This window comes from Stenotrophomonas sp. STEN029 (assembly GCF_056760015.1).
Window position 1 is genome coordinate 1 of the sequence record NZ_JBRREC010000031.1, and the last position, 44,147, is coordinate 44,147.

40 protein-coding genes, 1 tRNA gene, 4 pseudogenes and 1 riboswitch are annotated in these 44,147 nt (G+C 60.9%); of the genes and pseudogenes, 22 read left to right on the forward strand and 23 right to left on the reverse strand.

Going from position 1 to position 44,147, the window contains the following annotated elements; all coding sequences use genetic code 11:
- Nucleotides 1–256: 256 nt before the first annotated feature.
- The 3 genes from ACVOLI_RS08915 to ACVOLI_RS08925 all read right to left on the reverse strand — a co-directional run bounded on the left by ACVOLI_RS08915 (nucleotide 257) and on the right by ACVOLI_RS08925 (nucleotide 2,126).
- Nucleotides 257–1,222, reverse strand: a complete 966-nt coding sequence (locus ACVOLI_RS08915; RefSeq protein ID WP_481534333.1) for a beta-ketoacyl-ACP synthase III — start codon at nucleotides 1,220–1,222, stop codon at nucleotides 257–259.
- 91 nt (nucleotides 1,223–1,313) lie between these two features.
- Nucleotides 1,314–1,511 (reverse strand): 50S ribosomal protein L32, encoded by a 198-nt coding sequence (rpmF, locus tag ACVOLI_RS08920; protein WP_282270713.1) that lies wholly within the window; start codon nucleotides 1,509–1,511, stop codon nucleotides 1,314–1,316.
- A 108-nt stretch (nucleotides 1,512–1,619) separates the two neighbouring features.
- Nucleotides 1,620–2,126 carry a YceD family protein gene (locus ACVOLI_RS08925; protein ID WP_481534334.1) on the reverse strand — a complete coding sequence of 169 codons (507 nt, stop codon included), beginning with the start codon at nucleotides 2,124–2,126 and terminating at the stop codon, nucleotides 1,620–1,622.
- Nucleotides 2,127–2,241: 115 nt separating this feature from the next.
- On the opposite strand from ACVOLI_RS08925, the gene ACVOLI_RS08930 reads away from it, so the two are divergent.
- Entirely contained in the window at nucleotides 2,242–2,814 is a 573-nt protein-coding gene (locus ACVOLI_RS08930) for a Maf family protein (RefSeq protein ID WP_481534335.1), read from the forward strand.
- A gap of 174 nt (nucleotides 2,815–2,988) precedes the next feature.
- On the opposite strand, the gene ACVOLI_RS08935 is transcribed toward ACVOLI_RS08930, so the two are convergent.
- Nucleotides 2,989–4,872: a glycosyltransferase family 39 protein gene (locus ACVOLI_RS08935; protein ID WP_481534344.1), complete on the reverse strand. Its 1,884-nt coding sequence runs from the start codon at nucleotides 4,870–4,872 to the stop codon at nucleotides 2,989–2,991.
- A gap of 19 nt (nucleotides 4,873–4,891) precedes the next feature.
- On the opposite strand from ACVOLI_RS08935, the gene ACVOLI_RS08940 reads away from it, so the two are divergent.
- The 4 genes from ACVOLI_RS08940 to ACVOLI_RS08955 are packed head-to-tail and all read left to right on the forward strand — an operon-like array spanning nucleotide 4,892 to nucleotide 9,246.
- On the forward strand, nucleotides 4,892–5,818 hold the full coding sequence (locus tag ACVOLI_RS08940; protein ID WP_296252772.1) for an AAA family ATPase: 927 nt from the start codon (nucleotides 4,892–4,894) through the stop codon (nucleotides 5,816–5,818).
- 1 nt (nucleotide 5,819) lies between these two features.
- Complete coding sequence (locus tag ACVOLI_RS08945) at nucleotides 5,820–6,776, forward strand: DUF58 domain-containing protein (protein WP_481534336.1); 957 nt, start codon at nucleotides 5,820–5,822, stop codon at nucleotides 6,774–6,776.
- Nucleotides 6,773–8,725, forward strand: a complete 1,953-nt coding sequence (locus tag ACVOLI_RS08950) for a transglutaminase TgpA family protein (protein WP_481534337.1) — start codon at nucleotides 6,773–6,775, stop codon at nucleotides 8,723–8,725. Before ACVOLI_RS08945 ends, ACVOLI_RS08950 begins: the two co-directional genes overlap by 4 nt.
- Nucleotides 8,722–9,246 carry a Slp family lipoprotein gene (locus tag ACVOLI_RS08955; RefSeq protein ID WP_481534338.1) on the forward strand — a complete coding sequence of 175 codons (525 nt, stop codon included), beginning with the start codon at nucleotides 8,722–8,724 and terminating at the stop codon, nucleotides 9,244–9,246. Before ACVOLI_RS08950 ends, ACVOLI_RS08955 begins: the two co-directional genes overlap by 4 nt.
- 218 nt (nucleotides 9,247–9,464) lie before the next feature.
- Here ACVOLI_RS08955 and ACVOLI_RS08960 read toward each other — a convergent pair whose 3' ends face one another.
- The 4 genes from ACVOLI_RS08960 to dnaX all read right to left on the reverse strand — a co-directional run bounded on the left by ACVOLI_RS08960 (nucleotide 9,465) and on the right by dnaX (nucleotide 12,911).
- The gene (locus tag ACVOLI_RS08960) at nucleotides 9,465–9,812 is read right to left on the reverse strand and encodes a histidine triad nucleotide-binding protein (protein ID WP_481534339.1); all 348 of its coding nucleotides are present in this window, start codon (nucleotides 9,810–9,812) and stop codon (nucleotides 9,465–9,467) included.
- 49 nt (nucleotides 9,813–9,861) lie between these two features.
- Nucleotides 9,862–10,461, reverse strand: a complete 600-nt coding sequence (gene recR / locus ACVOLI_RS08965; RefSeq protein ID WP_282270729.1) for a recombination mediator RecR — start codon at nucleotides 10,459–10,461, stop codon at nucleotides 9,862–9,864.
- Nucleotides 10,462–10,568: 107 nt separating this feature from the next.
- A complete protein-coding gene (locus ACVOLI_RS08970; protein WP_313170267.1) occupies nucleotides 10,569–10,889 on the reverse strand; it encodes a YbaB/EbfC family nucleoid-associated protein in 321 nt (106 codons plus the stop codon).
- 6 nt (nucleotides 10,890–10,895) lie between these two features.
- Nucleotides 10,896–12,911, reverse strand: a complete 2,016-nt coding sequence (gene dnaX / locus ACVOLI_RS08975; protein ID WP_481534340.1) for a DNA polymerase III subunit gamma/tau — start codon at nucleotides 12,909–12,911, stop codon at nucleotides 10,896–10,898.
- 139 nt (nucleotides 12,912–13,050) lie between these two features.
- Between dnaX and ACVOLI_RS08980 the strand changes: the two genes are divergently transcribed.
- From ACVOLI_RS08980 to ACVOLI_RS08995, 4 genes are all read left to right on the forward strand, one after another.
- Nucleotides 13,051–13,143 (forward strand) — tRNA-Ser (locus ACVOLI_RS08980).
- 380 nt (nucleotides 13,144–13,523) lie between these two features.
- On the forward strand, nucleotides 13,524–13,865 hold the full coding sequence (locus ACVOLI_RS08985) for a hypothetical protein (RefSeq protein ID WP_296251554.1): 342 nt from the start codon (nucleotides 13,524–13,526) through the stop codon (nucleotides 13,863–13,865).
- 119 nt (nucleotides 13,866–13,984) lie between these two features.
- On the forward strand, nucleotides 13,985–15,328 hold the full coding sequence (locus tag ACVOLI_RS08990; RefSeq protein ID WP_481528715.1) for a YfjI family protein: 1,344 nt from the start codon (nucleotides 13,985–13,987) through the stop codon (nucleotides 15,326–15,328).
- Nucleotides 15,329–15,391: 63 nt separating this feature from the next.
- The gene (locus tag ACVOLI_RS08995; protein ID WP_481528716.1) at nucleotides 15,392–16,645 is read left to right on the forward strand and encodes a hypothetical protein; all 1,254 of its coding nucleotides are present in this window, start codon (nucleotides 15,392–15,394) and stop codon (nucleotides 16,643–16,645) included.
- Nucleotides 16,646–16,700: 55 nt separating this feature from the next.
- Here ACVOLI_RS08995 and ACVOLI_RS09000 read toward each other — a convergent pair whose 3' ends face one another.
- Nucleotides 16,701–16,847, reverse strand: coding sequence for a hypothetical protein (locus tag ACVOLI_RS09000; RefSeq protein ID WP_481528717.1), 147 nt, complete (start codon nucleotides 16,845–16,847; stop codon nucleotides 16,701–16,703).
- Nucleotides 16,848–16,922: 75 nt separating this feature from the next.
- Here ACVOLI_RS09000 and ACVOLI_RS09005 point away from each other — a divergent pair, with 75 nt between their 5' ends.
- The 3 genes from ACVOLI_RS09005 (at nucleotide 16,923) to ACVOLI_RS09015 (ending at nucleotide 20,433) form a co-directional block, all read left to right on the forward strand.
- On the forward strand, nucleotides 16,923–17,144 hold the full coding sequence (locus tag ACVOLI_RS09005; RefSeq protein ID WP_481528718.1) for a type I restriction-modification system subunit M N-terminal domain-containing protein: 222 nt from the start codon (nucleotides 16,923–16,925) through the stop codon (nucleotides 17,142–17,144).
- A 1,504-nt stretch (nucleotides 17,145–18,648) separates the two neighbouring features.
- On the forward strand, nucleotides 18,649–18,942 hold the full coding sequence (locus ACVOLI_RS09010; protein WP_481528719.1) for a helix-turn-helix transcriptional regulator: 294 nt from the start codon (nucleotides 18,649–18,651) through the stop codon (nucleotides 18,940–18,942).
- A 204-nt stretch (nucleotides 18,943–19,146) separates the two neighbouring features.
- Nucleotides 19,147–20,433: a YagK/YfjJ domain-containing protein gene (locus tag ACVOLI_RS09015; protein WP_481528720.1), complete on the forward strand. Its 1,287-nt coding sequence runs from the start codon at nucleotides 19,147–19,149 to the stop codon at nucleotides 20,431–20,433.
- 291 nt (nucleotides 20,434–20,724) lie between these two features.
- Here the strand turns inward: ACVOLI_RS09015 and ACVOLI_RS09020 are convergent, their stop codons facing one another.
- The 4 genes from ACVOLI_RS09020 to ACVOLI_RS09035 form a co-directional block, all read right to left on the reverse strand.
- Nucleotides 20,725–21,351 (reverse strand): hypothetical protein, encoded by a 627-nt coding sequence (locus ACVOLI_RS09020; protein ID WP_481534341.1) that lies wholly within the window; start codon nucleotides 21,349–21,351, stop codon nucleotides 20,725–20,727.
- A 137-nt stretch (nucleotides 21,352–21,488) separates the two neighbouring features.
- Nucleotides 21,489–22,436: a toxin-antitoxin system YwqK family antitoxin gene (locus ACVOLI_RS09025; protein ID WP_481528722.1), complete on the reverse strand. Its 948-nt coding sequence runs from the start codon at nucleotides 22,434–22,436 to the stop codon at nucleotides 21,489–21,491.
- 21 nt (nucleotides 22,437–22,457) lie between these two features.
- Complete coding sequence (locus ACVOLI_RS09030) at nucleotides 22,458–23,045, reverse strand: hypothetical protein (RefSeq protein WP_481534342.1); 588 nt, start codon at nucleotides 23,043–23,045, stop codon at nucleotides 22,458–22,460.
- On the reverse strand, nucleotides 23,042–23,998 hold the full coding sequence (locus tag ACVOLI_RS09035) for a DUF932 domain-containing protein (protein ID WP_481528726.1): 957 nt from the start codon (nucleotides 23,996–23,998) through the stop codon (nucleotides 23,042–23,044). Before ACVOLI_RS09035 ends, ACVOLI_RS09030 begins: the two co-directional genes overlap by 4 nt.
- A gap of 423 nt (nucleotides 23,999–24,421) precedes the next feature.
- Between ACVOLI_RS09035 and ACVOLI_RS09040 the strand changes: the two are divergent.
- Nucleotides 24,422–25,855 (forward strand): annotated as a pseudogene (locus ACVOLI_RS09040) (IS1182 family transposase).
- A 151-nt stretch (nucleotides 25,856–26,006) separates the two neighbouring features.
- On the opposite strand, the pseudogene ACVOLI_RS09045 reads toward ACVOLI_RS09040, so the two are convergent.
- Nucleotides 26,007–26,381, reverse strand: a pseudogene (locus ACVOLI_RS09045) (excinuclease ABC subunit A); the annotation flags it as partial.
- Nucleotides 26,382–27,246: 865 nt separating this feature from the next.
- Nucleotides 27,247–27,877, reverse strand: a pseudogene (locus ACVOLI_RS09050) (DUF488 domain-containing protein).
- Between the two features lie 770 nt (nucleotides 27,878–28,647).
- On the opposite strand from ACVOLI_RS09050, the gene ACVOLI_RS09055 reads away from it, so the two are divergent.
- Entirely contained in the window at nucleotides 28,648–28,899 is a 252-nt protein-coding gene (locus ACVOLI_RS09055) for a hypothetical protein (RefSeq protein ID WP_296251558.1), read from the forward strand.
- A gap of 132 nt (nucleotides 28,900–29,031) precedes the next feature.
- Here ACVOLI_RS09055 and ACVOLI_RS09060 read toward each other — a convergent pair whose 3' ends face one another.
- Nucleotides 29,032–29,172, reverse strand: coding sequence for a hypothetical protein (locus tag ACVOLI_RS09060; RefSeq protein ID WP_296251559.1), 141 nt, complete (start codon nucleotides 29,170–29,172; stop codon nucleotides 29,032–29,034).
- 303 nt (nucleotides 29,173–29,475) lie between these two features.
- On the opposite strand from ACVOLI_RS09060, the gene ACVOLI_RS09065 reads away from it, so the two are divergent.
- Together ACVOLI_RS09065 and ACVOLI_RS09070 are read left to right on the forward strand one after the other, a co-directional pair.
- Nucleotides 29,476–30,702: an IS256 family transposase gene (locus ACVOLI_RS09065; RefSeq protein ID WP_296251560.1), complete on the forward strand. Its 1,227-nt coding sequence runs from the start codon at nucleotides 29,476–29,478 to the stop codon at nucleotides 30,700–30,702.
- Nucleotides 30,703–30,886: 184 nt separating this feature from the next.
- Nucleotides 30,887–30,957: riboswitch (Fluoride riboswitch) on the forward strand.
- A 78-nt stretch (nucleotides 30,958–31,035) separates the two neighbouring features.
- Nucleotides 31,036–32,382: a voltage-gated chloride channel family protein gene (locus tag ACVOLI_RS09070; RefSeq protein ID WP_296251561.1), complete on the forward strand. Its 1,347-nt coding sequence runs from the start codon at nucleotides 31,036–31,038 to the stop codon at nucleotides 32,380–32,382.
- Here the strand turns inward: ACVOLI_RS09070 and chrA are convergent.
- From chrA to arsH, 3 genes are read right to left on the reverse strand one after another with little or no spacing between them, the layout of a single operon-like run.
- On the reverse strand, nucleotides 32,305–33,507 hold the full coding sequence (chrA, locus tag ACVOLI_RS09075) for a chromate efflux transporter (protein WP_296251562.1): 1,203 nt from the start codon (nucleotides 33,505–33,507) through the stop codon (nucleotides 32,305–32,307). The two genes, ACVOLI_RS09070 and chrA, sit on opposite strands and share 78 nt — an antisense overlap.
- A gap of 54 nt (nucleotides 33,508–33,561) precedes the next feature.
- Nucleotides 33,562–33,981 (reverse strand): arsenate reductase (glutaredoxin), encoded by a 420-nt coding sequence (gene arsC, locus ACVOLI_RS09080; protein WP_296251564.1) that lies wholly within the window; start codon nucleotides 33,979–33,981, stop codon nucleotides 33,562–33,564.
- Nucleotides 33,978–34,718 (reverse strand): arsenical resistance protein ArsH, encoded by a 741-nt coding sequence (gene arsH / locus ACVOLI_RS09085; RefSeq protein ID WP_296251565.1) that lies wholly within the window; start codon nucleotides 34,716–34,718, stop codon nucleotides 33,978–33,980. Before arsH ends, arsC begins: the two co-directional genes overlap by 4 nt.
- Nucleotides 34,719–34,758: 40 nt before the next feature.
- Here arsH and ACVOLI_RS09090 point away from each other — a divergent pair, with 40 nt between their 5' ends.
- From ACVOLI_RS09090 to ACVOLI_RS09110, 5 genes are read left to right on the forward strand one after another with little or no spacing between them, the layout of a single operon-like run.
- The gene (locus ACVOLI_RS09090) at nucleotides 34,759–35,073 is read left to right on the forward strand and encodes an ArsR/SmtB family transcription factor (protein WP_214906372.1); all 315 of its coding nucleotides are present in this window, start codon (nucleotides 34,759–34,761) and stop codon (nucleotides 35,071–35,073) included.
- A gap of 24 nt (nucleotides 35,074–35,097) precedes the next feature.
- Complete coding sequence (locus ACVOLI_RS09095) at nucleotides 35,098–35,589, forward strand: arsenate reductase ArsC (RefSeq protein ID WP_296251569.1); 492 nt, start codon at nucleotides 35,098–35,100, stop codon at nucleotides 35,587–35,589.
- A gap of 20 nt (nucleotides 35,590–35,609) precedes the next feature.
- Nucleotides 35,610–36,668: an ACR3 family arsenite efflux transporter gene (gene arsB, locus ACVOLI_RS09100; protein ID WP_296251571.1), complete on the forward strand. Its 1,059-nt coding sequence runs from the start codon at nucleotides 35,610–35,612 to the stop codon at nucleotides 36,666–36,668.
- Nucleotides 36,669–36,671: 3 nt separating this feature from the next.
- Nucleotides 36,672–37,658, forward strand: a complete 987-nt coding sequence (trxB, locus tag ACVOLI_RS09105) for a thioredoxin-disulfide reductase (RefSeq protein ID WP_296251573.1) — start codon at nucleotides 36,672–36,674, stop codon at nucleotides 37,656–37,658.
- A gap of 24 nt (nucleotides 37,659–37,682) precedes the next feature.
- Nucleotides 37,683–38,768: an ArsO family NAD(P)H-dependent flavin-containing monooxygenase gene (locus tag ACVOLI_RS09110; RefSeq protein WP_296251575.1), complete on the forward strand. Its 1,086-nt coding sequence runs from the start codon at nucleotides 37,683–37,685 to the stop codon at nucleotides 38,766–38,768.
- Here ACVOLI_RS09110 and ACVOLI_RS09115 read toward each other — a convergent pair.
- The 4 genes and pseudogenes from ACVOLI_RS09115 to ACVOLI_RS09130 form a co-directional block, all read right to left on the reverse strand.
- Nucleotides 38,729–39,262: an arsenate reductase ArsC gene (locus ACVOLI_RS09115; RefSeq protein WP_296251579.1), complete on the reverse strand. Its 534-nt coding sequence runs from the start codon at nucleotides 39,260–39,262 to the stop codon at nucleotides 38,729–38,731. The genes ACVOLI_RS09110 and ACVOLI_RS09115 overlap by 40 nt on opposite strands.
- Before the next feature lie 107 nt (nucleotides 39,263–39,369).
- Nucleotides 39,370–40,848 (reverse strand): annotated as a pseudogene (locus ACVOLI_RS09120) (SulP family inorganic anion transporter).
- Nucleotides 40,849–41,215: 367 nt separating this feature from the next.
- Nucleotides 41,216–42,369 (reverse strand): IS3 family transposase gene (locus ACVOLI_RS09125; protein WP_313275740.1). Its coding sequence is split into 2 segments (ribosomal slippage): nucleotides 41,216–42,111 and nucleotides 42,111–42,369, totalling 1,155 coding nucleotides; the frame shifts between segments, so codons are not numbered across the junction.
- Nucleotides 42,370–42,488: 119 nt separating this feature from the next.
- Nucleotides 42,489–43,478 carry a zinc-dependent alcohol dehydrogenase family protein gene (locus ACVOLI_RS09130; protein WP_481534343.1) on the reverse strand — a complete coding sequence of 330 codons (990 nt, stop codon included), beginning with the start codon at nucleotides 43,476–43,478 and terminating at the stop codon, nucleotides 42,489–42,491.
- A 177-nt stretch (nucleotides 43,479–43,655) separates the two neighbouring features.
- On the opposite strand from ACVOLI_RS09130, the gene ACVOLI_RS09135 reads away from it, so the two are divergent.
- Nucleotides 43,656–43,865 carry a helix-turn-helix domain-containing protein gene (locus ACVOLI_RS09135; RefSeq protein ID WP_481534345.1) on the forward strand — a complete coding sequence of 70 codons (210 nt, stop codon included), beginning with the start codon at nucleotides 43,656–43,658 and terminating at the stop codon, nucleotides 43,863–43,865.
- Nucleotides 43,866–44,147 lie beyond the last annotated feature (282 nt).

The window sequence follows — 44,147 nt, forward strand, 5'->3', positions numbered from 1 at the left end:
GCCATGCTCGGCAGGGGCTTTACCGATGAAGCCTCATGCCGAGCATGGCTCGGCACTATAGGTTGGTTTTGCGCTGCGGGAGCGGCGTGAGCCGCGAAGCTGATAGATCAACAGCGCAAGGCCCCCTCCCCAGCCCTCCCCTTGCCTACGGCAAAGGGAGGGGGCGTGGTGCCGAGCCATGCCCGGCATACAGGCGGCGCCAACGACAACGGGCAGCCATTGGCTGCCCGTGCGGTAGATCTGCTTGTGGAGGTGCTTAGTAGCGCAGCAGCGCCGAGCCCCAGGTGAAACCGCCACCGAAGGCTTCCAGCAGCAACAACTGGCCACGCTCGACGCGACCGGAACGGATCGCGGCGTCCAGTGCCAGCGGCACTGAGCCCGACGAGGTGTTGCCGTGCTTGTCGACGGTGACCACCACGCGATCCATCGGCATTTCCAGGCGCTTGGCCGTGGCTTCGATGATGCGCAGATTGGCCTGGTGCGGGATCAGCCAATCCAGGTCGGACTTATCCAAACCGTTGGCCTGCAGGGTCTCATCAACAACCGAGTCCAGCGCCTTGACGGCGTACTTGAACACGTCGTTGCCCTTCATGTTGATCTTGCCCGGCTTGTCGAAGCCGACCGAGACGCCAACCGGATCCCACAGCAGTTCCTTCTTGCTGCCGTCGGCATGCAGATGCGTACTGAGAATGCCAGTATCTTCGTCGGCCTTGAGCACGACGGCGCCCGCGCCATCGCCGAACAACACGCAGGTCGTGCGGTCGGTCCAGTCAACGATACGGGTCAGGGTCTCCGCACCGATCACCAGGACATGCTTGGCATCACCGCTGCGAATGAATTTGTCAGCCACGCTCAGGGCGAACAGGAAGCCCGAACATGCCGCATTGACGTCAAACGCCGCCGAGCCGGTCGCGCCGAGGCGGGCCTGGATCAAGCAAGCGGTGGACGGGAAGATCAGATCCGGCGTGGTGGTACCTACGATGATCATGTCCAGCTGCGAGGCCTCAATGCCGGCAGCTTCCAGCGCGCGCGTGGCGGCGTGGTAGCCCAGGTCACTGGTGGTCTCGTCGTCGGCAGCGATGTGCCGCTCACGGATACCCGTGCGCGACTCGATCCACTCGTTGGTCGTCTCGACGATCTTGGTCAGATCATCGTTGGTCAACACTTTCTCGGGCAAATAACTACCAGTGCCCGCGATCCTCGAGTAGATCCGCTTGCTCATGCTGTTTCCTATTGCGCGAAGCCGCCCGTAGGCGGCCCCGGAAGAATCGGTGCAACAACCGCCACGCTCAGGTGGCGGCAGCCGTCACAAATCAATCTTCTTCGACGACCAGGGTCGACTTGGTCGTGATCACCTTCTTGCCGCGGTAGAAACCGTCAGCAGTGATGTGGTGACGCAGGTGCACTTCACCGGTGGTCGGATCGGTGGACAGCTGCTTTGCGCTCAGGGCGTCGTGGGCACGACGCATGCCGCGGCGGGACGGGGTAACACGGGATTTCTGCACAGCCATGGGATTGCTCCAAACTCGGTTTCGTTTGCTTCGTCGTTTAATTGCACAGGACGCCAGCGTCCAGCACTACTCGCTTTCGCCGCAGCCGCCGACGATTACCGGCCGCAATTATTTCTTCAGCGCCGCCAATGCCGCAAAGGGATTGGCCTTGCTCAATTCTTCTTCGGTCGCGCTGAAGTCACGTTCGACTGCCTCGCTTCCAGGCGCCAGCGCTACCACCGGCACCGCCAACACCAACTCGTCTTCCACCAGGTCCAGCGGACGCAGGCTGCCGTCTTCGGGCACCAGCATCGCTTCGTATTCCTCTGGAAGCGCAGATTCTTCTTCTTCGTCCTTGATCAAGCCCAAGCGCTGCTTGATCGACACCGGCAGCAGGAAACGCTGCATGGTGCGCTGACAGATCAAGGGCAGCTCGGTATCAATGGTCAGATCGACATACGACACCTGCAAGATGTTGTCTCGATCGAACTCCAGTGAATACGTGCACTGACCTTCGGTATCGGCAACCAGACCCTGCAAGCGGGTCAATTCGGACAAAGGCACCTGGCCATCAAAGCGCCTGCGCGCAATGACCATCCGCCAAGCATCCAGCAATTCGGGTACGTTCGCGGACATAAGCTGCAGAATGTTAAGGAGTAGCCACGCCGCTGTCAAATCCATAGCGACGGAAACATTGTCAGACCGGCAGCGGCGCAGCAGACTGGCCGTCCCGAGCTGCGTATTTTTACACATGAAGCCCCTGATTCTCGCCTCCACGTCCCGATATCGCGCTGAATTGCTTAACCGGCTCAGGATTTCGTTCAGTTCAGCGGCCCCAGATGTGGACGAAGCCCCGCTCCCCGGCGAGCCGCCGGCAGCCCAAGCGCAGCGCCTGGCCGCCGCCAAAGCCGCCGCGGTTGCCCGCCAGCACCCCGGCAGCTGGGCTGTCGGCTCGGACCAGGTCGCCGAGCTGAATGGGCAGCCTTTGGGCAAACCGGGCACCCGCGAGGCCGCCATTGCGCAGCTGACAGCGATGTCCGGCCATGAGGTGCAGTTCCACACGGCGGTCTGCGTGAGCGATGGCATTGCCCAGCATCAGGCCATCGATCTCACCCGGGTCCGCTTCAGGCCCCTGCAGACCGCTGAGATCGAGCGTTACATCGACGCCGAACAGCCCCTGGACTGCGCCGGCAGCTTCAAATGCGAAGGCCTGGGCATCACGCTGTTCGACGCCATCGAGAACAGCGACCCCACGGCCTTGATTGGCTTGCCGCTGATAAAGACCGCACAGCTGCTGCGGCAGGCGGGCTATCAGCTGCCCTAGCCTGCGGCTTCACTGTAGCCAGAGTAAGCGCAGAACCACTATCTACCGGTCGCTCAATCTTTCCGCCAACGGCTGCGATCTACCGGCAATGCAGATCTCCGCCAACAGCCCCGGGTGCGCTGCGCTTACCCGGGCTACGGCGTTGTTGCGTGCCGTCCTGGATCGTAAGCGACGCTACTGAACCTCGAACGGCTGCTCGGCCCAGGTCTCGACGCTGCCGTCATTGCCATGCAGGCGCAGGCCCAGCCAATGCGTGCCGGGCTTCAGGCCTGAGGTATCCAGCTTTGCATCAAAACCGGTATTCGGATGTTGCGGATCGGTGGATATCTTCCAGAACGGGCGCACGTCATAGGCGCGCCCATAGACGGCGTCCCCTACGCTGCGACCGTCCAGCAGCAACTCAACCCGCGACAATCCCACGCCATCCTTGAAAGCCCAGCCACTGACTTCCAGCGCGCCGCCCACAGCCTGACCCGCCAGCGGGGTTTCCACCCACGCCATTGCCGGTGTCACACATGGTCCCTGCTGCTTCTCGGCCGGCAAGCGGAACAACAGGAAACGTTGGAACCCGTGATCAAGTGAGACCACTTTCGGCGGCGGCAGCGGCCCCACCAACTCGCAGACCTTGTGGTAACGCTCCAGCAGATCGCGGTAACGCTGGTCGCCGGGTGCCAATACCAACAGCACCGGCGTCGTGCGGCTACCGTCACTGATCAACTTCCAGAGCGCCAACTGCGCAGTGCGCCCATGCCGATCATTGAGCTCATGTGGCAGCACTTTGATCGACGGATCGTTGAGACGGAAGCCCAACTCCGCACCGACCTTGAAGCTGCCCGCCAGCACCTGGGTATCTTCCGGCATCTGCGCCAGTTCCTCGCGCACACCCTCGGACAGTTGCTGCCAACCGGCGAAATTGCGGGGGTAGTACTTGCTGCCCGCCAGTTGCTCACGCAAGCCGGGTGATGCGGCAACCAGGTAGTAGCCCATCGCCAACAGCAGACCCAGCGTGGTGAGCACCCACAATGCACGCCGCCAAGGGCGCGACCAATGCGTGAGCAATGCAGGCACGCAGACCAGCAAGGCCAGATAACCTGGCAGCGGCCAATGGAAGCTGATCCGCTCCACATCGGTGAAGAACCCCAATGCGAAGATCAGCAAGGTCGAGGTAGCGCCGACCAAGGCAAAGTAGCGCCATTGCAGGTGATGGAAGCCACCCTGCACATTGCGCAGCCCCCTGCTGGCCACCACCGCCATCGCCACGAACAACAGCGGTGTCACCAGCATTGGTTGGATCACCAGGAACAGCAGTCCTTCCGACTGGAACGCCCACGGATGGCGCTCGATCACCTGGAACTTGAGCCCAGCATCCTGGTTGTCCAGATTCCATGCCATCAGTGGCGTCCACGCCGCCAAGCCCACCGACAGTGCGATCCACACCCGCGGATCACGCAAGGCCTTGCGGCCCTCTGGCAACAGCACCAGTGCAATGAAACCAACAACGATCACACCAATGAAGCGGTAGTGACTGAGTGCGCCCATCAACAGGCCGCAGGCCAGCAGCAAGGCGCCACCAGCACCCACCCCACGCAGCAGGCGTGCACCGGCATCCAGGCACAGCAGGGCGGCAATCGCCATCGACACGTCCGGCACCGCCAGGATTCCCAGCGTCGCCGACAACGGCATCAACAAGGCCAGTGAGCCCGCGCGCCAGCCCATGCGCACGCCGAACCAGCGCGTGCAGATACCGGCGACCATCCACGGCAGCGCCGCGCCCATGATCAGGAACGGCATGCGCACGCCAAGCCGATGGTCACCGAATACCTCGACGCCGAGTCGCGTCAACCACGCGGTCAGCCCGGGCAGATCCGAATAGGCGGCAGCCAGATGCTGGCCTTCCTGCCAATAGAACGCCTCGTCCACGAACAGCGTCAACTGCGAAGCCAACAGCACCTTGGCTGTGGTGACCAGCACCCACAGCACAAGGAACGTTACGTATGCGCGTTGCTCACCCCTGTTTGGCACGTACACTTCCTTCAGCCCAAGTATCGAGACGACCATGACAATGGCGCCGCCCGGAATGCTAACCGAAGTCACACTACAGTCCCTATCGGCAGCGCAACAGCAGGTCAATTCCCTCTTGCTCGGCAAGGCGCAGGAAGTGCGGATGGCCTTTGTCGCGCTGCTGTCCGGCGGACATCTGCTGATCGAGGACCTGCCCGGCCTCGGCAAGACCACCTTGGCCCACGCGATGGCCTCCAGCCTGGGCCTGCAGTTCCAGCGCGTGCAGTTCACCTCCGACCTGCTGCCTGCCGATGTGCTCGGCATCTCGGTTTACGAGGCGCATAGCCGCAGCTTCCAGTTCCATCCCGGCCCGGTGTTCTGCAACCTGCTGCTGGCTGATGAAATCAACCGCGCACCGCCACGCACGCAGAGCGCCCTGCTCGAAGCGATGGCCGAGCAGCAGGTCACGCTGGATGGCGTGACCCACCGGCTACCGGATCCCTTCTTCGTCATCGCCACGCAGAACCCGGTGGACATGTCCGGCACATTCCCGCTGCCAGACTCGCAGCTGGATCGCTTCCTGCTGCGCCTGACCCTGGGCTATCCCAATGCCGACGCCGAGCGCGCCCTGCTGGCCGGCGAAGACCGCCGTGACCTGATCGCACGGGTTACCCCCTGCCTGTCGGAGCAGGACATCCGCATGCTGCGCGAAGCCGTTGGCCAGGTACATGCCAGTGACGCGCTGATTGACTACGTGCAGGCCTTGATCACCCGCAGCCGCCAACACCCGGGCGTGCGCGTCGGCCTGTCGCCACGCGCCGGTATCGCCCTGCTGCGCGCGGCCAAGGCGCACGCGCTGCTGCTTGGCCGCCAGCATGTGATCCCGGAAGACGTGCAGGCATTGTTCATCGCGGTCGCCGGGCATCGTCTGGTTGCCGAAGCCGAAGCATCCTCCGGCCCGACGTTGGCACGCACCCTGCTGCACAGCGTGCAGGTGGATTGAGGTGCTGGCAGCACTACGGCAGCGCCTGCAATCCCTGCAGTTCCTGGCCCGCCCACGGCAACCGGAACAGCTGCCGACGCAGTTGGACAGACGCCGCATCTACGTGCTGCCGACCGGCTTCGGCCTGTTCCTGGCGGGCTTGCTCGCGGTCATGCTGCTTGGCGCCTTGAACTACAACAACAACCCCGCCTTGCTGTTGGCGCTGGTGCTGGGCGCAACCGCGCTGGCCAGCACCGTGCAGGCGCACCTGCAGTTGTCAGGCCTGCGCCTGCAAGCCGTTTCCGCCGACCCGGTGGCCGCAGGCACTCCCATCCGCCTGCGGCTGGCGCTTGCGCGCGGTGACCGCCGCTGGCGCCGTGCCCTGCAGCTGGATTACCCACAGGCCAAGACCCACCTCAACCTGGAGCAGGACAGCCAGGCCGAAGCCGACCTCTGGCTACCCACCCAGCAACGCGGCTGGCTGGATCTGTCACGCATCCGGATCACCAGCACCCAGCCGCTGGGCCTGGTCCGCGCCTGGGCATGGTTCTGGCCAGACACCGCGTTGCTGGTCTATCCCGCGCCGGAAACCAATGCGCCGCCACTGCCGGATGCAGGCAGCGCCTCCACCCGCACCCGCGTGCATCCACAAGGCGAAGAACTGCAGCAGATGCGCCCCTACCGCAGCGGCGACTCGCGCCGCAGCATCGCCTGGAAGCACTCGGCGCGACGCGACGAACTGCTGGTGCGCGAGTACGAGCGCCCCTATGGCGCCGAGCTGGTATTGGACTGGCAGCAATTGCTGGCCCTGCCCCACGAACGCCGCATTTCGCGCCTGGCGCGCTGGGTGGATGAGGCCGAACGCGAAGGCCGCAGCTATCAACTGCGTCTGCCCGGGCAGCCCCCATTCGGGCCAGCCAGCGGCGACGCCCATCGCCACCTCTGCCTGCGCGCATTGGCGCTGTTGCCAGACGCATGAAGACGCCCGCACCCGCGATAAGCGCCAGCAGCCGCCTCTGGATCAATCTGGTCACGGCGCTCTCGCTGCTGCCCTTGCTGCTGCAGCTGCCGGGCGTGCTGGCGGCGCTGTTCGGAATCACCGCCTTGCTGGTGGCGCTGTGGTCATGGCGGCGTGCCATGCCCTTGTTGCTGCGCCTGCTGCTGATCGGCGTGATGCTGATCTGCATCTACTGGCAGATGGGCGCCAACCCCGGCCGCGACAATGGCTGCGCCCTGCTTGCGGCGATGCTGGCGATCAAATCCAGCGAGCTGCGCACGTTGCGTGATGCACGCAGCCTGATTGGCTTCAGCCTGTTTGCACCATTCGCAGCCTTCCTGCTCGATCAGGGGCCAAGCACCCTGCTGATGTCAGCCGCCGCCGTGGTAGCCGCCCTGCTCGCGCTGCAACGCCTGGCCGATGAAGAAGTAGGCATTGCCCACCTGCCACCGCGCGCCCAACTACGCACGGTTGGCGGGCTGATGTTGCTGGCACTGCCGCTGGCCTTGTCGGCATTCTGGCTGGTGCCGCGCCTGCCAACGCCGCTATGGGGCACACCCGATCGGGTGGTGGGGCGCCCCGGCCTGTCCGACAACATGCAGCCCGGCGACCTGGGCGACATGATGGCCGATGACAGCCCGGCGCTGCGGGTCGAGTTCTTCGGCCCGGTGCCGGCGCAGGACCAGAGCTATTGGCGCGGGCCGGTACTGACGCGCTTCGATGGCCGGCGCTGGTCGCGGATGCGAAGTCAACGCTCCGAACAGATGCCCAACGTGACCAACAGCGCGCAGCGCTGGGACTACCAGATCGACTACGAGCCCACCGACCAGCGCGAACTGGTCGCGCTGGACCTGCCCCTGCAGGCACCTGCAGGAAGCCAATTGGATGCCGACTACAGCCTGACCTCAGCGCGACCACTTACCGCACTGACCCGCTGGCGTATGCAGTCCAGTCCGGCTCAAGCGTTCCAGGCCGAACTGCCGGCACGCCTGCGGTGGCAGGCCCTGCAACTGCCGGACGGCTTCAACCCGCGCACGCTCGCGCTATCCAGACAATGGCGCAGCGAGGCCGGCAATGATGATGCCGCGCTGGTAAAACGCAGCCTGGACTGGATCCACCGCGAGTTCGCCTACACCTTGAACACGCCGCTGGCCGGCCGCCACTCCGTCGACGAATTCCTGTTCGACCAGAAGGCCGGTTACTGCGAGCACTTCAGCGCGGCATTCGTGGTGTTGATGCGTGGCGCAGGCATTCCAGCACGCGTTGTCACCGGTTATGCCGGCGGCGTGCGCAACCGCTTCGGCAACTACTGGGTGGTGCGCCGGCTTGATGCGCATGCCTGGGCCGAGGTCTGGCTGCCGCAGCGCGGCTGGGTGCGGGTTGATCCCACCGCAGCCGTCGCCCCGGAACGCATCTATGACACCTTGGAAGACCGCATCGGCGACAGCAATACCAGTGGACTGGACCTGTCCGGTCGCTGGAGCAGCCTGCTGCAGTACAGCGACTACCTGCGCCGCGGCTGGAACACCGCCGTGCTGTCTTTCGATGCCCAACGTCAGCAGCGCCTGCTCAGCGGTTTCGGTATCAAGCAATTGAGCCCCTCGCAGCTGGTTGCCATGTTTGCCGGTTTTGCGGCCCTCGCCATCGGCCTGATGGCCTGGCTGCTGGCCCGTGGCGAGCGCCAACGCGACCCGCTGCTGCGCGCCTGGCACCGGCTGGACCGTCGCTACCAACGGCTGGGGCTGGGCCGTGAGCCCTTCGAGACCGCCAGCGACTGGGCCAGCCGCGTTGACCGTGCCCGGCCCGGCAGCGACCTGCTGACGCTCAGCCAGCGTTTCACTCAGGCGCGCTACGCTGGCGTCCGATCGGATGTCGTTTCATTATTGGCGGACCTGCACAGGCACCGCCCGAAACCCGGAGTACGAACATGAAGACCCGCATCCTCCTCGTTGCCGCCGCCAGCCTGGTGTTGGCCGCCTGTGCCACGGCGCCCAAGCCGCTGCAGGGACAGTTCACCCCCGTTTCGCCGCGTGACGCAGTGGCGCAGAAGCAGACCGGCGCGCCGGTACGCTGGGGTGGCCGCATCATCGAGACCATCCCGGGCCAGGGCGAAACCTGCTTCCAGATGCTGGCCCGCCCGCTCAATGCCAGCGGCCGCCCGAGCACCACGTCCAGCGATGCCAGCGATGGCCGCTTCATGGCCTGCCGCAGCGGCTTCTATGATCCGGCGGTGTTCGAGCCGGGCCGCGACGTGACCTTCATCGGCCGCATCGATGGCTACCAGAGCACCAAGATCGGCGAATACGACTACCCGCTGCCCAAGCTCTCCGCCGACGTGGTCTACCTGTGGCCGGTACAGCGCGAAGTGGAAGTAGTACCCGCCTACCCGTACGGCCCGTGGGGCCCGGGTTGGGGTCCCGGCTGGGGCTGGGGTTACCGCGGCTGGTGGTAACAAACTGAAAACGCCGCCCCAAGGGGCGGCGTTTTTTTTTTGGGTTTTTTGTTCTTTTTTTATTTTTTTTTGGGGGGGCTAACCCCGCCAAGCCGGTAGCAACCAAGCAACTGCGAAGCCTGTTCGCGCGATCCAGCAGTTTCTGATTGCGCTATGTCGCTTGCGGCGGAGAGATCTGTGGCTTCGCGGCTTACGCCGCTCCTACAAAAGCAGCTTTCTCACGCGCCGAAATGCCCCAAGGGCGCACCTGCCAGCAAATGCAGGTGGATGTGGAACACGGTCTGCCCCGCATCTTCGCGGCAGTTCATCACGATGCGGTAGCCGTTCTCGGCGAAGCCCTCCTGGCGTGCATACGCCCCCGCTGCCAAGGCCAGCTTGCCGATCAGGTGCGCCTGCGTGGGCTGCAGATCATCCAGGGTGGGGATGACCTCGTTCTTCGGGATGAAAAGCACATGCACCGGCGCCTGCGGGGCGATGTCCTTGAAGCCCAGCACTTCATCGTCTTCGTAGACGATGGCGGCGGGAATTTCGCGACGGATGATCTTGCCGAAAATGGTGTCGGTCATGTGGGGCTCGCTGCAGTAAACGACCTACAGCTTACAACCCTCGCAGCGCTTATTCGCCGACTTCGCTGCGGCTGCCGAAGGCATGCGACAAAGTGCCGCGATCCACGTACTCAAGCTCGCCGCCCAATGGCAGGCCCTGGGCCAGGCGGCTGGGGCGCACCTTGTTGCGACGTGCCAGCTGCGCCAGGTAATGCGCGGTGGCCTCGCCTTCGACCGTGGAGTTGGTAGCGATGATCAACTCGGTGACCTCGCCCTGCGCCAAACGTGTCTCCAGCTGATCCAGGCCCAGCTCGCGCGGGCCGATGCCATCCAGCGGCGACAAACGCCCCTGCAGCACGTAATACACACCGCGGTAGCTGGTTGCATGCTCGATCGCCAGCCGATCCGCCGGTGACTCGATCACGCACAGCATCTGCCGCTCGCGGCTGCTGCTGGCACAGACCGGGCAAAGCTCGGTTTCGCTGAAATCGCGGCATTGCTTGCAGTGGCCGATCTTCTCGATCGCCTCGGCCAACACTTCCGACAGGCGCTGGCCGCCGTCGCGGGCACGCTCCAGCACGTGGTAGGCCATGCGCTGGGCCGTCTTCTGGCCAACGCCGGGCAGTACCCGGAAGGCTTCGATCAGTTGTTCCAGCAGCGGCAGGCTCATCGCAACGGTCTCATCACAGCAGGCGTATCGCTAAAACAAGCGCGCGAAGCCCGGAGGCTTCGCGGCGCGGGGACGTGCATGCGCCGGGCCAGCCGGCGCGGGCCACATCAGAACGGCAGCTTCATGCCCGGCGGCAGCTTCATGCCGGCCGTGGCCGAACCCATGCGGCTCTGCGATTCGGCGTCGATCTTGTTGGAAGCATCATTGAAGGCGGCGGCGATCAGGTCTTCAGCCATTTCCGGATCGCTCAGCACCGACGGATCGATGCGCACCTTGCGGCACTCCTTGGTGCCACTCAGAGTCACGCTGACCATGCCGCCGCCGGCGCTGCCGGTGACTTCCAACTTGGCGATTTCTTCCTGGGCCTTCTGCAGGTTTTCCTGCATTTTCTGGGCCTGCTGCATCATTTGGGCGATATTGCCGCGCATGGTTCGTTACTCTTTGAAAGGACGGATGGAATCGGCCACGACCCGTGCACCCTGCTGTATCAGCTGCTGCACCTGGGGGTCGGCCATGAACACGGCTTCGGCCGCGGATTGCTGTTCACCGCGCTGACGATCTGCGCGCTGGTGCAAGGTTTCAGCCTGGGCGTTGCCGGTCTCAATGAGGATCTTGGGCGTGCTACCCAAGGCCTGCGACAGCGCCTGCGCCAGGGCATTCAAGGCGCGCTCAGACTGCAGGTATTCAAAACCCGGCAACAAGGCCAGCCGCAGCACACCGTGCTGGAAGCTGACGAAGGCGGCATTGGCGGCTAGTTCGCGCGACGGGCCGCTCAGGCCGCTGTCGTCGATCAGGTCCAGCCATTGTTCTGCGTCGTTCAAGCTGCGGCCGCCCTGCGTCGGTGCAACTGACTCTGCGGGTGCCGCCGGCTCGATGGCGATGCCGGTCGGGCGCACCGGCTCGGCCTGCTGGACCGGCTGCGGCGCGGCAACGGGCGCCGGCTTCGGCGCCTCAACCGGTATTGCAACCGGCATTTCAATGGCTTCGGGCGCTTCCGGCATGGCCATTTCGGCCGCCATTGCCTCATCGCGCGCATTCGCTTCAGCCGCCTCAACCGCCCATGGCGGCAGATCTTCGTCAGCAGCTACTGGCTTGGCGGCTTGAACCGGGGCCGGCGCTGCAACCTGAGCTTGCACGGGCTCAGGCGCGGGCGCTGCGGGTTCCGGCGCAGGCGCGGCTTGCTGCGGCACGACGGCTACTGGTTCGGGTACAGGCTCGGGCTTGGGTTCCGGTACTGGCGGTGCAGCCTGCGCTGCAACCGGCTTGGCGGTTTGCGCCGACGCGGCGGCAACGGCTGGTGCGGCTTGCGTATTGCCACCCACGCCTGCGCCAGCTCCGGATGCGCTGCCTTCCGGGGTCGCCGGTACTGCGCCTGCCGGGCGGAACGCCAGCATGCGCAGCACGGTCATTTCAAAGCCCGCACGGGGGCTGGGCGCCAGATGCAGGTCGCGACGACCACCAAGGGCCATCTGGTACCAGAGCTGCACCACTTCAGGGCGCAGGCGCTGGGCAAAGGCCACGGCGTCGACGCCTTCACCCGGCACCGAAGTACCCGGCACCAGTTGCTGCACCTGGATGCGATGCAGGCCTTCGGCCAGAGCGTCCAGCACGCCACTCCAGTCCGGCGAGAACTCGGCCAGTCCGGCAACCACCTGCAACAGGCGCGCACCTTCGCCATCGGCCAGTGCATCGAGCATGGCGCTGACCTGGGTGCGATCGACCGTGCCCAGCATCGTGCGCACCACATCGTCGCGCAGCGCGCCGCCGGCATAGGCAATGGACTGATCCAGCAGCGACAAGCCATCACGCAGCGAGCCATCGGCCGCGCGTGCCAGCTGCACGATCGCGCTGTCGTCGAACTCGATCTGCTCGGCGGTCATGATCCGGGTCATCTGCCCGCGGATCTGCTCCTCATCCAGGCGCTTGAGGTTGAACTGCAGGCAGCGGCTGAGCACGGTGACCGGCAGCTTCTGCGGATCGGTGGTGGCCAGCAGGAACTTCACGTGCTCCGGCGGCTCTTCCAGCGTCTTCAGCAGCGCATTGAACGCCGCCTTGGAGAGCATGTGCACTTCGTCGATCAGGTAGACCTTGTACTGCCCACGCGAGGGCATGTACTGGGCGTTCTCGATCACCTCGCGCACGTCATCCACGCCGGTATTGGACGCGGCATCGATTTCCAGCAGGTCGATGTAGCGGCCGGCATCGATATCCAGGCAGGCCCGGCACTGACCGCAGGGGTCGGCACTGGTGCCGTTCTCGCAGTTCAGCGACTTGGCGAAGATGCGGGCAATGGTGGTCTTGCCGACACCCCGGGTGCCGGTGAACAGAAAGGCGTGGTGGACGCGGCCACTGTCGAGCGCATTGCTGAGCGCGCGGACCACGTGTTCCTGGCCCACCAACTCGGCAAAACGCTTCGGACGCCACTTGCGGGCAAGGACGAGATAGGACATCAGGCAACCGTCTTCATCTGAAGCCCCATTGTGCCACGCCCGACCCATCCGCCAGCACCCCGTTCCGGGGGTGCTTGTGAACAGCCGCCAGTCCCTATAGAATCCACGCCCCTGCCGAGGCATTAGCACGGCAGGATCCGGAGAGGTGTCCGAGTGGTTGAAGGAGCACGCCTGGAAAGTGTGTAAGCGTCTAAACCGCGCTTCGGGGGTTCGAATCCCCCTCTCTCCGCCAGACGATTGAACTAAGCCCCTGATTTTCTGGGGCTTTTTTCTTTTCAAGCCTAATCAGTATGCCATTCAGTATGCCATTTGCACTTGGCTGCAGTTGGCCCGCACTGACCAACATTGAGCCCGCGACCACACGCAAGTCCCAGCCGCTGCAGTCATTGCGATCTCGAAAAACGAGCAATTTGATAGGGTGTGCCGCTCAGCAGAGCTGTGGTCCCGATCATTCGCTCTATGCGGAAACAGCAGATACGCAACCGACCATCTGAGATTTCCCCAACTTTTCTGGCTCGACACCGAAAAAACCCTTCCTTATCCAAGCTCCTCAACTCTCTGGACCATGTCCCGTGAGGACGGCAATTCAGCCGCCCCGATCGAGAAAAGAACATGGCATCCAGTAACGTTAAGGACATGGCTACGCAATTCAATGCGGCCTACCAAGCACTAAAAGACAAGAAGGACGCCGAACGGCTCCTTACGCTCATCAAGCCGAAGATCCTGTCCGCGAAGTCAGACGGAATCAGTGACAAGGAGCTAATAGATCTAATCAATGCTTTGGGCTTGCGAGAGAAGTTTTACCCAACGAAGCTCAAGGAACTGCGCGAGAGACTGGGCAACTCTGAATCGGATGTGCCCACCAATGGCGCAGAGGATCCGCCGGCAAGCGAGGAATCCCTCCACCCGTTCACAGCCGCGCTCATCGCCCGTTCCGATGAGCTCGTCCCGTGAGGATGCTTACTCGTTCCACACCATTTCAGGCACCGGACCACAACTTCGGCATGCTCCCCCCGCTCGCTGAAGCTGCCGCGAAGGCGGTTTGTGCCAGGAACACGGAAGCTTGTCCCGCCATGGTCCGGACGCACCTACTGTCGGCCCTATCCTCAGCGGTTGCTCCTCTCTATGTAATGTCCCCTCCCCACTGGACACCCATTCCCATCGGCGTTAATACGCTATGCATTGCCGATGTGGGTGGAAGTAAGAGCCCCGTACACGATTGCGTGATCCAACCGCTCAGGGACCATGCTCGAGACAGTTTCGCTCGGTATGAAGCCGCCCGAACCGAAGCAAGCGCCTCGTTGGCCGAGAAAAAATTCCGAATCAAGCTCTTGAAGTCCGAGATCGCACGCGGTTTACGCAAGCATGAGCCCACGGAGGATCTTCTTGTCACCCTGGCCGAACTGCACCGCACGTCCACGGCGTCGCCCAAACACCGCCCCCGCCTAGCGAGCAACCTTGACCTGGAAAGCCTGCTTCACCAGCTAGATGGCGAATTTGAAGCAGTCGATTTCCTTACCGACGAAGGGGACAAGTTGCTGAGCTCTAGCCTGATGCGCCACGTGTCGGATCTAGTTGATCTGATCGACGGAAAATCGCTGGAATTTCGCCGGGAGAAGAAGAAGCATCTCTATGCCAGCCAGCCACGCGGCACGTTCGGCTTACTCGCGCAGTCCGCCGCGATCGAACCATTTCGCCCCCGGTGTAAGCGCCGTGAGTACACCGAGCACAAAGCGGTCAGGCTCGGCTTCTTCGCACGCTTCCTTGTCTGTGTCGCCCAACCTTCACCCTTGGGCAATCGATATGCACCCGCAGATAACGATGATGAAGCTCTTTCGGATCTCCACCACGCTTTTAAGGAGCTCTACGACCTGCACCAGAACAACCAGGAAGCCGGTGGCATTACCCCGATCGAACTAGCGTTCGCACCTGACGCGCTGGGCTACTGGGAGGAACTGTGCCGCATCACTCAAAATCTCAAGTTCGGCCAGCTCGCGCACATCGCCGACTTCGTCTCCAAGATGCTCAACCTGACCGCTCGCCTGGCCGCAGTCTTCCACGTTTGGGAAAGCCAGACCCACTATGTTTCGATCTCGTGTCTCGAGCGTGCTTGGAAACTTGTTTCCTGGCACGCCACCCAGTACGAGCTGGTGTTCGTCCCACCGCCGCCCCTGCCTCAACAAGAGGACGACGTGGAAGCCGTCACTAGACACCTGGCCACCTACCGCCTCTTTGTCGACTACAAGGAGGTTCCCACGGAGCGCATCGGTCTGTTATTAGGCATTCCGAGCAATCGCTTGCGTGCAGCCCTTTTGCGAATGGAACAACGCGGCCTGATTGAACTGTGCGGAGGGAAGACGACGTTCATCAACTGCACGAAGATGTTCTCGCTCTCGCGTAACATTACCTGGCGATGAACTCTTCCCATCGAGTAAAGATGCCCGGCAAACGTCGGGCATCTTTTATCCAGAAATTCATATATGCGACGGCTTCGCGACATTGAAGCCAAGCTCGTCAAGGAGAAGACTCTTTTGGTCGCTAGCCCTTCCAAAGTTGATCCGCAGGCGGATATCCGAAAAGATCGGCTGGGTAGCCGTGCACGACCCAGGGATGACAAAGAATGGGAGGATTTACCGAACGTGACGCTTAGCCCACTAAGCGCGGAGCAAGAGAACGACATCTGGTCTTCCGCATTTAGAATCTCTTCGATGGTGGCTCAGCCCATGACCGGTTGGCTGCTCCACTCAGCGAGGATATGGACGGAAAGGCGTGCCCTGTCCGACAAAATGCTCAAAGTGTTCGGTGTATCTTCCAAAACCTGGGACGCGGGGCTACCAAAACGACCGCGTAAGATGCGACACACCCTGAACAGCCTGGATTCCTTCATTCGAACGAATCTTTCTGAGCTGACAGCGGAATGTGGCTCACGTAAGGCGCGAGCATTGGAGCGCTCAGCGCTGGCACTGGCCGAGCACCCAACAAGCCCACCATGCACCCTCTTTCATCACACGTTTGGTATTGCAGGCGGCGACCGCCTGGAGGCACTGGCAGTAGCCTTCGACCACCTTACCGAAGCCGCCCTTCATGGTCACTTGAGCAGGAAGGAATTGTCTGCGGGTATTGTCAAAGTAGCGACAAGCATGAATGTAATGGCCTCGCAAACTATCGGACCTCGCCATGACCTAGATCCAGGATTAGATGCACTGCTCCTGTTGATGGCACAGATGGATCACGATCTCGTGTCCCCCCTCATGCCGCACGAGGGTGAAATCAAGAGCCTAATCACTCTGCTGGTTGACGGGCCGGGACAGCCGAAGCGGAGACGCGTCCAACACCGCCTACTGGACATCTACTATGCACTGGCCATGGCAGCCACTGGACGACCACTGCCCGAGAAACTGCCAAGCATCCGTGAAATGGAAAACGTGTTGCTGGGCGGACCGCCTGAGTCAGGTGGTCAGTCCTGGGTGGTGCGTTGGCGAAACGGCACAAAAGCCCTTCGTGAGAGGGACGTCTCTTCTATGATTGTGTACGTGGAGAAGGCGACAGGAAAAGACCTGTCTTGGACGATGCGCCGACTGTATGCAGCCGCCCAGATTTGGGCAAGAGTCGAAGAGCAAGGTTCACGCGCAACTGGGAAAGCAAGCGAGCGCTACGCACAATGGTGGGAAGTGCTTTGCGACCCAGGGCGGTCAAAGACCGCGTGGTTGCAACCCTACTGGGCGCAGTTTTGATCTCTCCACGTAACGCATCAAGGCTCCGCCCTAAAATGGACGGAGCCATGATGCATTACTTTGAAGCCCGCTTGGCAACGACCGACGCTACCTTGGCCTTGAACGCGCGTTGCTGGGGAGAGGGACAGGGTTGGCGATCCACCGCACTTTGAATGCGCCGCTGGGCGGATTGGTTCATCGGAGCCTTCTTCTCATTGCTCATCGTTGTCTCCTTTTTTGGGAAGTTTTGAAGAGCTCACAGGCTAGTAGCTGAGCTAAACTGAGTGCGTTAGATATCTTGGGAGTTTGGTCGCCATCTTCGGCCCATATCCTGCGCGGCAAGATGGACGCTTCCGAATTCGAAGAATTCATCCTCGGGCGGCTGTTCCTGAAGCACCTGCCTGACGAGTTCAAGACCAAGCGTCCGCGCACGCGAAATTTTGCCTACTTGCACGACCAGCCAACCTTCTGGCGGAGCTGCTGGAAGACCAGACCAGCTACGGCCAGACCTTTCACGTAGCGATACGCGCCCGCTGGAACGAAGCCTGGATCGATGAAAACGATGCCACGGTGCCCACACCGATGCGTTCCTAGCCGCCATCGGCGGACAACTCACCGATGAGCAGGCGCGCACGCCGATCCTAAAAAAGATTTACGGCCTAATCCGCGCCGATCTTCCCCTGTACTTCAACGCCGTAAAGCGCGCACCGGTCGCTAGCCTGGAGAACCTCGGGGATAAACACACAGTGTCAGGTCATGCATTGGAAGCCGCGCGTAGCGACACGTTAAAGGCGCTGGATGGAATGTTGGCAGGATTGGGATAAGCGCCGCGGGCTGGCACTTGGGTGGGTGGATGGTTCCCGGATGAACCGCCCCTGGAATCGAAGAACGCGCGATGTCGTCCCAACTTCAGGGCGCTGTCGCTGACCTACACCACCAAATCGTGCGATTCGGTACATGTGAAATGAGCTTCAAGGCATGCCAATCCAATTGAATCCGAAATCCACTTCAGACAACGCTCCCCAGCGTGAATGGTCCGCAACTTCCAAGATGGAATGATCCTAACGGTTAGCCACGATGGCAGCTATGACCTGCCTGGATCGATGATGGCAGTTGCGCCGATTTCTTCGCACATACAGGCCGGGTATGGGCTCGCCCGCCATTTCCATGAACTCCAAGATGACGGAACGGCGCCTTGGTCCCCTTCCTGTCGTGGCCACATAGTGGTTTCCCCGTTTGAACATGAGGGCAGGTCACCTGCCCCCAGAACGGACAACCTCCTCCTCCAACTGAGTGCGTAGCTCAGGCCGCGCTGGTCGCAGCTAGGTTGTGCTGCCGACCGCCCTCGGCAAGTGTCGGGATAGAACTTCCCCCACCGACACGTCTTAATCCAGTCCTCGCACGCGCTATTGGTGAACCCGTGGCAGGCAAGCACACCAGAAGGCCTCGCTCCTGCGCTACCCACCTTACCTGAAATCCTCAGCGAATCCGGCGTATTCGGTTGAAATACGCACACCAAGCCAAGGGCTGTCGCATGACCCGCAGCGCTGACGCCCATGTAAAAGAACCATCGCTCACCGACACGACCGTTTCACCTCCGGCGAAATGCCGACACCCGCCTGGGCGAAGCATGCTTGACAACCCCTTCCTGGTTGAAAGTGCCCGGGGAAAGCGGAGTTAAGCCAGCACGCTGCGTTTCAGGCACCGACACCGTCTGGCCGCGCCGACAGGTAAGGCCGAGAACCCAAATCTGATGCTGACTTGGCTACGACAGTCCAGCGCCATCAGCGCGGAAACGCCATCAATTGTGCTGGATTGGGCCGGCAAGTTAGTTCCTTGGCTGGAGTTGCCTCGTAGATTCCGCGCTCGTCAACAAGCACCAGCCAGATACTCAGGTATGTGAATAAATTTCCCCACCTTTTTTCCATGCGATAGCGGTTTTCCGCTCCTTATCCATCGCCGAAAAGAGCGCTCATATTGGCCGCAGGCAGGCAAGGGGCCTGTCGCTTCCCCGAGACCGCGTTATGAGCCTTCACAACAACCAAAACTATCCGCAAAACACCGATAACGGGGCCGTCGCGCCCCCGCGTATGCGCTCCAAGCGAGTCCTGCGTAAAAAGGGCCTCGCGAAGAAGCTCTCGTGTTCCGAGAGCACCATTGACAACCGTCTGAACCCGTCGAGCCCCTGGCATGACGAGACCTTCCCGCGCCCCGTTTCGCTTGGCGCCGGTGGCTCGCGCAGCTCAGCCAAAGGCTGGATCGAATACGTCATCGACGAGTGGCTAGAGAGCCGCATGGAGGCGCCCCGCCACATGTAACGAGCTCACTAAGTCAACGTAGTGCGCAGCACACAAAAACCCCCCATCAGCGGGGGGTTTTTACCCTTCAAATCAGCAACAGCAGGGCCATCCGTCCCATGCGAATTCCGGTTTCTATCTTATTCAATTCATTCGATTCACTTTAGTTCAACAGTCGTCTTATCAACAAGCAATTCACGAGCAACTAGCAGGAGAAACAACCCAATGAATGAGATCAACAAGTACACCTTGTGCACCCCGAGCACAGTTCTCGACTGTGACTTGTTCCAGGAGCAGATTCCCGACGTTCCGCTTGCTGCCGAAGTCAATACTGCTCCGCCCGCGGAATCAGAGCAGGCTCACCACCTCTTCGTACGCAAGACCAGCCAACGTTACGGACTTACCTTTGTCGGTAAAGAACACGACTTCACCTACTGGCTACGCCGAGCAGAGAAGCTGGTCAATGAAGTCGCCCAGACCAACGATCAGCCGGTTGAAATTGTGCTCGATCGAAAGGGGAAGCCGCGCTACCAACTGACGAAGCTCGGCAAAGCGCTCTTCAACTTGTTCAAGAGCTACGACCACGACACTGCGGAGTACTACAAGTACAATCGCTTCAATCCACCCCTGACCGTTATCATGAAGGTCGTCGACCAGTGGTCGCATGAGCTTGTGTATCTCACCAATGGCAACGGCGAGGCAGTTCCGAGTGATTTGCGGACACGCGAGATTCTTGAGGTCGCAATAGCTTCGGTGCGTACGACCTGTCAGAGCCAGCAATACAGAAACGCAGTCGACAATTACAAGCGTAATGAGGAAAAGAACATCGCCAGCTGCTGCGAGTATCTGTCAGCACAGTTCCAGCGTCGCACTCAGCTACTGGTCCTACGGGTTGACCTCTACTTCCGGCCGGCATTCAAAGGTTGGGGCTACACCCGAGAGGCGGACGGACACCACGCAAGGTTCCTGCGGGCTCTGCGTGAAAATCGAATCGTTCCGGACGTCCTCGGCTACATCAGCAAGCGTGAGGACGGAATCGATCGTGGCATCCATTTTCACGTACTCATTGTGCTAGACGGGCACGAACATCGCGATACCGCCAATCTCGGCCGTTTGGTTGGAGAGGACTGGGTCCGCCGCTGCGGCCACGGAGAGTACCCTGACGGGGTGGATGTCGGGGAAACGGGCAAAAAGGACAAGGCTAGCTATTTCAACTGCTACACCCGGAAGGATCAGTACCGTTTTAACTGCCTGGGACTAATCCATCCGACGAATGAAGATAAGCTGCGTGGCTTGCGGCAGGCGATCGAATACCTTTGTAAGGAAACCACTCAGCTCAAGCCCAGCCCACCGAAGTCACAGGAAGGCAGCCAAGACGCCGAGAGCACGAGCAAAAAGGGGATCCGAAACCTGCGCAAGGGAATCATGCCGAAGGGACACAGCGGCCGCGGCGCACCGCGAACCAGTGGCTTGGACACATCACTCATCGACCGCGAGTTGTTAGACCGGTAACTTACTAGCAGTATCCAAAGAAGGGGCCAGCATGCTGGCCCCTTCTCTTTCTTGGTCACATGCAAAGTAGACTGGATCAACATGTTGTTCGAGAACCGCTCGCTGACTGTGCCAAGACGATCAACTGGCGCACCTAGACAGATTCCCTTAAGTCATCATTTCAGATGAAGTTCTTCACTGGATCAGCAAATCCTTCCGTCGGCAGGAAGAAGGCTCGCGTCTCTCACCTCGTTCTCCATTCGGCACACCATGCACTGACACAGGGGGCACTGCACGCCTCACGTAAGCTCTTCAATAGGCGTTTGGAGTCACTTCTATCCACTTCCCGTTGTGAAGCAGATAGCTGACCTTTTTCTCCATGGATGGACAGCAGGTAGCATCATCGGCGCCTTGCACCAGCAGGGATACCGTCAGCACCCCATCCTGCACTGCGAGTGCCTGTGCTACTTCGCCATAACCAGCTACAGAGCGGGAATCAACGTAGCGCAGTCCCCCACCCTCCCTGACGAATGCAGCTAGGTGGGTGGAGTAGGCCATACCTCCATCATTTGCCTCGACCATAAACAGCGCCGCCTTGTCGCTGACACCATCCCCGTTCAAGTCACCCTCTGCAGTATGCCGCGCCTCCTTGTTCTCCAGAGCATCGCCTAACAAGAGCGCCTGACGAGCGAGCTCTTCGTTGATCACAGCGTGGTCCATGACGGTTACTACCGGCTCTACTGTGATTGCGGGCTCTGCCGTGATTGCAGGCTCCACTACGTCGGGCGCGCACTCCTGTGCCTCTGCCTGCGCGGGTGTGAGACCGGCCGGAACCTCGCACCCAGCCAGGTTGATATCGCCCTTCTGGGTCAGTGACTCTTCCTTTTTGCATGCTGCCATCGCCAGAAACAAGAGGCTCCCCGCGAACATCGTCGCCATTCCCTTCATTCCGATTCCTTCCTCAATATGGAAAGTATTAAGTGCCCGCCTAGGGCGGGCATGCCTACGCATGCCCGCCCTTTTTTCATTCCCGCACTATCAACATGATTCACTGCGTCAGCTCAGAATCACTCCGGTCAGTGGATACCTTGCAGTTGTTGCTGGCGCTGCTCCAGCCATTGCTGATGTTCGGCTTCCTGAGCTGCTGCACGCGCAGCTTTGAAAGCGGCGGCTTCTGCTGGACGCACAGGGCGAGGCAGTCCATACGTCTTCAAGGCTGCTGCGAACAGGGCTTCTTCCTCAGCGGAAATCGGCTCATCCGTCCTATCGTACTTTGCATACATCGCCTCAAACTGCGTGTAGTTGAGGTACTGCACACCTTCTTCGGTGAAGTACTTCTCTTCGCTGATCACCCCGCCGCTGCCCACGACCTTTGCTGAAATCTTGCCACTAGGGTAGTACGCCAGCTGCTCCCCCTCTTGGTGCCCTTCCGAGAAAGTGCCCACCACCGCAGGGCTTCCGTCCTCATAGAACACCCTTGAAGGACCTTCCAGCTTGCCCTTCTTGTAGCCAATCTCAAACATCGGCTTCTTTTGGCCACCATCGAACCACCCGCGTGCAGTGCCGTTGATCTTCCCCTTTACGATCGGAACCTCCATGTAGGAATTTCCTGAGACGCTATACAGCTCAAGCTCTCCGTCGAGACTTCCGTTGACGACACGTGTTTCCAATGCACGTTCCCCGTTCTCGTCATACGTGCAGCTCATATCGCCTACGAGCTTGCCCTTGTCGAACTCCACCTGGCAATGGACCTTCAGCCCAGCCAGTGGTCCCCAATGTGCGTTGGATCCCTGCATTGGCACGGGATGGGGCATGGACCTCACAACGTTCTCGATCGCAGAGATCGGCTTGCGCAACTGCTCACGAGGAATATTCGTAATGCTTCCGGTGAATGGCTCGTTCTCGCCGGGGGCGTAGACCAAACCGTTGTTGACTTCTGCATTGCGCCAATCCAATACCGGCTTGCTGCAGCCGACCAGGAATAGGACAACTGCTACCGTCGCTGCGTATTTCATGCCTTTCATGTATTTCCTCTTTGGTTGAATTCAGGATGTTTGTTTCAGATGTTCACTGAGGGTCTCGAACAGCCGTCGCAAGTCATCGGCGTTGAGAGCACTCAACGTGATGAAGGGCTCGCCATGGATTCGAATGCGGGTACCGTGTGCGGTTATTTCCGATAGGCAGCCCAGCAACCGGATCTCTGCCTGCTCGAACTTGGCCTTGCACCGAATCTGTGTCTCGGTGATCAGCACCCCTTCCCTCGCACCACCGAATACGGTGTCGTCGATGAGCACGACAACGTCTTGGGCACGCAGCCTCTCCCCGTAGCTATCCAAGGCTCCCTGGAGCTTCTTATTCGGGATGTGGGGAGCCATGAACACGCGCTCGAAGGGCTCGTTGCTGAACTCCAGCCCTTCTAGTGCTTCTCGGAGTGAGCGGAGCGGTGGAGGCTCTGCTGCGGCCTTGGCTCGCTCAGTCCGGGGGCCTGGATCATCCGGATCTCCCAATAGCAGGCCACTGACCATTGCTCTGCTCTCTAGGATTTCCAATGCCTGAGCGAGGACAGAGCTGTCACGTTCGTTCAACCCACCAGGTACCTCTTCCAGGCGTTGCTTCTGCAGCGAAATGGTCATGCGGCTTCCCCTAGCAGTTCCTTCCAAGCCTTCTGCTTCAGCAAAGCCCCTTGGCCGAACCAGGCTGCATCCAAGCGGTTCTCCGTACTCTGCGCCCGGCGATGGTGGTCCACGAACTCGGTGATGCTGTTGAGCAAGCCAAACGCCGTGCCTTTACTGGTCTTTAGGCCCGAACCTCTTCCCTGCCCGTCGTACAACGCCCGCACCTTGGCTACAGCCTGCTCGTTCACGACTGCCTTCCCATTCTGAGCAGCCGGATACGTGAGCAAATTCCGCAGCACCCCATCGACCGAATCAGGGTTTACAGGTGTCTCACAGAGAATTCGCATCCGCTCCACGAAGCCATGCCAGCCCTCAACGGCAATACCCAACTGGCTCTTGACCCTGTCAGCATCGAAAGCACTGCGATGCGGGACCTTGATCGCTCCCGTTCGAACTCCCACCGCGATCTGCAGGGTGTTGTTGCAGACCACTCGCACTGAGGTGAACTGGGCGGTGGTAGCCAGCGTTCCGTCACAGGCCGTAGCCAGAAGAAGATAGCCATTGACCTGATCCTGGCCCTTTAGGGCTACACCCTGTCCAGTACGGGCCAATGCCCAGAACTTCCGCCCGCCGCGAAGAACGCCTGCCGTTTCCAGCTCAAAGCCGCTGTAGCGCGTCAGGTCACGGTAGAACTCAAGGATTTCCCGCGGCTGGACTACTTGATAGCGCTTGGACACCACGGCCAAAGGTCGCTTGGTGTCAGAGCGATAAAGCACCTTTTGCCCGGGGAACACCCGAACGGGATACTGATCTTCAGCCTCGGCGGCGAATCGCACTTCAGCCTCCTCCAAGGACCAGTTCATGCCGGCACGCTCGCGCCATACTTCAATGGACTGCCCTGGAGCCAACTGGCTTCCGATGCCATGCCATGGGACTTGGCCTGCATAGGCCATGGTTTCAACGTGATGCATCTCGGTCTCCTTTCTTAGACGGCATAACGCGCAAGGCCCGGACAGTGCCGGGCCTTGCGGGTCTATCTAGATAGTTGGTTTAGTCGTAGGAATCCCGGCCGAATTGGTCGGGGCGGGTGAACGAACAACGGGCCACGGCCGACAAGATGGCCGCAGCCACAATGAAGACGCAGTAGAGGAACTCGGATTTATCTTTCATGCTTAGTACTCGAAGCGATACGCCAATGCGCGGCGCACACGCAAAGCAGGGGGATCCTGCTTCACTGTGGTACTAAGGGTCTGAAATAAGTTTCAATCAAAGACAGCATCTCGATGAGGCACAACATTCAAGCTCGACACGCCGAACGGCAACTCCCGGCCGAGGCTGTGTGAAAACCCCTGCGCCACTGGCAATATCTCAGCACCATTCGGTTGGTGCTGAGCATGAAGCGATTCGTCGATGGCGTTGATCGATCACAGGGGCTTTTGTTGCCTGATCGGCTCGAAGATTACGTCCACGAAGACAATCCGGTGCGGGTGGTCGATGCTTTCGTTGATGCGCTCGATCTGAGTGTCCTGGGCTGTGGGACCGTCGATCGCGCCGCTGGTGGCCGGCCCGCTTATCACCCAGCCGCGCTGCTCAAGATCTACATCTACGGCTTTCTCAACCGCATCCAGTCCAGCCGGCGTCTGGAGCGCGAAGCGCAGCGTAACCTCGAACTGATTTGGCTGACCGGGCGATTGGCGCCGGACTTCAAGACGATCGCCGACTTCCGCAGAAACAACGGCACCGCCATCATGTCAGTGTGCAGTCGCTTCATTGCACTGTGTCGGAACATGAAGGTCTTCTCGCATGCTGTGGTTGCGATCGACGGAAGCAAGCTCAAGGCCGTGAACAGCCGAGAGCGGAACTTCACCACCGGCAAGATCAAGGCGCGTCGCGAACTGTTGGACCAGAGCGTCGTGCGCTATCTGGCCGAGCTGGATCGGGCTGATCGTGATCCAGCGCTGCTGCCGGAGGGGCGCGTCCCCCATCTGAAGGACAAGCTGGCGAAGGTACGTGATCAGATGAAAACGCTCGATGCCATCGAACAACAGCTCAAGGGCAAGCCGGACCACCAGATATCACTAACTGATCCCGATGCACGTTCGATGACCTCAAGCGGACGCGGAACCGGCACCGTGGGCTACAACCTCCAAGCGGCGGTTGACGCCGAACATCATCTGATCGTCGCCCCAGATCACCAACGCCGGTAACGATCGCGCCCAACTCTTTGGCATGGCTACGATGGCCAAGGACGCACTTGGAACTCAGCACATGACAGCGTTGGCTGACCGTGGCTACTTCAACGCCCCCGAGATACTGGCGTGTGAGCAGGTGGGCATCATCCCGTTGGTTCCGAAGCCACTAACGTCCAACAGCAAGGCGGAAGGAAGGTTCGACAAGCGGGACTTTATCTACGACCCAGTGGTCGATGCCTATCAATGTCCGGCGGGCGAATTGGCCATCCACCGCTTTACCACCGAAGAGAACGGACTGAAATTGCACAAATACTGGTCGTCGGCCTGTCCCGACTGCCCGATGCGTACCAGATGCACGACGTCCAACTACCGACGCGTTGGTCGATGGGAGCACCATACGTACTTGAGGCGATGCAGCTCCGCCTCAACGCTAGGCCACAAGTCGCTATCTTGCGAAAGCAGACCGTAGAGCACGTGTTCGGCACGCTCAAGGCGTGGTTGGGTACGACGCCACTGCTCATGAAGACGCTTCCGAAGGTCAGAACAGAGATCAGCCTGGCGGTTCTGGCTTACAACATGAAGCGCATGATCAAGATTGTCGGAATGCAAGGCATGCTGAGAGCGATCGCGGCTTGAGAACTCCGGATGATTGTTTTGACCAAACTGCGTGAGTCGTATGCGCTCTCCCCGAAAGATCATCCGCAAAGGGTTTTTACACAGCCTCGGCCAAGAGCGGACGTAGGCTGGGAAAACGCGTTTGCCAGAGGGAAATCGAGCAGCGCCTCGGTCAGCGTGAGTACAGCGCGCGCTGCAGGTAAGGCGCTGTGGCTCCGACGCCCCGGCTCGCTACGTCCTGCGGCACGCCCTCGGCGACGATACGACCCCCCTTCTCCCCGGCGCCCGGGCCTACGTCGATCATCCAGTCGCTGTCGGCGACGACCCGCATGTCATGTTCGACGACGACCACGGTGTTGCCTGCGTCAACCAGTTCGTGCAATTGCACCATCAGCTTGTCCACGTCGAAAGGGTGCAGTCCAGTGGTCGGCTCGTCGAGCACGTATAGCGAGTCGCCACGCTGACTGCGCTGCAGCTCAGTGGCCAGCTTGATGCGCTGGGCCTCGCCGCCGGACAGTTCCGTCGCAGGCTGCCCGAGCCGCAGGTAAGGCGATGAACCGAAGGCCTTTACGTAGCCTTTGCTGAGGACGACGGGGACATTCTCGAAGGCGATCGCACCCTTGTGCTTCAGATTGGGGAGTCGCTCCTTGAGGAAGCTGTAGACCTCGCGTTCCAGCGTCGCGAGCGCGCTGCCCTTCTGGCCGATGAAGGCTTCGGCCTGTGACCAGCAGGGTTGGAACTTTGGCACGTGGTACTGGTCTTGCGGGAGCCCCTACGCGAAATTACAGCACCCAAAGTTGCATCCCCGCCCTCGCTGGTCCATGCTGGGGGGGAGCGCTTGTGGGGCCAAATCATGGTTACGCGTTCTTTTAACTACTTTGCTCTTCGATCAGACTTTGATCGTTCAGCCCACCATCTCGTCGCCACCTGCACAGCATTGGCGTCTAACGAGCGTCAGGCGTTGCTCGAGGGCTTGGCTGATTTAGCAGCGAAAATTGCAGACGGAGTCCAAGGTCATCGGGAAGAAGCGGCCATCCTCATAAGCATTCAACGAGTAATGCAGAGGGTGAAGCGTGAGGTATTCACACACGCAACTTCCCCACTCGACCACAATCCTTCATGGCTCCCTGCCTATCAGTGTGTTATCGAAGCAAGCCAAGAACGATGAAACCGTGCCTCACAGAAACCGAGTTGGAAATGATCCAGAGTGCCTACAAGCTCTATGGGGCAAGTGACGGTTTCTAGATTACTTTCAATATCATCACAGAAGCGGTTACTCAAAGAAGCGATTGTTCCGGGAAGGAAGTGACAGACATGGTCAAGAGTGCGTTTAAAGAGTTGGCTCGAACAGACAGCGCGTTCGATGAAGCTTTTTGAATAACAGTAGAGAAAAAGAGCCCGGCGTACCGGGCTCACGGTGCTACTCCCCAGTAGATGCCTCGGATCATGGCCCCCGCCCTCAGTTCAGTCAACCATTTCTGCGCACTCGGCCAGGAGCTCGGCTGGGTTGCTCTTAAAGCAAGCCGAGCTGCAAATGGGGGATATATAAGGCCCTCACCCGCCCGCTGCGCCATGGGATTGAGTCTGTGCGGGTCCGGTGCTCGTTCGGTCTGGATATGCAGCACTTGGTGACCCCGGTGCACTAGAAGGTCCGAAATCAACCGCCGATGGCAGCGCCACCACAGTAGCTCTGCACACATCAATGCCGTCCGACTTCTCGCGGCAGCAGCCAAGGCTTGTTCAAGCCCATCAGCAAACCCTGCGCTGGCCATGTGGTCTGCGTAGCCCTGAAACGATGAGTTCCTCCACCCGCCGTTCGCCGACCTTGACTGCACTGTTCGCCGCCCCCTAGCCGGGAACCCAATGATAGCCAATGCCTTCCCGAGGCAATTGCGCACTCATCGCGTCGCTGCCGAACCAAGGAAACTTTCGGAAGCCAGGAAACCGTCTGACACCCGGAACTGAGTCGATTTGGTTGGCTTGCAGAACATCGATAAAAGCGCCCCACGTGCCCGTTGAGTACCCCATCGTCCAAACAGTCATGGGTTTTTCCTGCCATCGATCTCAACCCGACTACGCTGGAATTCTTTGCCCAAAGAGCGGGGGCGGGTAGTCTAGAACTTACCTCGACACCTTCGCCTCAGCTGCCCGCTCACCTCTGGCAACAGCGCCAGACCCGGTGATAGGATTTTCCGGTCCGACCGCCTGGCACCTTTCATGAACGAGCACACTTCAACTCAGTGCTTAACTCTGTCCGAGCTTGCCCAGCTGCGGCTCGCGTTTGAGCGCTACGGGACCGGGGATGGGTTCTGGCTCGCTTATACCGACATCCTTGATGCAGCCACCAACAGGCTTGGGTGCGACCGAAATATCGTGAACGAAGAAATGCGGAACGCTTTCCGGAAGTGGGCTAGGGAGGACCCTCAGTTCCTCTGATCGGCCAGAAGCGCCGGCCGTTCCGTCCCCCTGATCAGCACCTGCCAGACCGTTCCAACGACGGATGCCTATCGGACGATGAGCTGACCGCGCTGCGCCAAGCCTTCGAGCGCTACGGTTCGGGCGATGGGTTCTGGATGGCCTTTGAGGACGTTATGGAACAGGCTGCTACTCGGCGGCGTTGCAGCTGCCAGATCGTGCTCAATGAAATGCGGGCCACCTTCCGCACCTGGTCGAAGAGCGACCCCCGATTCTAGTAGGGGCAAAATGCCTTTCGCCTCCCCTCTGCCAAGCATGGCCAGCCGCCCGGTCGCATGCCCCTCTTGCGGGACGGCGGCCGGAGGTTTCAAATACCGTCTTTCATACCTGTACCGCCGATGGCCTCCTCCCCTCATTTCCAGCTCCTGGAAGAGCTCGTCCACTCCATGGAAAATGAAGTGCAAGACCTCTCGACTGGCGACCGCGTCAGCAAACTCGAGGCCGTACGTCAAGCTGCAGCCCGAGCATTTGCTTGCTGTGAGCAAGCAGATGAGGAGGCAATAGATGCGCTGGTACAGCGCGCCTGCGAAGCGGCCGTAGTACCAACTGACGCAAAGAAGGATGAACTGACGACATTGATTGAGCAGTGACAGACCGCGCCCATCTTTGCTGCCTGTCCCCAATTGGCTGGTAGAACTCGGTGTAGCTCAAGAAAGCAGCCTGCAGGGACTGGTTTAGCCCCCGCTCTCCGCTCCGGTCTCAATCCCAAAGTGCGCCGCAGCCTAGTGCTTGTACGCCGCCTTGATGCCGGCCACGATCACTGCAGTCGGCAATGGCTCGGTCGCCCCCACGTCGTAGCTGTCCCCCAGCACCTGCGCAATCGAGTTCTCGATCACCGGGCCCAGGCTTTCCGCCCGCTTCACATCCCCGATGCAGTGCCACCACTGCGTGTGCCAGAGCACTTTCCCTTCAGTGCTGGGCGTGTGCAGATTTTGTGTAAACGGGATTCGGGTAACAGCTGAGGGAGTCGCCCCTCAAACTGGATGGTAAATCGGTTCAGGACTGCCTTCCAATCACGGATGGGTAAGGTCCATCGTTTGCTGATGTTTGAGTCGCCCGAGATGCTCTAGACAGACGAACGACAGCTTCTGGCCGCATCCGGGCCTGTCCTAGATTTTGTGTAAACGGGTCACCGGCAGGAAACTGCCATCTGACCTGGGGCTACCATGAGTTCACGAAAACATGAAGTACCCAACGAGTTGCTGAGCAGCTTGTTGGCTAACTACAAGAGACCTGAGGACCTGATCGGCGAGAACGGCTTGCTAAAGCAGTTGACCAAGCTGCTGGTAGAGAAGGCGCTCGATGCAGAGATGGCCGAGCACTTGGGGCATGAGAAGCACGAGCCGGTGGCCAACGGTGCTGGCAACACCCGCAACGGCCGCAGTCGCAAGACGCTCAAGGGTGAGTTTGGTGAGCTGCCTATCGAGGTACCACGCGATCGCCAAGGCACCTTCGAGCCCAAGCTAATTCCGAAGCACCAGACCCGTTGGAGTGGGTTCGACGACAAGATCCTGTCACTGTACGCACGAGGGATGACCGTGCGCGAGATCCAGGCACACCTGGAGGAGATGTACGGGGCCGAGGTGTCGCCGAGCTTAATTTCATCGGTCACAGACGCAGTGGTGGATGAGGTCAAGGCGTGGCAGGCGCGCCCGCTCGATCCGGTCTATCCGATCGTGTACTTGGACTGCATCCACGTCAAAGTTCGAGACGGTGCAGTTCGAGTCAAGGCGGTTTACCTGGCCATCGGTATAACGATGAGCGGTGAGAAGGAAGTTCTGGGCCTGTGGCTGGCCCAAACCGAGGGTGCGAAGTTCTGGTTGCAAGTGGTGACGGAGCTACGTAATCGTGGCGTGCAAGACATCTTCATCGCCTGTGTCGACGGCCTGAAGGGCTTCCCTGAGGCTATCGAGGCAGTGTTTCCGTACACCACGGTGCAACTATGCATCGTGCATATGGTCAGGCACAGCTTGAACTATGTGTCGTGGAAGCGGCGACTAGAAGTGGCGGCCGACCTCAAGCGCATCTACACCTGCGCCACCGCCGAGGAAGCTGAGCAACGGCTCACCGAGTTCGAGGCACGCTGGGACAAGGAGTACCTGCCGATTGGCCAGTCTTGGCGGCGTAACTGGACACGGTTAACCCCATTTTTCGACTATCCACCCGAGATCCGTAAGGTCATCTATACAACCAACGCAATCGAGTCGGTGAACATGGGGCTACGAAAATTAACCAAGCACCGCGGCGCGTTTCCGAGCGACGAAGCTCTCGTCAAACTGCTCTACCTCGCGTTGCGCAACATCAGCAAACGATGGACCTTACCCATCCGTGATTGGAAGGCAGCCCTGAACCGATTTACCATCCAGTTTGAGGGGCGGCTCCCTCAGCTGTAACCCGAATCCCGTTTACACAAAAATCTGCACACGCTCACTCCCGGCCAGAAGCAGACGTCAGGCTGCCCAATGGAATCAGGACGTCCGAGCCCTGTCTGATGGTGTCTTCGCAGCTGAACTAACACACCATGCGTCATGCGGTGGCCCAGGCTGCTACTGGCCGGGAGCCTGATCTGGACTTATCATGCGGATCGGAGATGGCGTACCTCCCTTAACCACCGCAGCTTCCAAGCGGTTGATGACGCCTGCAGTTGCCTGACCTCGGTTGGGGCTGCAGGCTGTTGCCCTGACGCCCCGCTCGCTGGTCAGCCCGATTCCTTGTCGCGGGTGACCATGTTGAAGATCAAACGTTCCAGATTGCTGGATCCTCCGTCCCACCTTGTGAAGTGGACGCTACTTGCCTGCTTGGTCGCTGTATTGGCAGGCAGCGCCTCCGCGTTCTTCCTCCTGTCTCTGGATCTGGCCACCGATTGGCGGCTGGCGCACCCGTGGGCGATCTGGCTGCTCCCCGTTGCCGGCTTTGCAGTGGGGTTGGTGTATCACTTGGTGGGCAAGCCGGTCGACGGCGGCAATAACCTCATCATTGACGAAATTCATGACCCCAAACGGGTCGTACCACTCCGCATGGCACCGCTGATCCTGGGAGGCACGCTGGTTTCGCACCTGTTCGGTGCCTCGGTGGGTCGGGAGGGTACAGCGGTTCAAATGGGGGCCGCGTTGTCCGACCAGCTCACCGGTCTATTCCGCCTCACATCAGAAGAGCGCCGCATTCTGCTGATGGCGGGGATGAGCGCAGGCTTCGCATCGGTGTTTGGCACACCGCTGGCGGGCGCGGTATTTGGCCTGGAAGTGCTGGCCATCGGCCGGATGCGGTATGACGCGCTATATCCTTGTCTGGCGGCGAGCATTCTGGCCGACCAGGTGGCTCGCGCCTGGGGCGTCCACCATGCCCACCACACCATTGCCGGGATCGTTCCGATCGGTGTCTGGAGTGTCGTGGCGATGGTCCTGTCTGGAATTCTATTTGGGTGGGTCGGCCGACTGTTCTCCACGTCGGCGCACCACCTCGGGGCGCTGATCAAGCGCCACATCCGCTACGCGCCCCTGCGGCCCTTTCTCGGCGGCATTGTGATTGCTGTCGCCGTATGCGCCCTTGGTTCGCAACAATACATCGGGCTCGGTACTGCAGACATTGCCGGATCATTCGATCACCCCATGCGCCCGTGGGATTTTGCAGGCAAGTTCGGATTCACCGTCGTCTCGCTGGCATCAGGGTTTAAGGGCGGCGAAGTCACCCCGCTTTTCTACATCGGCGCCACCTTGGGCAATGCGTTGGCTCCCTTGATGCATCTTCCGTTTTCCTTCATGGCCGGTATCGGATTTGTCGCGGTGTTTGCCGGAGCTGCCAACACCCCTATTGCAACTACCCTGATGGCCATGGAGCTGTTTGGAGTGGATATGGGGCCGCTGGCGGCCATCGCGTGCGTCACCGCCTATCTGTTCTCAGGCCACACCGGCATCTACAACGCACAACGCTTGGCGCATGGAAAGCGAACGCTGGAACTGCACGCTGCCGAGCCGCGCCTGTCCGACCTAGCAGCGTTACCGCGCCATCGCCCAACCCGCCATGGCAGCCAGCAACACCACCACGATCGGCGGTGCACGCGCGACGACCAGTAGCCCGAACGCAACCAGCGCCATCGCGACATCCCATCGGTCATGGATCGCACTCGTCCACACCGGGTCGTACAACGCAGCCAACAGGATCCCGACGACCCCGGCGTTGACGCCTGCAATTGACGCCTGCAGATCCTTGCGGTGGCGCAGGGACTCCCAGAAGGGCAGCACTCCTACGAGCACGAGAAAGGCAGGCATGAAAATGACCGCCAACAGCGTAAGACCTCCTGCCCAGCCACTCAACGGACCCGCGGCCATGGCCCCCAGGTACGCTGCAAAAGTGAAAAGAGGGCCGGGCACCGCCTGCGCCGCACCGTAACCGGCCAGCAGATCCGCGGTGCTCACGGTGCCGCTCTGGACAACCGCGGTCTGCAGCAATGGCAGCACGACGTGGCCGCCGCCAAAGACCAGGGCGCCGGCGCGGTAGACCCCCTCCAACAGCATGGCCAGGGGGGATCCGCTCGCCGCGGCCCACACCGGCAGCAGAACAAGTGGCAGCACCAGTAGCACCATTGCCACCGTGCCGGTTCTTCGCGAGACGGGATAGCCGCCGTCTGATTGGCCGGAAACTGGTTCGATCTTCAGCATCCAGCGACCGAGCAGTCCGCTGAAGATGATCACCACGATCTGGCCGACGACCGAGGGCATGGCCAAGGTCAACACAGCGGCAACAAATGCCATCCCTGCGCGCAGACGGTCCGGGCACAGGGACCGGGCCATTCCCCATACCGCTTGGGCCACCACGGCAACTGCCACGATCTTCAGGCCATGCAGCCAGCCGGATTCAAGGATGCCCTGGTACCCGGCAACCCCCAACGCGAACAGGATCATCAGCACGGCCGAGGGCAGGGTAAAGCCTGCCCAGGCGGCCACCAGACCAGGCCAGCCGGCTCGACGCAGGCCAAGCGCCATTCCAACCTGGCTGCTCGCCGGGCCCGGAAGTAGTTGGCACAGGGCCACCAGATCGGAATAGCTACGGTCCGTCAGCCAACGGCGACGCTCGACGAACTCGTGGCGGAAATAGCTCAGGTGGGCAATCGGGCCGCCAAACGACGTCAGTCCCAGTCGCAGGAACACCAGGAAGACGCGCCACGCGCTTTCGGTTGTTGTGGGATCGAGCGGCGACATAGGGCATGACCTCCTGTGGTTCTCAACGGCGGCGAGCCCAGCCAAGCAATGGGATCACGGCGTCGAGCTTCCGGTATGCCCGGTCACCCACTCTCCATCTTCCTTTCGGAACGGTCCGGGCAGCGGCGGCAGGATATCCAGCACCACTTCTGAAGGCCGACACAGACGGGTACCCCTATCGGTTTGTACGAAAGGACGATTGATGAGTATCGGGTGCGTCAGCATCGCATCAAGCAGCGCGTCGTCGCTCAGTGCTGCATTGCCCAGTGCCAGCTCGTCATACGGCGTGCCCTTCTGCCGGATGGCATCACGCACGCTCAACCCTGCGGCCGTGATGAGGTCGACCAGGCGCGCGCGGCTGGGCGGGTGGGCCAGGTAGTCGATCACTTCCGGTTCGATCCCGGCGAAGCGGATCAGCGCGAGTGTGTTGCGCGAGGTGCCGCACTTGGGGTTGTGGTAGATGACAGCGTTCACGCACTTTCCTCCTGATTCAAAAGGGTCTCGACCACGCCTGCAGCGGCCGCCAGCGCCGCCGCTTCAACGGCGCCCTTGCGCTCGCTGTAGCGGTCGACCAGGTAGTCACTGCGCCCGCGCACCAGCAGGGTGAACTTGACCAGTTCCTCCATCACGTCCACCACGCGATCGTAATACGCCGAAGGCTTCATTCGACCTTCGTCATCGAACTCCTGCCACGCTTTGGCGACCGACGACTGGTTGGGGATCGTCACCATCCGCATCCATCGGCCGAGCACGCGCAGCGCGTTTACCACGTTGAACGATTGCGAGCCGCCGCAGACCTGCATCACTGCCAGCGTGCGGCCTTGGGTGGGTCGCACGCTGCCCTCTTCCAGTGGCAGCCAGTCGATCTGGTTTTTGAATACCGCAGTAAGGGTGCCGTGGCGTTCCGGGCTGACCCATACGTGGCCTTCCGACCACAGCGAGGCCTGGCGCAGCTCCTGCACCTTGGGGTGGGTGGCCGGCACCGAGTCAAGCATCGGTAGTTCATGTGGATCATAGAGGCGGGTTTCCGCCCCCAGCTGCTCTAGCAGCCGCTGCGCCTCAAGCGCCAGCTTGCGGCTGAACGACTGCGGCCGCAGCGACCCGTACAGGATCAGGATGCGTGGCCGGTGTGGCTGCGCGGCCGGATTGTTGAGCTTGGCGGCCGTGGGAATGTCCATGGCACCCGGGACCACGTTGGGGATCTGCTGCACGGGGGTTGTCCTGTCATTTTGCTTCGATTATTCTAGAATCATGGAACATAAGAACGCAACTCACGCCTTGGCAGCCCTGGGTCATGCCACCCGCCTGTCGATCTTCCGCCTTCTGGTTCAGGCTGGCAGTGCCGGCAAGTTGGCCGGTGACATTGCCCAGGCGCTCTCCTTGCCTGGCGCCACACTCTCCTTCCACCTGAAGGAACTGCTGGCCGCTGGACTGATCAGCGCCGAGCAACGTGGCCGGACCATCTGCTACCGGGCCGAGTTCGTGGTGATGAACGAGCTGGTGGCCTACCTCACTGAAAATTGCTGTGCCGACGAACAGGCCTGTGAACGCCCCGCAGGCTGCTGACTCCTTACCCCAGAGATCGCCAAAATGACCCGTCGTGTTCTGTTCCTTTGTACCGGCAATTCCGCGCGCAGCGTGTTGGCCGAATCGACGCTGAAAAAGTGGGGCGAAGGCCGCTACGAGTCCTTCAGCGCCGGCAGCCAGCCGGCCGGTCGGGTCAATCCGTTGGCCATTGCTCAGTTGCAGCGCGAGGGCTTCCCGGTGGAGGGCCTGCGCAGCAAGTCCTGGGACGAGTTCGCCGAAGCGGATGCCGCGCCGATGGATCTGATCGTCACCGTATGCGACAGCGCGGCGGCCGAGGCTTGCCCGGTGGTGTTCGGCGACTTCTTACGGGTGCACTGGGGCCTGTTCGATCCGGCCGGCGTTGAAGGCTCGGACGAACAGAAGGCCGACGCCTTCGATCGCGCGCACCAGATCATCAAGGCGCGCTTGAAGGCCTTCCTGGAGATCTCCGACAGCGTCTGGGATGACAGCGAGGCCCTCAAGGCCCGGCTCGATCCGATCGCACAGATCAACTGACCGTCCTTCCGGAAATCCCCATGACCACTGATACCTCCCGCCTGTCCTTCCTGGACCGGTATCTCACGCTCTGGATCTTCGCCGCCATGGCACTCGGCGTCGGCCTGGGCGCGCTGTTCGAAGGCGTGCCCAGCGCGCTCAACAGCCTCTCCATAGGGTCGACCAACATCCCGATCGCGATCGGCTTGATCCTGATGATGTACCCGCCGCTGGCCAAGGTGAAGTACGAGGAACTGCCCACGGTCTTTGCCGACAAGTGCGTGCTGATGCTCTCGCTGCTGCAGAACTGGATCGTGGGCCCGTTCCTGATGTTCGGCCTGGCCGTGCTGTTCCTGCGCGACTATCCCGAGTACATGACCGGCCTGATCCTGATCGGGCTGGCGCGCTGCATTGCCATGGTCCTGGTGTGGAACCAGCTGGCACGCGGCGACAGCCAGTACGTGGCCGGCCTGGTGGCATTCAACTCGATCTTCCAGATCGCGCTGTTCAGCGTCTACGCGTGGTTCTTCCTTTCCTGGTTGCCGCCGGTGTTCGGCCTGCAGGGCAGCGTCATCGATGTTAGTGTCTGGACCATCGCCGAGGCTGTTCTGATCTACCTGGGCATTCCGTTCCTGGCCGGCTTCCTCACCAGCCGATGGCTGAAGGCACGCAAGGGCGTGCGCTGGTATGAAGAGAAGTTCCTGCCTGCCATCAGCCCGATCACCTTGGCCGCACTGCTGTTCACCATCGTGGCGATGTTCAGCCTGAAAGGCGGCGACGTGCTGCGCATTCCGATGGACGCGGTACGTATCGCGATCCCGCTGACGCTGTACTTCATCATCCAGTTCGTCATCAGCTTCTTCATGGGCAAGCTGATCGCCAAAGACTATCCCCGTACCACCGCGATCGCGTTCACTGCAGCAGGCAACAATTTCGAACTGGCGATCGCTGTGGCCATTGCCGCTTTCGGCCTGGCTTCGCCGGTCGCATTCGCTGCGGTCATCGGCCCGCTGGTGGAGGTGCCCGTGCTGATCCTGCTGGTCCACGTCGCCTTGCGGCTGGGCAAGCGCTACTTTCCTGCCGATGCACGGAGCCGCTGAGCCATGAGCACCACCCGACACATTCCATTGCTGATCCTCGGCTCCGGCCCGGCTGGCTGGACCGCCGCGGTCTGCGCCGCCCGCGCCAACCTCAAGCCGGTGGTCATCACCGGCCTGCAGCAGGGTGGCCAGCTGATGACCACCACCGAAGTGGACAACTGGCCCGGCGACGCGCACGGGCTGATGGGCCCGGACCTGATGAGCCGGATGCAGGCGCACGCCGAACGCTTCGAGACCGAGGTGATCTTCGACCACATCCACACTGCGCACCTGTCCCAACGCCCGTTCGGGCTGATCGGCGACAGCGCCGAATACACCTGCGACGCGCTGATCATCGCTACCGGCGCCACCGCCAAGTACCTGGGCATCCCCAGCGAAGAGGCCTTCAAGGGCCGCGGCGTGTCGGCCTGCGCCACCTGCGACGGCTTCTTCTACCGTTACCAGGAAGTGGTCGTGGTCGGCGGCGGCAACACCGCCGTGGAAGAGGCGCTGTACCTGTCCAACATCGCCCGCAAGGTCTACCTGGTGCACCGCCGCGACACCCTCAAGGCAGAAAAGATCATGCAGGACAAGCTGTTTGCCAAGGTCGCCGCCGGCAAGATCGAGACCGTCTGGCACCACCAGGTGGACGAAGTGCTGGGCAACGACGCCGGCGTCACCGGCGTGCGGGTGAAGTCCACCCTGGATGGCAGCACCCGCGACATTGAGGCGCGCGGCTTCTTCGTGGCGATCGGCCACCACCCCAACACCAGCCTGTTCGATGGCCAGCTGAGCATGAACAACGGTTACCTGGACATCCGTTCGGGCCTGGGCGGCAACGCCACCCAGACCTCGGTGGAAGGCGTGTTCGCCGCCGGCGACGTGGCCGACCAGCACTACCGCCAGGCCATCACCTCGGCCGGTTTCGGCTGCATGGCCGCGCTGGACGCCGAGCGCTATCTGGATGCACTTAAGATCTCCGATCAACAGCAGCACAAGAACGCCGCCTGAGTGCAGCGGTCTGAGGAAGTCCAGATGGACAACGTCGATGTAGTGGTGATCGGAGGTGGTCAGGCGGGTCTTTCGGCTGGCTACTTCCTGCGTCGCAGCGGGCTGTCCTATGTGCTTCTTGATGCCGAAACGTCACCTGGCGGGGCTTGGCAGCATGCGTGGAAATCCCTGCATCTGTTCTCGCCGGCGGGCTGGAGCTCGATTCCCGGTTGGCCGATGTCTGCCACCCGGGAACCGTACCCGTCGCAGGCGGAAGTGCTCGACTACCTCGCGCGCTACGAGCATAAATATGCGCTGCCTGTCATCCGTCCCGTGCAGGTGAAACGCATCAGCCGCTCGGGGAGCCGGCTGCGGGTGGAAGCAGATGACGGCCGGCAGTGGCAGACACGTGCAGTTATCAGCGCCACGGGTACGTGGCGGCATCCCTACACGCCCGAATATGAAGGTCTGGACGCTTTCGGCGGCGTGCAGCTGCACTCGGCCCACTACAGCCATCCCGAACCCTTCGCCGGAATGCGCGTGGCCATCATCGGCAGCGGCAACTCAGGCGCACAGATTCTGGCCGAGATCTCCAAGGTGGCCGAGACCACCTGGATCACCCAGCGGGAGCCAGCCTTCCTGGCCGACAATGTCGACGGGCGCGTTCTGTTCGCACGCGCAACCGAGAAGTGGAGGGCTCAGCAAGAAGGACGCGAGCCGGATGTTCCGCAGGGTGGTTTTGGCGACATCGTCATGGTGCCGCCGGTGGTGGACGCACGGCGCCGCGGTGTACTGGTCTCCATGCCGCCGCCCGTCCGTTTCACCGCCACCGGCATGCAGTGGGCAGATGGCAGCGAACGCAACTTCGACGCGGTGATCTGGTGCACCGGCTTCCGGCCGGCGTTGTCGCACCTGGAAGGGCTGGGCATTGTCAACGCTCAGGGTCGGATCGACGTGGATGACACCCAGGTTCGGTCGGTCGCAGCGCCATCGGTCTGGCTGCTTGGCTATGGCGACTGGAATGGCGCAGCGTCGGCCACGCTGATCGGGGTGACCCGATACGCGCGCGAGGCAGTAAGGCAGATCAGCGACTACGTCGGGGAGGCTTCTCCGCTGTCATCTGGCGCGTGAGCCTCGGCGCCATTGCCCAGCGCCCGCACCTGCGATTGCAGGGTCATACGGTCCAGCGCTTCAGGCTTGAGCGCCAACAGCAATCCGAGACGGTGCTGGAGCTGGTGAAGCGTGCTCAGGAACGCCTTATGGACCTGCTCAGCACTGCCCTGCACTGCGCCCGGGTCGGGGATTCCCCAGTGGGCGGTAGCCGGGTGACCTGGCCACACGGGACACGCTTCACCCGCGGCGCGATCGCACACGGTCACGATGAGATCCATCTGCGGTGCTTCCGGACCTGCGAATGCCTCCCACGGCTTGCTCGACAGCCCGGCAACGTCGAGGCCAATCTCCGAGAGCACCTGCAGGGCCACTGGATGAACTACACCCTTGGGATGGCTGCCGGCACTGTAAGCGCGGATACGTTCGCGCCCTAAATGGTTGGCCAGTGCTTCGGCAAGAATGCTGCGCGCCGAGTTGCCTGCGCAGAGGAACAGAACATTCAGGGTACGCATATCATCGCAACCATTTATCCGGAATAATCGAAGTATTACCTGGCCATATGTCAGTTCAATGACTGCCGGACAGGAAGCGGGCGCCCTTCGGTGCCCGCTTCGCTCATTCAATGACCTGACGACAGCGCGGCGCCTGGCGTACGGTGCTTTCCCAGACGGTCCACCAAGGTCTCACTTGCATCGTTGAGACCGAACACTTCAACGGTCGCGCCGTGCTCGCGCAGCTTCATCACTACCCGGTCGAGCGCATCAACGGCGGTCAGGTCTCAGAAGTGGGCGTCCTTCAGATCGATGATGACGTCCTTGGGGACATCCAGATAGTTGAAGCTGCTCACGAACTGTCCGGCAGACGCAAAGAACACCTGCCCCTTCACAACGTAGACGCGCGAGTCGGTGTCGACCTGGGTGTCGTCGATGATCAGCATCTTGCCGACCTTGCGGGTAAAGAAGACCGCCGACAGGATCACGCCCGTCAACACGCCCTTGGCAAGGTCGTGGGTAGCCACGGTCACGATGACCGTGCCAATCATCACAACTGAAGAGCTCTTGGGATGAATGGCCAGCTCGCGCAGCGAGCGCCAGCTGAAGGTGCCGATGCTGACCATGATCATCACCGCTACCAGTGCGGCCATTGGAATCTGACTCACCAGGTTTGACCCATAAACAACCAGAAGGAGCAAAACCACGCCGGCCACCAGGCACGAGAGGCGGCCCCGGCCACCGGACGTGATGTTGATCACTGACTGGCCGATCATTGCACAGCCCGCCATGCCCCCGAAGAAGCCCGTTACGGTGTTAGCCAAGCCTTGGCCCGCACATTCGCGATTCTTCTGACTGGGGGTATCGGTCATGTCCTCGACGATCTGCGCGGTCATCAGCGATTCCAACAAGCCAACGACCGCCAGAGTCGCCGAAACCGGCAGCAGGATCTGAAGTGTTTCCCAGGTAAATGGCACGTCCGGAATCAGGAACGACGGCAGGCTGTCAGGCAGCGCACCCATGTCGCCGACGGTGCGCACCTGAAAGCCAAAGTACATGGAGGCGGCGGTGAGAACCACGATCGCCACCAATGCCGAAGGAACGGCTTTGGTCAGCAGCGGCAGCAAGTAGATGATTGCCAGACCCACAGCACAGATCGCATACACCATCCACGGCATACCGATGAGTTCGGGAAGCTGCGCCATGAAAATCAGAATCGCCAGCGCGTTCACGAAGCCGGTCACCACCGAGCGCGACACAAAGCGCATCAGTGAGCCCAACCGCAGGGCGCCGGCCAGCATCTGCAGCACGCCGGCCAGGATGGTGGCGGCAAACAAATATTGGATGCCGTGCTCGCGCACCAGCGTGACCATCACCAGCGCCATGGCGCCGGTCGCAGCCGAGATCATGCCAGGACGGCCACCGGCAATGGCGGTGATGACGGCGATGCAGAACGAGGCATACAAACCCACCTTTGGGTCGACGCCGGCGATGATGGAAAACGCGATTGCCTCGGGAATTAGGGCTAGCGCAACGACGATGCCCGACAACAGGTCACCACGGATGTTACCGAGCCATTGCTGGCGCAGGGGAAAAATTGCAGACATAGGAAATGATCTCCACGCACAGTCGTGCGCGCCAAACGAAAGAAACAGGCACCCTTCCAGACCTAAGTGTCTGGATCGCTTCTTCAATCAAGCGTCAGGGTGGAGTCATCGCTGGCCGATCCGTTAGGTATTTGACGGTCTATTGTAGACCGGCATAGCGCTTGAGGGGAAATCCGGCATCGCGGTCGCTTCGGTGCACTCTCAAAGCTGCCTTGCCAGACCCGAAGATCATTTAGCGGGCGAGATGATCCTGATGTGTTGGGGCCTGCTCAAAGCCGTGCATCCGGACGCAACCAGGCGCCCAATCTCTCTTGATGCACGATGCTTCCGGGCACCAGCGATGGACCGGCCAGATTTCCGTAGACACTCAGTCGCCGCTTTGCGCGTAGCGCCTCTCAAACTCTACCGGTGATACACCGCCAGCGGAACCATGTCGGCGGATCGGGTTGTAGAACATCTCGATGTAGTCGAACACGTCCGATGCGGAAGTGGCCCGTGTCGGGTAGATCCTTCGCTTGATCCGTTCCTTCTTCAAGACGCTGAAGAAGCTCTCGGCCACCGCGTTGTCATGGCAGTTTCCGCGACGACTCATGCTCGGCACCATCCGGTGAGCCTTCAGGAACGACTGCCAATCGCTGCTGGTGAACTGGCAGCCCTGGTCGGAGTGCACCAAGACGCCCGGGCCGGGTTTGCGCCGCCATGCGGCCGCCACCAATGCCTGCAGCACCAGATCGCTGGTCATCGTCGGTGCCGTGGCCCAGCCCACAATTTGGCGCGAATACAGGTCCATCACCGCCGCCAGGAACAGCCAGCCCTCGTAAGTGCGGATGTAGGTGATGTCCGTGACCCAGACCTTGTTCGGGGCCTCTGGCGTGAAGTCCCGGTTGAGCACATTGGTCACCAGGCCCACGGGGCCGCCGCGATGGCGTGGCTTGCGGCCATACCCGACCTGCGCACGCAGGCCCTCGGCCTTCATCAAGCGCAGGACACGGTGCCGGCTACAGTGTTCGCCAGCCTCGCGCAGATCCAGGGTGATCTTGCGATAGCCATACGCTGTCCCGCTGGCCAGCCAGTGATGCTTGATCAGACCCAGCAGGCGCTGGTCGTCGCGTTCGCGTGCGCTGACGCCGTCGCGCAACCACGCGTAGTAGCCACTGCGATGCACGCCCAGCACCCGGCACATCGCAGCCAGGCGGAAATCGCGGATGTGTGCGCGCATGAACGCGTACTTCGCCCTTACCCCTTGGCAAAGTACGCGGCGGCCTTTTCTAGGATGTCGCGCTCCTCGGTCACCCGCTTGAGCTCCGCCTTCAGGCGGCGAACCTCAGCCGAATCGCTCACTGCTGCGGCGGCTACCCCACCGCTCGCCCGGCTCGTCTTCCTCGCGCTCTGCACCCAGCCATACAGCGTGTGCTTGGGGACATCGATCCGGGTCGCCACCTCGACCACGGTGAAGCCGCGCTCGATCACCTGCTTGATCGCCTCGGCCTTGAACTCATCCGTGTATTGCCTGTTGCTCATAAAAACCTCTGTCGTTGCCATGAATTATGGCCCCGAGATGTCTACGAAAGGCTGGTCGGTCCAGTTGGACGGGTTGAACTGGGGCCGAAAGATTCTGCTCTCAGCCCCAGAAATGGCGATTAGACTGTCACCACGATCTTTCCAATCTGCTGATTGGTCTCAAGGAAACGATGGGCTTCCTGGATGTCACTTAGAGGGAAGGTCTTGGCGATTATCGGGCTCAGTGCTCCAGACTCCAGCCCCTGCAGAATAAACGCCTTGGCACTTTCAAGGACTTCTGGGTCGGCCACAATTTCTGCATAGAGATAGCCCTTGAGGGTTAGGCTTTTGCCCAGCACGGTAAACAGCGGGAATGGCGTCGGTTCCGAGCTGAGTGCACCGTATACCAGCAGAATGCCACCTCGGGCCATGCTCTGCGTGAGGGGCTCGAAGGACCGCCCGCCAACCGGGTCGAACACAACGCGGGCGCCTTGTCCGGCCGTTATCTCCATCACGCGCTCGACGATATCCTCTTCGTCACTCACGATCACATACGCGGCACCAGCATCCAGAAGGGCCTGTTTCTTCGCACGGGTTCGCGTGATTGCAATTGGTGTGGCGCCGACCATACGTGCTATCTGGAAGGCAGCCAGACCAACACTGCTTGATGCCGCGGTGACAAGGACAAAGTCGTGTTGCCCGAGTTTGGCCTGCTCGATGAGTGCACCCCAGGTGGTGACGTACTGCATCCAGGACGCAGCAGCCTCTTCGAAGGACAACCTCTCGGGGCTCTTCACCACCAGATGAGCAGGTACATTGGCCAGCTCTCCGTAGGTGCCCCAACGGGCGATGTCCAGAGGCGGGATGAGAGCGACTGCATCACCCACCTTGATCCCGGTTACTGCGCTACCCACTGCAACCACAATGCCTGCGGCCTCGTAGCCCAGGCGGCTAGGGAACTCGGCTTCCTGTAGGTATGCGTGATTGCGAAACATCACCTCGGCTCGGTTCAAGCCAATCGCTTTGACGCCAATCTGCACCTCGTTTGCCGCCGGTGCCGATACGTCCAAATTTTCCAGCTTCAGAACACTGGCGTCACCGTATTCATGGATTCTGACAATGCGTGCCATTGCGGATACCTCGTTTTTGAATGGGCTTCGAAGTGCGCAGGAAAGGTCTGCGGCTAATCGAAGAGTGAATAAAATGTAATCATTGGTTGGTAGCGGATAAAGGCCTACTATGACGTAATACTTGAAACAGAGAGTTTTTAATGGATCGCCCGACCCAGATGGCTACGTTCATTAGAGCTGGGATCATTCAGCGCTGCTGCGGATGACCTCAACCTATCCCCTCAGTTGGTGGGAAAGCAGGTAAAAATGCTCGAACAACACCTGGGGGTTTCCTTGCTGCATCGGACTACGCGCAGGCAAAGCCTCACCGGGAACACAATGGCGGCTATTGGCCGACACCCATCTGATGCAACAAACTCAAACCGGCCAAACGCGGTTATCTGGTAACTACAGAACCAGGGGCGATTCACACAGCTTTTCACTCGATATAAGCGGGGCCTGACGCCGAAGCGGCAGGCCCTAAACTCATTAGAATTCCTGCACGGTTTGAATCGCCCAGGCTTTTGTAGACACTCTTCAGCCGTTTAGTGCGTACTGCCGTTCAAACTCTATCGGGGACTGAATCGCCCAGGATTTCGTAGACACCTCGCAGCCATAAACTATGGCTTAGGCGGAGGTGGTTATGAGCACGAAACGTTATACGGATGAGTTCAAGATCGAGGCGGTTCG

Coding starts and splice junctions, on each gene's coding strand:
- ACVOLI_RS09095 (WP_296251569.1), top strand. CDS start 35,098: ATGACCCGTCGTGTTCTGTTCCTTTGTACCGGCAATTCCGCGCGCAGC.
- trxB (WP_296251573.1), top strand. CDS start 36,672: ATGAGCACCACCCGACACATTCCATTGCTGATCCTCGGCTCCGGCCCG.
- ACVOLI_RS09020 (WP_481534341.1), bottom strand. CDS start 21,351: ATGGCGACGATGTTCGCGGGGAGCCTCTTGTTTCTGGCGATGGCAGCA.
- ACVOLI_RS09130 (WP_481534343.1), bottom strand. CDS start 43,478: ATGGCACGCATTGTCAGAATCCATGAATACGGTGACGCCAGTGTTCTG.
- ACVOLI_RS09035 (WP_481528726.1), bottom strand. CDS start 23,998: ATGCATCACGTTGAAACCATGGCCTATGCAGGCCAAGTCCCATGGCAT.
- ACVOLI_RS08950 (WP_481534337.1), top strand. CDS start 6,773: ATGAAGACGCCCGCACCCGCGATAAGCGCCAGCAGCCGCCTCTGGATC.
- dnaX (WP_481534340.1), bottom strand. CDS start 12,911: ATGTCCTATCTCGTCCTTGCCCGCAAGTGGCGTCCGAAGCGTTTTGCC.
- ACVOLI_RS08930 (WP_481534335.1), top strand. CDS start 2,242: ATGAAGCCCCTGATTCTCGCCTCCACGTCCCGATATCGCGCTGAATTG.
- ACVOLI_RS08915 (WP_481534333.1), bottom strand. CDS start 1,222: ATGAGCAAGCGGATCTACTCGAGGATCGCGGGCACTGGTAGTTATTTG.
- chrA (WP_296251562.1), bottom strand. CDS start 33,507: ATGTCGCCGCTCGATCCCACAACAACCGAAAGCGCGTGGCGCGTCTTC.
- ACVOLI_RS09090 (WP_214906372.1), top strand. CDS start 34,759: ATGGAACATAAGAACGCAACTCACGCCTTGGCAGCCCTGGGTCATGCC.
- recR (WP_282270729.1), bottom strand. CDS start 10,461: ATGAGCCTGCCGCTGCTGGAACAACTGATCGAAGCCTTCCGGGTACTG.
- ACVOLI_RS09000 (WP_481528717.1), bottom strand. CDS start 16,847: ATGAGCAATGAGAAGAAGGCTCCGATGAACCAATCCGCCCAGCGGCGC.
- arsB (WP_296251571.1), top strand. CDS start 35,610: ATGACCACTGATACCTCCCGCCTGTCCTTCCTGGACCGGTATCTCACG.
- ACVOLI_RS08970 (WP_313170267.1), bottom strand. CDS start 10,889: ATGCGCGGCAATATCGCCCAAATGATGCAGCAGGCCCAGAAAATGCAG.
- rpmF (WP_282270713.1), bottom strand. CDS start 1,511: ATGGCTGTGCAGAAATCCCGTGTTACCCCGTCCCGCCGCGGCATGCGT.
- ACVOLI_RS08985 (WP_296251554.1), top strand. CDS start 13,524: ATGGCATCCAGTAACGTTAAGGACATGGCTACGCAATTCAATGCGGCC.
- ACVOLI_RS09025 (WP_481528722.1), bottom strand. CDS start 22,436: ATGAAAGGCATGAAATACGCAGCGACGGTAGCAGTTGTCCTATTCCTG.
- ACVOLI_RS09055 (WP_296251558.1), top strand. CDS start 28,648: ATGGCCTCCTCCCCTCATTTCCAGCTCCTGGAAGAGCTCGTCCACTCC.
- ACVOLI_RS08995 (WP_481528716.1), top strand. CDS start 15,392: ATGCGACGGCTTCGCGACATTGAAGCCAAGCTCGTCAAGGAGAAGACT.
- ACVOLI_RS08925 (WP_481534334.1), bottom strand. CDS start 2,126: ATGTCCGCGAACGTACCCGAATTGCTGGATGCTTGGCGGATGGTCATT.
- ACVOLI_RS09110 (WP_296251575.1), top strand. CDS start 37,683: ATGGACAACGTCGATGTAGTGGTGATCGGAGGTGGTCAGGCGGGTCTT.
- ACVOLI_RS09030 (WP_481534342.1), bottom strand. CDS start 23,045: ATGACCATTTCGCTGCAGAAGCAACGCCTGGAAGAGGTACCTGGTGGG.
- ACVOLI_RS09070 (WP_296251561.1), top strand. CDS start 31,036: ATGTTGAAGATCAAACGTTCCAGATTGCTGGATCCTCCGTCCCACCTT.
- ACVOLI_RS09065 (WP_296251560.1), top strand. CDS start 29,476: ATGAGTTCACGAAAACATGAAGTACCCAACGAGTTGCTGAGCAGCTTG.
- ACVOLI_RS09115 (WP_296251579.1), bottom strand. CDS start 39,262: ATGCGTACCCTGAATGTTCTGTTCCTCTGCGCAGGCAACTCGGCGCGC.
- ACVOLI_RS09010 (WP_481528719.1), top strand. CDS start 18,649: ATGAGCCTTCACAACAACCAAAACTATCCGCAAAACACCGATAACGGG.
- ACVOLI_RS08940 (WP_296252772.1), top strand. CDS start 4,892: ATGCTAACCGAAGTCACACTACAGTCCCTATCGGCAGCGCAACAGCAG.
- ACVOLI_RS09015 (WP_481528720.1), top strand. CDS start 19,147: ATGAATGAGATCAACAAGTACACCTTGTGCACCCCGAGCACAGTTCTC.
- ACVOLI_RS08935 (WP_481534344.1), bottom strand. CDS start 4,872: ATGGTCGTCTCGATACTTGGGCTGAAGGAAGTGTACGTGCCAAACAGG.
- ACVOLI_RS08960 (WP_481534339.1), bottom strand. CDS start 9,812: ATGACCGACACCATTTTCGGCAAGATCATCCGTCGCGAAATTCCCGCC.
- ACVOLI_RS08955 (WP_481534338.1), top strand. CDS start 8,722: ATGAAGACCCGCATCCTCCTCGTTGCCGCCGCCAGCCTGGTGTTGGCC.
- ACVOLI_RS08990 (WP_481528715.1), top strand. CDS start 13,985: ATGGTCCGGACGCACCTACTGTCGGCCCTATCCTCAGCGGTTGCTCCT.